Origin of the sequence: Natronococcus amylolyticus DSM 10524 (assembly GCF_000337675.1) — an archaeon.
In the GTDB taxonomy this organism is placed as follows: Archaea; Halobacteriota; Halobacteria; order Halobacteriales; family Natrialbaceae; genus Natronococcus; species Natronococcus amylolyticus.
In genome coordinates, this window is the sequence record NZ_AOIB01000031.1 from 107,974 (window position 1) to 163,622 (window position 55,649).

General features: G+C 65.5%; 56 protein-coding genes, 1 tRNA gene and 2 pseudogenes (2 of these 59 only partly in view). 26 read left to right on the top strand and 33 right to left on the bottom strand.

All coding sequences use genetic code 11. The features are described from left to right. From C491_RS15800 to C491_RS15820, 5 genes are all read left to right on the top strand, one after another. Nucleotides 1-230, top strand: partial view of an ATPase domain-containing protein gene (locus C491_RS15800; protein WP_005558096.1) — the 3' portion only. It extends 1,219 nt beyond the left edge of the window; the window shows 230 of its 1,449 coding nt (coding positions 1,220-1,449); its start codon lies off the left edge, out of view; its stop codon occupies nt 228-230. A gap of 40 nt (nt 231-270) precedes the next feature. Next, nucleotides 271-1,371 (top strand): sensor histidine kinase, encoded by a 1,101-nt coding sequence (locus C491_RS15805; RefSeq protein ID WP_005558098.1) that lies wholly within the window; start codon nt 271-273, stop codon nt 1,369-1,371. Between the two features lie 113 nt (nt 1,372-1,484). After that, on the top strand, nt 1,485-2,288 hold the full coding sequence (locus tag C491_RS15810; protein ID WP_005558100.1) for a succinylglutamate desuccinylase/aspartoacylase family protein: 804 nt from the start codon (nt 1,485-1,487) through the stop codon (nt 2,286-2,288). Then, nucleotides 2,288-2,572, top strand: coding sequence for a hypothetical protein (locus C491_RS15815; protein WP_005558102.1), 285 nt, complete (start codon nt 2,288-2,290; stop codon nt 2,570-2,572). The genes C491_RS15810 and C491_RS15815 overlap by 1 nt, the downstream gene beginning before the upstream one ends. A gap of 118 nt (nt 2,573-2,690) precedes the next feature. Next, a complete protein-coding gene (locus tag C491_RS15820) occupies nt 2,691-3,029 on the top strand; it encodes a DUF7853 family protein (RefSeq protein WP_049892150.1) in 339 nt (112 codons plus the stop codon). A gap of 185 nt (nt 3,030-3,214) precedes the next feature. On the opposite strand, the gene C491_RS15825 is transcribed toward C491_RS15820, so the two are convergent. From C491_RS15825 to lrp, 4 genes are all read right to left on the bottom strand, one after another. Further along, complete coding sequence (locus C491_RS15825; RefSeq protein WP_005558105.1) at nt 3,215-4,330, bottom strand: DsbA family protein; 1,116 nt, start codon at nt 4,328-4,330, stop codon at nt 3,215-3,217. Between the two features lie 575 nt (nt 4,331-4,905). Next, complete coding sequence (locus C491_RS15830; RefSeq protein ID WP_005558107.1) at nt 4,906-5,670, bottom strand: pirin family protein; 765 nt, start codon at nt 5,668-5,670, stop codon at nt 4,906-4,908. A gap of 133 nt (nt 5,671-5,803) precedes the next feature. Next, nucleotides 5,804-6,478 carry a helix-turn-helix domain-containing protein gene (locus tag C491_RS15835; protein WP_005558108.1) on the bottom strand — a complete coding sequence of 225 codons (675 nt, stop codon included), beginning with the start codon at nt 6,476-6,478 and terminating at the stop codon, nt 5,804-5,806. A 345-nt stretch (nt 6,479-6,823) separates the two neighbouring features. Beyond that, nucleotides 6,824-7,288, bottom strand: a complete 465-nt coding sequence (gene lrp, locus C491_RS15840; protein ID WP_005558109.1) for an HTH-type transcriptional regulator Lrp — start codon at nt 7,286-7,288, stop codon at nt 6,824-6,826. A 788-nt stretch (nt 7,289-8,076) separates the two neighbouring features. Here lrp and C491_RS22620 point away from each other — a divergent pair. Together C491_RS22620 and C491_RS22625 are read left to right on the top strand one after the other, a co-directional pair. Then, a complete protein-coding gene (locus tag C491_RS22620) occupies nt 8,077-8,415 on the top strand; it encodes a site-specific integrase (protein WP_152421356.1) in 339 nt (112 codons plus the stop codon). 64 nt (nt 8,416-8,479) lie between these two features. Beyond that, nucleotides 8,480-9,130, top strand: a complete 651-nt coding sequence (locus tag C491_RS22625) for a hypothetical protein (protein WP_152421357.1) — start codon at nt 8,480-8,482, stop codon at nt 9,128-9,130. A gap of 409 nt (nt 9,131-9,539) precedes the next feature. Here C491_RS22625 and C491_RS15860 read toward each other — a convergent pair. Beyond that, nucleotides 9,540-9,614 (bottom strand) — tRNA-Val (locus C491_RS15860). 63 nt (nt 9,615-9,677) lie between these two features. Further along, on the bottom strand, nt 9,678-10,211 hold the full coding sequence (locus C491_RS15865) for a cob(I)yrinic acid a,c-diamide adenosyltransferase (RefSeq protein ID WP_005558112.1): 534 nt from the start codon (nt 10,209-10,211) through the stop codon (nt 9,678-9,680). Nucleotides 10,212-10,322: 111 nt separating this feature from the next. Between C491_RS15865 and C491_RS23345 the strand changes: the two genes are divergently transcribed. After that, complete coding sequence (locus tag C491_RS23345; protein ID WP_005558113.1) at nt 10,323-10,487, top strand: DUF7838 family putative zinc beta-ribbon protein; 165 nt, start codon at nt 10,323-10,325, stop codon at nt 10,485-10,487. Nucleotides 10,488-10,611: 124 nt separating this feature from the next. Further along, a complete protein-coding gene (locus C491_RS15870; RefSeq protein ID WP_005558115.1) occupies nt 10,612-12,309 on the top strand; it encodes an inositol monophosphatase family protein in 1,698 nt (565 codons plus the stop codon). 25 nt (nt 12,310-12,334) lie between these two features. Here C491_RS15870 and C491_RS15875 read toward each other — a convergent pair whose 3' ends face one another. Then, entirely contained in the window at nt 12,335-12,856 is a 522-nt protein-coding gene (locus C491_RS15875) for a DedA family protein (RefSeq protein ID WP_005558116.1), read from the bottom strand. Nucleotides 12,857-13,107: 251 nt separating this feature from the next. Here C491_RS15875 and C491_RS15880 point away from each other — a divergent pair, with 251 nt between their 5' ends. Then, on the top strand, nt 13,108-13,950 hold the full coding sequence (locus tag C491_RS15880; protein ID WP_005558117.1) for an acyl-CoA thioesterase: 843 nt from the start codon (nt 13,108-13,110) through the stop codon (nt 13,948-13,950). An 8-nt stretch (nt 13,951-13,958) separates the two neighbouring features. Here C491_RS15880 and gcvPB read toward each other — a convergent pair whose 3' ends face one another. The 5 genes from gcvPB to C491_RS15905 all read right to left on the bottom strand — a co-directional run bounded on the left by gcvPB (nt 13,959) and on the right by C491_RS15905 (nt 21,591). Next, a complete protein-coding gene (gcvPB, locus tag C491_RS15885; protein ID WP_005558118.1) occupies nt 13,959-15,452 on the bottom strand; it encodes an aminomethyl-transferring glycine dehydrogenase subunit GcvPB in 1,494 nt (497 codons plus the stop codon). Continuing rightward, complete coding sequence (gcvPA, locus tag C491_RS15890; protein ID WP_005558119.1) at nt 15,449-16,786, bottom strand: aminomethyl-transferring glycine dehydrogenase subunit GcvPA; 1,338 nt, start codon at nt 16,784-16,786, stop codon at nt 15,449-15,451. Before gcvPA ends, gcvPB begins: the two co-directional genes overlap by 4 nt. Nucleotides 16,787-16,917: 131 nt before the next feature. Further along, nucleotides 16,918-18,177, bottom strand: a complete 1,260-nt coding sequence (locus tag C491_RS15895; protein ID WP_005558120.1) for an AI-2E family transporter — start codon at nt 18,175-18,177, stop codon at nt 16,918-16,920. Nucleotides 18,178-18,315: 138 nt separating this feature from the next. Continuing rightward, entirely contained in the window at nt 18,316-20,790 is a 2,475-nt protein-coding gene (locus tag C491_RS15900; protein ID WP_005558122.1) for a heavy metal translocating P-type ATPase, read from the bottom strand. A 3-nt stretch (nt 20,791-20,793) separates the two neighbouring features. Continuing rightward, nucleotides 20,794-21,591: a sulfite exporter TauE/SafE family protein gene (locus C491_RS15905; protein WP_005558124.1), complete on the bottom strand. Its 798-nt coding sequence runs from the start codon at nt 21,589-21,591 to the stop codon at nt 20,794-20,796. A 208-nt stretch (nt 21,592-21,799) separates the two neighbouring features. On the opposite strand from C491_RS15905, the gene C491_RS15910 reads away from it, so the two are divergent. Further along, nucleotides 21,800-22,021, top strand: a complete 222-nt coding sequence (locus C491_RS15910; RefSeq protein ID WP_005558125.1) for a hypothetical protein — start codon at nt 21,800-21,802, stop codon at nt 22,019-22,021. Nucleotides 22,022-22,039: 18 nt separating this feature from the next. On the opposite strand, the gene dpsA (C491_RS15915) is transcribed toward C491_RS15910, so the two are convergent. The 6 genes from dpsA (C491_RS15915) to C491_RS15940 all read right to left on the bottom strand — a co-directional run bounded on the left by dpsA (C491_RS15915) (nt 22,040) and on the right by C491_RS15940 (nt 27,226). Then, nucleotides 22,040-22,609: a DNA starvation/stationary phase protection protein DpsA gene (gene dpsA, locus C491_RS15915; RefSeq protein WP_005558126.1), complete on the bottom strand. Its 570-nt coding sequence runs from the start codon at nt 22,607-22,609 to the stop codon at nt 22,040-22,042. A 1-nt stretch (nt 22,610) separates the two neighbouring features. After that, nucleotides 22,611-23,186 carry a DNA starvation/stationary phase protection protein DpsA gene (gene dpsA, locus C491_RS15920; protein ID WP_005558127.1) on the bottom strand — a complete coding sequence of 192 codons (576 nt, stop codon included), beginning with the start codon at nt 23,184-23,186 and terminating at the stop codon, nt 22,611-22,613. Nucleotides 23,187-23,670: 484 nt separating this feature from the next. Further along, a complete protein-coding gene (gene hmgB / locus C491_RS15925; protein ID WP_005558129.1) occupies nt 23,671-25,008 on the bottom strand; it encodes a hydroxymethylglutaryl-CoA synthase in 1,338 nt (445 codons plus the stop codon). Nucleotides 25,009-25,195: 187 nt separating this feature from the next. Continuing rightward, entirely contained in the window at nt 25,196-25,777 is a 582-nt protein-coding gene (locus C491_RS15930) for a DUF2150 family protein (RefSeq protein WP_005558131.1), read from the bottom strand. Between the two features lie 75 nt (nt 25,778-25,852). Then, entirely contained in the window at nt 25,853-26,704 is an 852-nt protein-coding gene (locus C491_RS15935) for a TatD family hydrolase (protein ID WP_005558133.1), read from the bottom strand. A 66-nt stretch (nt 26,705-26,770) separates the two neighbouring features. After that, nucleotides 26,771-27,226, bottom strand: a complete 456-nt coding sequence (locus tag C491_RS15940) for an NYN domain-containing protein (RefSeq protein WP_005558135.1) — start codon at nt 27,224-27,226, stop codon at nt 26,771-26,773. Nucleotides 27,227-27,634: 408 nt separating this feature from the next. On the opposite strand from C491_RS15940, the gene C491_RS15945 reads away from it, so the two are divergent. Next, a complete protein-coding gene (locus C491_RS15945) occupies nt 27,635-29,242 on the top strand; it encodes a S8 family serine peptidase (protein WP_005558136.1) in 1,608 nt (535 codons plus the stop codon). An 11-nt stretch (nt 29,243-29,253) separates the two neighbouring features. Here C491_RS15945 and C491_RS15950 read toward each other — a convergent pair. Continuing rightward, nucleotides 29,254-30,528: pseudogene (locus C491_RS15950) on the bottom strand (RNA-guided endonuclease InsQ/TnpB family protein). Nucleotides 30,529-30,783: 255 nt separating this feature from the next. On the opposite strand from C491_RS15950, the gene gcvT reads away from it, so the two are divergent. Then, the gene (gcvT, locus tag C491_RS15955; RefSeq protein WP_005558140.1) at nt 30,784-31,881 is read left to right on the top strand and encodes a glycine cleavage system aminomethyltransferase GcvT; all 1,098 of its coding nucleotides are present in this window, start codon (nt 30,784-30,786) and stop codon (nt 31,879-31,881) included. A gap of 2 nt (nt 31,882-31,883) precedes the next feature. Then, entirely contained in the window at nt 31,884-32,267 is a 384-nt protein-coding gene (gcvH, locus tag C491_RS15960) for a glycine cleavage system protein GcvH (protein WP_005558141.1), read from the top strand. Here the strand turns inward: gcvH and C491_RS15965 are convergent, their stop codons facing one another. The 3 genes from C491_RS15965 to C491_RS15975 form a co-directional block, all read right to left on the bottom strand. Continuing rightward, the gene (locus C491_RS15965; protein WP_005558143.1) at nt 32,268-32,456 is read right to left on the bottom strand and encodes a hypothetical protein; all 189 of its coding nucleotides are present in this window, start codon (nt 32,454-32,456) and stop codon (nt 32,268-32,270) included. It lies immediately after the preceding gene. Between the two features lie 3 nt (nt 32,457-32,459). Continuing rightward, a complete protein-coding gene (locus C491_RS15970; RefSeq protein ID WP_005558145.1) occupies nt 32,460-33,170 on the bottom strand; it encodes a helix-turn-helix domain-containing protein in 711 nt (236 codons plus the stop codon). Nucleotides 33,171-33,249: 79 nt separating this feature from the next. Then, nucleotides 33,250-34,005, bottom strand: coding sequence for a competence/damage-inducible protein A (locus tag C491_RS15975; RefSeq protein WP_005558146.1), 756 nt, complete (start codon nt 34,003-34,005; stop codon nt 33,250-33,252). Nucleotides 34,006-34,185: 180 nt separating this feature from the next. Here C491_RS15975 and C491_RS15980 point away from each other — a divergent pair, with 180 nt between their 5' ends. The 5 genes from C491_RS15980 to C491_RS16000 all read left to right on the top strand — a co-directional run bounded on the left by C491_RS15980 (nt 34,186) and on the right by C491_RS16000 (nt 37,252). After that, nucleotides 34,186-34,713: a DUF7342 family protein gene (locus C491_RS15980; protein ID WP_005558150.1), complete on the top strand. Its 528-nt coding sequence runs from the start codon at nt 34,186-34,188 to the stop codon at nt 34,711-34,713. Nucleotides 34,714-34,722: 9 nt separating this feature from the next. Next, nucleotides 34,723-35,151 (top strand): hypothetical protein, encoded by a 429-nt coding sequence (locus tag C491_RS15985; protein ID WP_005558151.1) that lies wholly within the window; start codon nt 34,723-34,725, stop codon nt 35,149-35,151. A gap of 30 nt (nt 35,152-35,181) precedes the next feature. Next, complete coding sequence (locus C491_RS15990) at nt 35,182-35,412, top strand: AbrB/MazE/SpoVT family DNA-binding domain-containing protein (RefSeq protein WP_005558153.1); 231 nt, start codon at nt 35,182-35,184, stop codon at nt 35,410-35,412. A 62-nt stretch (nt 35,413-35,474) separates the two neighbouring features. Beyond that, nucleotides 35,475-36,968 (top strand): replication factor C large subunit, encoded by a 1,494-nt coding sequence (locus C491_RS15995; protein ID WP_005558154.1) that lies wholly within the window; start codon nt 35,475-35,477, stop codon nt 36,966-36,968. Between the two features lie 98 nt (nt 36,969-37,066). Beyond that, a complete protein-coding gene (locus C491_RS16000; RefSeq protein ID WP_005558155.1) occupies nt 37,067-37,252 on the top strand; it encodes a hypothetical protein in 186 nt (61 codons plus the stop codon). A gap of 7 nt (nt 37,253-37,259) precedes the next feature. Here the strand turns inward: C491_RS16000 and bioD are convergent, their stop codons facing one another. From bioD to sucC, 7 genes and pseudogenes are all read right to left on the bottom strand, one after another. Then, entirely contained in the window at nt 37,260-37,946 is a 687-nt protein-coding gene (gene bioD, locus C491_RS16005; RefSeq protein ID WP_005558156.1) for a dethiobiotin synthase, read from the bottom strand. Beyond that, nucleotides 37,943-39,160 (bottom strand): aminotransferase class I/II-fold pyridoxal phosphate-dependent enzyme, encoded by a 1,218-nt coding sequence (locus tag C491_RS16010; protein ID WP_005558157.1) that lies wholly within the window; start codon nt 39,158-39,160, stop codon nt 37,943-37,945. The genes bioD and C491_RS16010 overlap by 4 nt, the downstream gene beginning before the upstream one ends. Nucleotides 39,161-39,237: 77 nt before the next feature. After that, nucleotides 39,238-40,336: pseudogene (locus C491_RS16015) on the bottom strand (transcriptional regulator). A gap of 28 nt (nt 40,337-40,364) precedes the next feature. Next, nucleotides 40,365-41,486, bottom strand: coding sequence for a biotin synthase BioB (gene bioB, locus C491_RS16020; RefSeq protein ID WP_005558162.1), 1,122 nt, complete (start codon nt 41,484-41,486; stop codon nt 40,365-40,367). Between the two features lie 146 nt (nt 41,487-41,632). Beyond that, entirely contained in the window at nt 41,633-41,788 is a 156-nt protein-coding gene (locus C491_RS23350; protein WP_005558163.1) for a hypothetical protein, read from the bottom strand. Between the two features lie 568 nt (nt 41,789-42,356). Continuing rightward, nucleotides 42,357-43,229 (bottom strand): succinate--CoA ligase subunit alpha, encoded by an 873-nt coding sequence (gene sucD, locus C491_RS16025; protein WP_005558165.1) that lies wholly within the window; start codon nt 43,227-43,229, stop codon nt 42,357-42,359. After that, nucleotides 43,226-44,377 (bottom strand): ADP-forming succinate--CoA ligase subunit beta, encoded by a 1,152-nt coding sequence (gene sucC / locus C491_RS16030; protein ID WP_005558167.1) that lies wholly within the window; start codon nt 44,375-44,377, stop codon nt 43,226-43,228. The genes sucD and sucC overlap by 4 nt, the downstream gene beginning before the upstream one ends. A gap of 161 nt (nt 44,378-44,538) precedes the next feature. Here sucC and C491_RS24025 point away from each other — a divergent pair, with 161 nt between their 5' ends. From C491_RS24025 to C491_RS16040, 3 genes are all read left to right on the top strand, one after another. Further along, entirely contained in the window at nt 44,539-44,661 is a 123-nt protein-coding gene (locus C491_RS24025; protein WP_005558169.1) for a hypothetical protein, read from the top strand. A gap of 216 nt (nt 44,662-44,877) precedes the next feature. After that, a complete protein-coding gene (locus C491_RS16035) occupies nt 44,878-45,747 on the top strand; it encodes a UbiA family prenyltransferase (protein WP_005558171.1) in 870 nt (289 codons plus the stop codon). Nucleotides 45,748-45,901: 154 nt separating this feature from the next. Next, nucleotides 45,902-47,221 carry a polysaccharide deacetylase family protein gene (locus tag C491_RS16040; protein ID WP_005558173.1) on the top strand — a complete coding sequence of 440 codons (1,320 nt, stop codon included), beginning with the start codon at nt 45,902-45,904 and terminating at the stop codon, nt 47,219-47,221. Nucleotides 47,222-47,604: 383 nt separating this feature from the next. Here C491_RS16040 and C491_RS16045 read toward each other — a convergent pair whose 3' ends face one another. Continuing rightward, complete coding sequence (locus C491_RS16045) at nt 47,605-48,693, bottom strand: DUF1616 domain-containing protein (protein ID WP_005558175.1); 1,089 nt, start codon at nt 48,691-48,693, stop codon at nt 47,605-47,607. A gap of 50 nt (nt 48,694-48,743) precedes the next feature. After that, nucleotides 48,744-50,843, bottom strand: coding sequence for a hypothetical protein (locus tag C491_RS16050; RefSeq protein ID WP_005558177.1), 2,100 nt, complete (start codon nt 50,841-50,843; stop codon nt 48,744-48,746). Between the two features lie 92 nt (nt 50,844-50,935). Between C491_RS16050 and C491_RS16055 the strand changes: the two genes are divergently transcribed. The 3 genes from C491_RS16055 to C491_RS16065 are packed head-to-tail and all read left to right on the top strand — an operon-like array spanning nt 50,936 to nt 53,852. Further along, a complete protein-coding gene (locus C491_RS16055; protein WP_005558179.1) occupies nt 50,936-52,399 on the top strand; it encodes a DUF58 domain-containing protein in 1,464 nt (487 codons plus the stop codon). Next, entirely contained in the window at nt 52,396-52,908 is a 513-nt protein-coding gene (locus C491_RS16060; RefSeq protein WP_005558181.1) for a hypothetical protein, read from the top strand. The genes C491_RS16055 and C491_RS16060 overlap by 4 nt, the downstream gene beginning before the upstream one ends. After that, a complete protein-coding gene (locus C491_RS16065) occupies nt 52,905-53,852 on the top strand; it encodes a hypothetical protein (RefSeq protein WP_005558183.1) in 948 nt (315 codons plus the stop codon). Before C491_RS16060 ends, C491_RS16065 begins: the two co-directional genes overlap by 4 nt. 138 nt (nt 53,853-53,990) lie before the next feature. Here the strand turns inward: C491_RS16065 and C491_RS16070 are convergent, their stop codons facing one another. Next, complete coding sequence (locus C491_RS16070; RefSeq protein ID WP_005558184.1) at nt 53,991-54,656, bottom strand: helix-turn-helix domain-containing protein; 666 nt, start codon at nt 54,654-54,656, stop codon at nt 53,991-53,993. A 513-nt stretch (nt 54,657-55,169) separates the two neighbouring features. Between C491_RS16070 and C491_RS16075 the strand changes: the two genes are divergently transcribed. Continuing rightward, on the top strand, nt 55,170-55,595 hold the full coding sequence (locus C491_RS16075) for an EamA family transporter (protein ID WP_005558186.1): 426 nt from the start codon (nt 55,170-55,172) through the stop codon (nt 55,593-55,595). A gap of 36 nt (nt 55,596-55,631) precedes the next feature. On the opposite strand, the gene C491_RS16080 is transcribed toward C491_RS16075, so the two are convergent. Further along, nucleotides 55,632-55,649, bottom strand: partial view of an RNA-guided endonuclease TnpB family protein gene (locus C491_RS16080; RefSeq protein WP_005558189.1) — the 3' portion only. The gene runs 1,257 nt beyond the window's last position; 18 of the gene's 1,275 nt are visible here — the last part of the coding sequence; its start codon lies beyond the right edge, outside the window — the gene reads right to left on this strand; its stop codon occupies nt 55,632-55,634.

Here is a 55,649-nt window from a genome sequence, read left to right on the forward strand (position 1 = left end):
TCAGCTACATCGCGGACAACATCGCGTTCGTCAGCTATGTCGAGATGGACGGGAGCCTGCAGAAGGTCATCGGCGTGCTCAAAAAACGCACCGGCAGTTTCGAGAAGACGCTTCGGGAGTTCGAGATCACCGGCGACGGTATCCACGTCGGCGAGCCGCTAACCGGCCTTCACGGTATCTTACAGGGCTCGCCGATGGGACGAACGATCGATCCCGCACAGAACGAATGATCACACCATACCGCAGTACGACGAGATCCCGAGTCCGCGTATGAGTCGGAACGACCAGCGGAACACGATCCAACTGCTCATCAACGAGGAGGGAAATCGCGCTGCGGTTCGGGAACTGCTCACCGACTACTACGAGGTCGAGACCGACTCGTCGCTCGTCGAGGCCGACCTCTATCTCGTCGACGACTACTCCTTTCACGACTACCACAGCGCGCTCCGCGAGCACGTTGACGAGAGCGACCCGGTCTTCTGTCCCGTCGTCCTCGTCCGCCGCGACGACGACCCCCACAGGGTTCCGCTACCGAACCCTGACGAACGCGATCCACCGCTGCTCGTCGACGACATCGTCGAGGCACCGATCGATCGAACGCTGCTCTTTCGGCGACTGAACACGCTGCTCGTCCGACGCAGCCAGTCTCAGGAGCTGATGCACTACATCTCGAAGCTCGAGGAGTCGAACCGCTCGCTCGAGCAGTTCGCCTACGCCGCCAGCCACGACCTTCAGGAGCCGTTGCGGATGGTCTCGAGCTACCTCCAGCTCATCGACCAGCGCTACGAGGACGAGATCGACGAGGAGGGCCAGGAGTTTCTCAGCTACGCTATCGACGGTGCTAACCGGATGCGGGATATGATCGAGGGACTGCTCGAGTACTCCCGGGTCGACACCCGCGGCAGTCCGCTCGAGCCGACGGATCTCGGGGCCGTTCTCGACGAGGCGCTCGCGGATCTCAGGATGAAGATCAGCGAGCACGACGCCGAGATCGAAGCCGAACCGCTCCCGACCGTGCTGGGCGACGACGATCAGCTCCGACAGGTGTTCCAGAACCTGCTGAACAACGCGATCGAGTACAGCGGCGACGAACCCCCTCGGATATGGGTCAGTGCACGGCGGGAGGGTAGACAATGGCGGATCGACGTCTCCGACGACGGCGCCGGGATCGATCCCGAGGATCAGGACCGGATCTTCGAGCTGTTCCAGCGGCTACACAGCCACAAGGAACACGCGGGAAGCGGAATCGGGCTCGCCCTCTGTAAACGGATCGTCGAACGCCACGACGGACGGATCTGGGTCGACTCCGGCTCGAGTTCGGGTGCGACGTTTTCGTTTACGCTCCCGGCACTCGACACGCAACAGGACTAACCGCCGAGGTGCCAGCTGCGACTCGGCGAAAAGCGTGGTAACCGCACTATTGTTCTACCACTTGACCCGAAGATGGGAAGGTGCTTGAGGATGGATCCACTTCGATTAGCCGAATGAGGCGACGTCGAACCCTGGCCGCCTGCGGAGCGTTCGTCGGAACAGCCGTCGCCGGCGCGGTGAGCCGCCCAACCGACGGCACGGAGCTGGTAGCGAGAGCCCGCGACTCGAGCGACGGGAGCGGGCTCGAGACGACCACCGAGACGCTGCTGTCCGAGACGGTTCACGAGACGACGCTGTACGAGATTGACGCGCCGAGGGACGGCCCGACGGCGATGATCTTCGGCGGCGTTCACGGTGACGAGTACAACGGGATCGACGTCGCACACGAGGTAGTCGACTGGGCTCCCGACGCGGGAACGCTTGTCATCGTTCCCGAAACCGACCGCGTCGCGGTCGAAAACGACGAACGGGAGGGTGTCGATGGCGACCTGAACCGTCACTTTCCGGCCGAGGAGGAACCGACGAGCGACCTCGCAGCCGGCATCTGGGATGCGATCGAACGTCACGATCCCGACGTCGCACTGGACCTCCACCGGTCGCTCGGCGTCTACGGCGTTCACCAGGAGTACGTCGGCCAGGCGCTGTTCTACTCACCGGGTGCGGACGGCGCGTCCATCGCGGCGACGCTCAACGACGAGGCCGTCCCGTGGTATCTTCCGTTGCACCGGTTCGTCGCCCACGAGAGCCACCTCTCCGGGCCGGTGCTGTTCCACGAGGTTGCACGGGAACTCGACGCCGCGTCGTACCTCTTCGAGACGACTAACTTCCTCCTCGATCGTGAGACGAAAAACGAAATGACGCGAATCGCGACCGCAGCGGTGCTCGACCGACACGGGCTGCTCGAGGAGGGTCGATAATGGCGCCGTCGCTTCGACGGGTGCTGACCGCCCCCGTCACGGTCGCGACGTTTCTCTTGCTTGTTGTCCCGCTGGCGCTGGGGTGGCTCAGAACGTCCCTGCTGTCACCGCTCGCGCTGCCGGGGTATCTGATCTACACGATCGGATCGGCGATCGGCAATCTCGTCGCGCCGCGGCTCGACCTCTGGGTCTACTGGATCCCGTTTCTGGCGGGCTGTTACGGCATCGCCGTAACGATCGGCTACGTCTTCGAGTTCCTGGCCGATCGGCTCGAGTCGCGCTGACGGTCTTCGGTCTCGCTGACCCATCTCCACCGACTCCTCACGCCGAGCTTTCGTTCTCTGCATGTGAACTGCTAGCAAGGCTTATGACGGGTGGACCCATAGCCTTGCGTACACACCGATGCCATCCAGGTCCCGACCGCCCCGATCGACTACCCTCTCGCTGTCACACGACGAGCACTGGACGCTTCATCACGTGTTGCTCCACCGAATCGAACAGGAAGAAACCGCCACCGACCCGACCGACATTGACTCGCCTCCGCTCGAACTGTTTCAGGCGTTCGAGACGATCGACGGCGGAGCGGTTCGGTTCACCGACCCCCAGCTCGAGGCGGTCCAGACGACGCTGGCCAGTTACCAGCGGTCGACGGACTGGTGGGAACTCGAGCGCGGCGCCCTCGAGTCACTACTCGAACATGTTACGAACGCCCTCGAGACCGATCGGGTACCGGCCGACTGAGACGGCTCCCGTCGCGGTTCCGAGAGCTCGAGACTGTCCTGTAGCTACGCAACGGTACGGCAGCGTTCAGCTCGAGGCCGTTCGAAGAACGAGATAACGGTCCCGATCGATACCGCGGGCGACAGCACGGCGTTCGTCAGTCAAATCCGGGCGACGGACGGCGACTCGTCTCGACGGATCGCGGGTTAGCAGTCGACCGGAAGGTCGTCGACGGTGCGGTCGCCGCTGAGGTCGTAGTCCTCGCCGGCGCCGATGCTGCCGTCCGAGCTCCCGCCGCTGGTGTCGTCATCAGCGTCGTCGGCATCGTCGGAGCCGTCGTAATCGTCGTCAGCGTCCTCGTCGTCGGCATCGTCGTCGTAGTCGTAATCGTCGTCAGCGTCCTCGTCGTCGTAGTCGTCGTCAGCGTCCTCGTCGTCGTAGTCGTCGTCAGCGTCCTCGTCGTCGTAGTCGTCGTCGCCTTCCTCAGACTCCTCGGTCTCGTCGGACTCGGCAGTTTCCTCGTCGTCCTCGTCCTCGGCGTCCTCAACCTCGGACTCCTCCTGTGGTTCCTCGGCTTCCTCGTCGCCGTCGTCCACGTCGGAGTCGTCGTCCGATTCGGAGTCGTCCTCGAGTTTCTCCTCCGATTTCTCTCCCTCGGGCGCGTCGTCGAGACGGCTGTCGAGCCAATCGATGACCGCCTGAGTGCCGTGGTGTGGCGCGGTCGTGTCACCAGCCAGCTCGAGCTGTGGCGTGTAGGTGATCCCGTCGTTGCTGGCCAGGGTAGCGACCTCCTCGACGTCTGCGTCGTACTCGCCAGCTTTCGCGCGCTCGATAACGGCGTCGACGTTCGATACATCAGCGGCGCGCGCTCGGTTCTCGAGCTCGTCGTAGCTGATGTGTCCCGACGGCATGTCCGTGTAGGTCTCGGTCACGAACTGCCAGTAGCTGTTCGGGTCCTCGTCCCAGACGGCCAGTCCGACGGCCGCGAGCCGCGAATCGGTGCCCGAAATGAACGACTGCGAGGTGTCGCCCGGCTCGTACGCGAGGTTGCAGAACTCGACGTTGAGCTGTCCCTCAGTGACGAACTCGGAGATTATCTCCTGGAGGTTTCCGGAGACGAAGTCCTGGCTCGACGGACACTTGAAGTTCCCGTAGAAGGTTGCGGTCGGCGCGTCGCTGTTCGATCCGATCGTCGGATACGTACGCTCGCCTGCGTCGTCCGGAATCGGTACCCCATCGGACGATGCGCTTCCGGACGCGACCCCAGCGAGTCCGAGCAGCGAGACGGCCCCAGTAGTTGTCAGTACACTTCGACGTGTCATCTGCGGCTTCCGTGACATCGACTGCTTCTCATCAGGGAGGGAGTATAAACCGACTCAGCCGTTCTGTACGCTTCCCCGAACTTTACGAAACTTCTACCCGCTCCAGACATCTCTCGGAACCACAACTGATCGGGACACTGTTTCAGTCTAACTCGAATCGTCGACACCGCAATCAGCAAACCGCAAGCAGGCGACGTCGTTCGCGAGAGCGAACGATTACTCGCACCCCCAACTCGAGTTTCGATTCTCGAAATGATGTAAGTACAGCAGGCGTTTCCGACTATCCTAACTTCTATTTTGCTGACTGTTATCTAGAGATCGAATGTCGTGGTAACGACTGTCAGTATCGACCGAGCTCCGGAACTGTATCGGCTCTCGAGCGGAGGATTCTGTCGTCTAGACTACCAAAACCTGCGGCGAGATCGTTCGTTCGGAGGTGGTTTCGGCGACGATCGACCGTTCCGCTACCGTGCCGTGCGGACTCGCCCCGGAACGGTTGCGAGGAGCGGGGTTCGTCCGAACGGTTGCGTTCTCCGGCAAGGAGACGGTTCCCTCCCGGCGTCGACGACTCGATCTCAGCGGCCGATCGTTCCGCTACGGGTGACCGGAGCGTCGGGATCGATACGAAACGCGATCACTGTCGATTCCTCGGTTGCGGCGACGGACGTGTCGCTCTCCCCGGTCACGAGCGCGCTCTCCGTGTACCCGACCGGCACGCCGTCTACCGTGACCCCACCCTCGAATACGTATAGGTAGGTGTCCCATCCCGACTGAGAGGGGAGCGTAACGGTCGCTCCGGCGTCGAGACGGCAGTCGTAGCAGTGGACGTCGTTGCGGACGGACAGCGGGGCCTCGCTGCCTTCGGGGCCGAACAGGTGACGCCACTCGTTGCGAGCCGCGTCGGGAATCCGCTCGTGCTGGATGCCCGGCTCGAGCTCGAGGCTGTGGGGTCGGACGAATATCTGGAGCATCCGCAGCGGCGGATCGTCGGCGGCAGTTTCCTCGGCGTGCCAGAAACCGCTGCCGGCGTTCATCACCAGTAGGTGATCCGGATCCGTGATCAGCTCGTTTCCCTGCCGGTCGTCGTGGCGCATCACGCCCTCGGGAACCCACGAGACGATCTCCTCGTTGCGGTGTCCGTGCATTCGGATCACCGTTCCCGGGTCCATGAACGACTCGACGACGGTCGCCAGCGGCCCGTAGCCGTGATCGTCGTGACCGGGAACCGCTCGGCCGGGAAAGTTGAAGTGCGTCCTGAAGTTGTCCTGGTCCTGTGAAACCGCCGTTCGTGGGGCTGTATGGATCTGGGGGCTCGAGCGTGCCGATCCGGACTCGTCCATTACCGGCGCTAGCGACCCCGTGGCTAAATGCGTTCTGCGCGTTCGGATCTCCACGGACGATGCAACACGCGTCGTTGGTGTTCAGAAGTATGCACTCTTCGCTGGCTCCCGTTTCTCGGAGCCCGAACGACGGTTAGTCGGAGAGCCCCGGAGAGGGCGTCGGCTCCGCTTCCTCGGCCGAAACGTCGAGCTCCGACGCGACCAGCGACCGGTACGCGCGACGAAGCCGCTCGGAAAGGGCCTGGTGAGAGACATCGAGCTCCTCGGAGAGTTCCTGCATCGAAACGTCCCGCGGAATTTCGAAGTAGCCGTGGTTGATAGCCGCGACGAGCGTTTCGTACTGGTTCTGTGTGAGGCCGGACTGCGAACCGGTTTCACCGTTCGTATCGTAGAGGCGGATCACCGTCGGTTGGAGGTCGTGCTCCTCGAGTCGGGTGTGAATCGAGCTCGCGTCGCTGCGCTCTTGCACTCGAATATCGAGAACCCAGGAGCGCCCCGTGGCCGAGGCGTCTAGGATGGTTCCGCCCTCCTCGAGCACCAGCTCGAAGAGGTCGATCGTTTTCGGCGCAAACTCGACGTTGTACAGCCACTGTTCGTCGTCCCCGCTGACCAGCGCGTACTCCTCGATCGTCGAGGCTTCCGCTAGGCCCGTCTCGATCTCCGCTTTCGGTGCCCCGGAGAGCCACAGGTCGTACCCGCTCGAGACGACCCCGGCCTCCGCTTCGCACGTGAGCGACGGCACGGATTCGAACAGTTCCGCCAGCCCGGTCCCCTCGCTCGAGATTTCGAGATTGACGATCGAGGTCATATGTTCGATTCGAACGAGACGGCCCAGTTCCATAGGGGCGGCTCCAAATTTATTAGCACTGTCGATAGAGAAAGTACGGTCGTGTTACATCTGACGCTGTAACGGCGACCGAGGCGATTCGAATCCGATCGTACAGCCGTCTTGCGGCCGGACGCCTACCGTCCCGTGGCTGCTGTAGACACCTATTTGAACCTTGTCACGAAGAATCGGCGCCGACACCGTGTCGGATCAGTCTCCGAGCTGGAGCGACGAGGGAGATGCCGTTCCACTGCGGCCTCGGAATCGGTCTCTCCGGTTGCCGGACGCTTCAGTCCTCGAGCGAAGGATACGCCGCAGCGGGGCCGATCAGTCGTCGGCGTCGGCCCCGAGTCGGAACTGCTCGTTTTCGGAGATGGTCTCGAGGACGATACTGGTGTTCGATCGGGTAAGGTCGGGATCGGTGATCAGGGCCTTGATCTGGTCGTTCATATCGTCCGTATCCTCGAACTTCCCGATCGCGATGATATCGTAGTCGCCGGTGACCTCGTAGACGGAGATGATCTGAGCGTGGTCCCGGAGCGTGGCGGTGATCTCCGACAGGGCGCTTCCTTCCACCTTGAGCTGCATGATGGCGGTAACGTCGTATCCCGCCGCGTCGTAGTTGACGACCGGTGTGTACCCCTGGATGACGCCCTCCGATTCGAGATCCGAGAGGTGGTTCGAGACGGTCGTGACGGAAACGTCGAGCTCCTCGGCGAGGCTCCGAAGGCTGGCACGTCCGTTCTCGAGCAGTTCGTTTACTAGCTCCGTATCGAGGTGTTCGTAGGCCACTGCATAATACGATCTCTCCACTCCGTCTAAACAGTTACGAACAGTCAGTTTTTCGCTCTCGTATTTGAATTTGCAACTACCACCGGCGGCCGGTCGTTCCCGTTCTGACGAGACGTCCACTCGAACCGGCCTTCGTTCTCGCGCACAGCGGTCGATCGGGTGTACGACACCGACCCCCTGGCACCGATCCTGGCGCGACGGACTCCTCGCTTCACCTACGACTTCGTCGCTCGCGTTCTCGTGGGACCAGCGCGCTACGCCTCGGTCATCGTCGTCAGGCCGTCGAAGGGATCGGGCAGAGTTGAACGACGCTCGAGAACCTGCTCGCGTTGCTCACAGAGTCTCGGTCCAGTTCGAAATTGCCGTAACGATCTCTGACGGAACGATGACTTGCTTCGCTCGTCAGTTTGTTTCGGCAGAAATGGGCTGGGGCAGATTTGAACCACGCCGAGACGGTCTCGCTCGCTCCCTGCGGTCGCTGCGCGAGCTGCGACTCGCCTGGTTCAAACTGCCGACTTCCTCCGTGATTCGGTCGGAACTCCCCTCTGTGGCGCGGTTTCGACTCAAAACCATGCCCGAATCAATCGCGCCGGAAGAAGCGATCGACCAGTAGAGTTCGATGATATGAGTGATATGACCGGGAAACGGATCTATGAATACAAGATCCACCGTCGAGATGAGGGAGACGTAAATGCGGTTACGCTTTCGATCAACTTAGCACCTTCCGGGTATTCCTACGCTTCTGTGAGAAGCTCGATTTCGTCGCTGAAGGAACTGCAGAGAGTGTGATGATCCCGGATATCGATCCCAACGAAAACGCGCGAGACACTGCTATCGGGCCAGAGAGAGCCGGTGAGATACTCGAGTACTTAGAGAAGTTCGAGTACGGATCTCTCCGTCACGCTCTCTTCTACGTCCTCTGGCATACTGGGATGCAAACTGGGAGCGTTCACTCGCTTGATATCGAAGATTCCCATTCCGATGAACAGTATCTCGAAGTCCGCCATCGACCGGAGAAAGGGACTCGGTTGAAGAACAAACAAGGAGGGGAACGAGAAGTAAATCTGAAGCCAGAAATCTGTGTTGTCTTGGATGACTACATTCAGGTTCTGCCTTCGTCTCGATGATTCGAACCTCGGTTGAATCAGGATATTGCTAACCTTTTTTGTCAAGAACCCGTTATTCGCTACTATGGCACCCAATCGCAGTCGGAGGCGATCGTTCCTCCAGGCTGCTGGTTGTTTGGGTATCGCCTCACTCGCTGGCTGTATCGATCGGACACTGCGCCGACTCGAGAACATACCTGAACCGCTTGAGGGCCCTCATCTACTCACCATCGAGGAGGCAACGGAAGGTTCAGACCACGACCTCCCTGTCGAACTCTCGTACGAGGTCGATGATAGACGGATCGCTGCAGACAACCCTGCGCGGCTCTCGGTCCACCTGAGAAACACGAGTGATCGAACGCTGTTGTTCCGTGCTAATACCCCTCCGTGGCCGTTCGGTGTCGTCACGTTGTTTCCAGAGGATAATGACGAGGATGATATTGATATGGAGTCGGTTACGCTGTGGACTGATGCGTACGAAGAGTCCGATGGGGTCACGACAACACGACATCGTGAGGTTCGCAGTGCTAGTGATAAGCACGTTCATGAAGAGGTACCAAGTGGAGCATCGGTCACGGAAAACTACCGACTCTACCTCGATTCCGCGCACCTCGCCGTCGGAATATACCGTACGAGTGTGTCAGCACGAGTAGATGGCTGGGTCGCAGAAGGCTCGCATCGAATCGAGTTTGACAAGATCACCATTGAACCAGAGGGCTCTGGTGAATCGCTGTAAGGCGGCGGGATAGGTCGTCAAACCAAAAGAAGTGAAGCGGGAAATCGGCGATGCTCTATGTCGAAGATCTCCCGCTTCACTCGCAAGGCGGCTGTCTCCAGAATATGTTCCTCGCCTTTCATTGGTTCTGGTTCTCCCATGACTCTGCTCTAATCTCCCGAATCAAGGCCCATAATGCTGCGTAACCGCACCACGGTAGGGGGAGAAACATAGTAAACCTACTCGGATCGTATGTCGGACGTTTGGGGGGATATATACGCCCTCTACGCCGTACTGTGATTCAGTCGGAGCCGTTCAAAATGGGTTGGGGCAGATTTGAACCACGGTCGTTTCGCTTCGCTCCACTCCCTGGTTCAAACTGCCCAACGTAACGAATTTGCTGCTCCCGGATTGCTCGCAGCAAAATTAGTGGGTTGGGGCAGATTTGAACTGCCGACTTCCTCCGTGTGAAGGAGGTATCATAACCGGACTAGATCACCAACCCGCATCCCGTGATATCCGTGCGCTCGACTTAAGCCTTCCTTTCACTCCCGAACGTCTCGAGCGATCAGTACTGCGGCGCCTCCTCGGGTTCGCCCTCGCGCTGGTTGACCAGTCGGGCGACGGTGAACAGCCCGTCCGAGAGGCGGTTGAGGTACTCGACGGTCCGCTCGTTGATCTGCTCGCTCGAGGCCAGCCCGACGGTGCGGCGCTCGGCGCGCCGACAGACCGCGCGGGCGTGATGAAGCCGCGCACCGTGTTCGCTGCCGGTCGGCAGGATAAACGAGGTCAGGGGCTCGAGTTCCTCGTCGTACTCGTCGATCCAGTTCTCGATCGTCTCGACGTGGTCGGCCCGGATCTCGGGGTCGCCCTCGTCGGGGTCGGGGTTCGCGAGGTCAGCCTGGACGACGTGGAGGTGGTTCTGGACCGTTCGCAGTCGCTCGTCGACGTCGTCGTACCCGGTGGGGCGAACGGTGCCGACCAGCGCGTTGAGTTCGTCGACGGTGCCGTAGGCCTCGATTCGGGGATCCGTCTTCGAGACACGAGTCATGTCTCGGAGGTCGGTCTCGCCGTCGTCGCCGCGACCAGTGTAGATCGTCATGGCGGGATCGACGGACGGTTCGCACTTAACTTCGCCGTCCACGACGGCGACCGGTCGTCCCCGCTCGCCCGAATCAGTACGTTAAACACGCTCGATTCGGTAGTGACCGGTATGGCCCTGGAACTCGACCACGAGTGTCCGAACTGCGGCGACGAGAAGACGTTCTACCGCGCCGCGAGCACGACGCTGCACCTCGGCAAGAAGGTCAAGTGGCACTGTCCGGACTGCGACTACGGCTTCGTGCAGATCAACGGCATCGACTCGAGCGCGGCCTGAAACGGATCGAACTTTCGACTTCGTCGTTTCGGACGGCGCGGAGCACCTTCTTGCGGCGTCGAACGCGACTTTCGATCGGGGGCGAACGCCAGACCCATAGTCTCGCGGTTCGACGACCCACTCGATGCAAGGACGTCGGCTCGCAACCACCGAGGAGATCATCGCGATCGTCAGTCCCGACAGCGACGACGTCGTCGCCCGCCTCGCGGCCTGGGCCGACGACCGCGGGATCGGGCTTTCGACGGTCGACGTCGGCGAGTCGATCGACGAGGTCTACGACGGGAACCGGGCCACACTCGGCGTCACGATCGGCGGCGACGGAACCTTCCTCGAGGGGATCAAGACCTTCGCCCCGAGAGGCGTTCCCCAGCTCGGCGTCAACACGGGAACGCTCGCCTTCCTCTCACGGATCGAGCCCGAAGACCTCGAGGCGGCCCTCGACGAGGTGATTCACGGTCGGGCGACGATCGACAGCCGCCAGCAGGTCGCCGTCCGCGGATCGGGGCTCGAGGCGACCGGGATCAACGACGTCATGATCGAGCACGTCCCGCCGGAGAACCCGATCGACCGGAAGATCACCCGACTGGACGTCTACGCCGACGACGAGTACGTCGGCGAGTTCGAGGGGACGGGGATCGCCGTCTCGACGCCGACGGGGTCGACGGGCGTCTCGCTGTCGGCCAACGGGCCGATCCACTACCCCGCGAACAACCACACCCTCCAGCTGATTCCGTTGCACACCCACCAGCTCGGAGTGCGACCGATCGTCGTCTCGCCCGAGACCGAACTCCGGATCCGTACTCAGGGACCCGCGAGCCTGCTGGTCGACGGCGGACGAGCCAACGCGCTGCTCGAGGAGGGCGAGGAGGTGCTGGTCACGGGAGCCGAACAGCTCGCTCACGTCGTCCACACCAGCTACGACGACCACTTCTTCACCGCGATTTCGAAGAAGCTCGGCTGGGACGTTCGCGGCGACGACGAGCCCCCGCGGGTTCCCGCGTCGCGGTCGGAAACCGGCGTCGACGGTGACGGCCTCCTCGAGCGCGCGCGGACGATCGCCACCGAGGCGGCCGAGGCGGCCGGCGAACCGCTCCGGGAGCTCCACGGGCAGGTCGAGTCCGTCGGGGTCAAAAGCGACAAATCCGACATCGTCACCGAGGCCGACTACCAGGCCAACCGGATCATTACGACGGTGATCGAAAACGAGTTCCCCGACCACGGAATCGTCTCCGAAGAACAGCCGCGAGACGTCCGCGAGGGCGGCTACACCTGGGTAGTCGACCCCCTCGACGGGACCGGGAACTTCGCCCACGGCAACCCCAACTACTCGATCGCGATCGCGCTGCTCGAGGACGAGTATCCCGTCGTCGGCGTCGTCTACGTCCCCGAGACCGACGAGCTGTTCAGCGCGATCGCCGGCGGGACGGCCCGCCGGAACGGCGATCCGATCGAGACCACCAGGCGGGACCGCCTCGACGAGAGCATGCTCATCTCCGGCTACGATCCCGACGGCTCCTTTCTCACGCGGTTCTACCAGGAGACTCGCGGCGTCAGACGGCTCGGTTCGACCGCACTCAATCTCTGTTACCTCGCCAGTGGGAGTGCCGACGCCACATGGGAGTACGACACCTACCCCTGGGACGTCGCCGCCGGACTGGTGATCGCTCGCGAGGCTGGCGCCCGGCTCACCGACGAGCGAGGCGAACCGTTCGTCTTCGAACTCGAGACGGAGGGCCGGTCGGCCCTGCTGGGCTCGAACGGCCCGCTTCATCCGGCTCTGCTCGAACACCTCGAGGGTGGGCACGACGGCTGCGGGCGGTAGCCGGCCGGAGAGCGCCGACGGCGGTTCAGGCCAGGACCGCCACGCTGGCGAGCGCGGCGCCGACGTAGACGCTGTGATAGAGCGCGGTCGCGATCGACATGTGGAACGCGTACCGACCCGCCGAGTACGAACTCAACGCCGCGGGAACGGCGATGATGCCCCGACTCACTGGAACGATGTTGGTCGTGAAGATCGCGAGTCCGCCGTACCGTTGGAACCAGCGATCGAGCCGACGGTACCGCGGCGACTGCGGGTCGAGTTCGACGTACGGGAGCTCCTCGAGAACGGACCAGCCGTAGCGGCTGACGGCGAGATACAGCGCCAGCTGCCCGAGGACGTGGGCGATCGTGACGACGACGACGACGAGTGCGGCCTCGCGGCCCGTGAAGCCGCCCCCAACGACGTAGCCGGGGAGGAAGACGCTCGTCGGAAAGACCTTGCCGACGAGCGCTCCCTTCAGCACGAACACCCCGAACAGCACTGGGAGGCCGAAGGCTCGGATCGCGGCCTGGAGGACATCGACGGACGTCGCCGTCGATCCGATCATCGCTCAACTTCGGCCGGCCCCGTTCGGACGATTTGTTTCACTACCAACATTCCCGTTAACTGTTCGTTCCCGCCCGACACATTATTTATTTTGTGGTGATCCTAACAACGATCTAACCGGCCGACTCGACCGGGGACGGGACGATCCGGGGGCGGTCGCCGACCACGGTCGGTCCCAGCTTTTCCCTTCCCTCGAGCATCGCTTGCCGGTTCCTGTACGATCCTAACTGGCGGGGACGTACAGCCACACACATGCAAACGATCGACGACCGCCGGGTACAGTTCGGCGAGTTCGCCGGCCCCCTCGCGCACGGAGCGTCGTTTTTCGACTGGCAGCTGATCTCGACTCAGGAGATCGCCGCCGCCTTTGACTACTCCTTCGCGGAAATCCTCGGCGACGACGGGATTCCCTACGCACCGGTGGTCGTCAGTACTTCCGTCGACCGCTACCCCCGAATCGGCGAGACGATCTCGGTCGAGACGGTCCCCCGACACGTCGGGGACTCGAGCGTGGAGCTGGTCTACGAGATCAACGACAGCGACGGGGAGCGACTGGCGACCGCCCGGATGACCCACGTGACGATCGGTCCCGAGGGTGCCGCGCTGGAACTGCCCGAGGACGTTAAGGCAGCGTTCGCGGACGCCAGCGTCGATCGCGATCCGTCGGTCGGTCCCCACGACGGCACCGATACGGGCGAGGGGCTGGCGTCGTTCTCCTCGTCGTTCGAGATCCGCAGCCCCCACATCGAGGGCGCCGAGTTGGCCTACTTCGAGGAGTATCCACGTTTCGCCGACGTCGTCCTCGAGCGTCACCTCGAGACCCGCGACACGACCCTCGACGACCTGCGGGGCGACAAAGAACCCTACCGAATCCGGGACTGGCGCTGGGAGTTCAAGGCGCCAGTTCTGTTCGGGACGACGCTGCGGGTCGACTGCGACGTCCTCGAGGTTACCGACGAGACGATCCGGATCGCCCACGAGCTCTCGAGCGACGGTCGAACGAACATCGAAGGAATCACCGAGTACGGCTGTTTCGATCGCTCCGGGGCGCCAGTCGCGTTCGACGAAGCGATGCTCGAGCCGTTCCGGGCGTAGCCCGCTCTTTACGACTCGTCGCTCTCGAGGGCGTGCCAGGAGAGCTGCGGACTTCGGGCGGCGTCGGTCTGGTCGATCCGACGGGCGGCCGTCCGCTCGGGAGCTGCCTCGAGGGTCTCGTCGTCTTCCTCGGCGACGGCGTTGAACGCGGCGGCGAGCCGATCCAGCGTGTCCTTGCTCTCGACCTCCGTCGGCTCGGTCATCAGCGCCTCGGGAACGATCTCGGGCCACTTCGTCGTCGGCGGGTGGACGCCGTAGTCGAGCATCCGCTTTGCGACGTCGGCCGCGTCCTGGTCGCCCGCGCTGGCGACGAACTCGTGGTGGAACGGCTCGTAGGGAACGTCGTACTCGATGCGACTCGCGAGGTAGTTCGCGTTGAGCACGGCCGTCGCGCTGGCATCGAGGAGGCCTTCGTCGCCCAGCCGGGCGATGTAGGCGAACGTCTTGACGAGCACGAGCCAGTTACCCTGGTAGCCGTGAACCTTGCCGATGGTGTGGTCGGGGTCGAACAGCTCGTAGGTCGGTTCGGAGCCGCTCGAGTCGTCGCCAGCCTCGCGGACGCGGGGTGCCGGCAGGAACGGCGCCAGTTCGTCGACGACGCCGACCGGGCCCGCGCCGGGGCCGCCGCCCCCGTGGGGCGTCGCGAACGTCTTGTGGACGTTGTAGTGCATCACGTCGAAACCCATGTCGCCCGGCCGAGCCCGCCCCAGCAGGGCGTTGAGGTTCGCCCCGTCGTAGTACAGCAGCCCGCCCACGTCGTGGACCATCTCGGCGATCTCGGTGATGTCGCGCTCGAACAGCCCGAGCGTGTTCGGATTCGTGAGCATCAGTGCTGCCGTGTTCTCGCTCAGGGCGGCCTCGAGCGCCTCGAGGTCGACCCGTCCCTCATCGTCGCTGGGCAGGGAGACGACGTCGTAGCCGCCGAGTGCGGCGGTCGCGAAGTTCGTTCCGTGGGCGCTCTCGGGAACGATCACCTCGTCGCGGTGGCCTTCGCCGTTGTGTTCGTGGTAGGCCGCGGCGACGCGGATGCCGACGAACTCGCCGGCGGCGCCCGCGGGCGGCTGGAGCGTCACCGCGTCCATTCCGCCGATCCGACCGAGGTAGTCCTGCAGCCGGTACAGGAGTTCGAGGCTGCCCTGGACCGACCGTTCGGAGCGATCGGGGTGGACCGCGGCTTTGGGCAGCGCCGCCACGTCCTCGGTGAACTTGGGGTTGTACTTCATCGTACACGAGCCAAGCGGGTAGGGTCCAGTGTCGATCCCGTAGATCATCTGCGAGAGGCGCGTGTAGTGGCGGGCCAGTTCGGGCTCGGAGAGGGCCGGCAGCTCGAGGGAGTCCCGCGTCAGGTCGTCGGGCAGCGGGGAGTCGTCGTCGCCGCCGATCTCGACTCGCGTCCGATCCTTCTCCGAGAGAAGGGGTTCGTACTGGCCGTCCTCGACGTATCGGGCCTGATCGTACCGGACCTGGTCGTCGGTCGCCGGTTCGGATTCGTCGCGGCTCATCGGGCCACCTCCGCAAAGGCGTCGACGAACGGATCGATCCGCTCGTCGGGGACGCCGGCGACGCACACCTGAATCTCGTGTTCGCCGACGACGTGGACGGCGAAGCCGCGATTCTCGAGGTCGTCGGCGACGGCTCGTGCGGGTTGGTCGACGCGGGCGACGAACTCTCGGAGGTGGTGGCGATCGTGAACCGGGGCCGTGACGCCGACGATCTCGTCCAGCCGTTCGGCGAGGTCGTCCGCACGCGTCACTCCGCGGTTCGCGAGGTCGACCATGCCGTCGGGTCCGAGGTACGCGGCGTGCATTGCGGTTCGCAACGCGACCCAGGCCTGGTTCGTACAGATGTTACTCGTCGCGCGCTCCCGACGGATGTGCTGTTCGCGGGTCTGCAGCGTCAGCGTGTACGCCCGTCGGTCGGTCGCGTCCTCGCCGGCGCCGACGAGTCGGCCCGGTACCTGTCGGAGGTAGTCCTCGCGGCAGGCGAACAGGCCAAGCCCCATCCCGTAGCTCGTCGGCAGTCCGAGCACGCTCGCGTCGCCGATGACGACGTCGATGCCGACGTCGGCAGGGCGCTGGAGTACGGAGAGCGCGACCGGGTCCGAGCCGAGGACGAACAGCGCGTCGGCCTCGCCCGCGAGGTCGCCGATCTCGGCGAGTCGCTCCTCGACCGTCCCTCGCACCGTCGGGTTCTCGGCGTAGACCATGACGGTGTCATCGTCGACGGCATCCGCGAGGGCGTCGAGATCGGCGTTCGCGTCGTCGGTCGGGTACGTCTCGACTTCGAGGTCGGTGCCGGCGACGTAGTTCTCGAGCGTCGAGCGCCGTCCCTCGAGCAGGAGGTCGGGGACGAGCACGCGGTGGCCGCTCGTCGAGCGAACCCGTTCCGCGAGCGTCGCGGCCTCGCCCAGCGCGGTGGCCGCGTCGTACATCGAACAGTTCGCGACCTCGAGGCCGGTTAGCTCGACCAAAAGCGACTGATACTCGAACAGCGCCTGCAGGAAGCCCTGTGAGACCTCGGGCTGGTACTGCGTGTAGGAGGTGAGAAACTCCGAGCGATCCGCCAGGTGGTCGATCAGCGAGGGGACGTAGTAGCCGTAGTGGCCCCGCCCGAGCAGCTCGGTTAGCTCGTCGTTGCGTCCCAGCACCGATCGTACCAGTCGACGGGTCTCCCGCTCGCTTCGCGCGTCGATCCCGAAGGCGTCGTCGAAGCGAACGTCGTCGGGGATGTCGAACAGTTCCTCGACGTCGTCGACGCCGACCGACTCGAGCATCGCCGTCCGTTCGTCGTCCGTGTAGGGAGCGTAGGGGCTCCCGGTAGCGTGTGATCCGTTCATGTGTAGCGAGGGTCCCGATCGTCTCGGCTCCGCCCGTTGCGATCGCGGCGAGTCCGGGTTTCGTTCCGAGACACGATACGTGGTAGTTGCGGACACGGGGTAATGAACGCACCTCTTCGCGGAGGCGACGATCACTCTGTGGAGTCCGTCTCCGACCCCGTCGACTCCGGCCGATCGGCGTCGGCTCCGGACTCCGGTTCGGGTTCGGGTTCGGACTCGGACGGAGGCTCCGGGGTCGGCTCCTCGTTCGGGTCGTCGCTCTCCGCGTCGGGGATCGGCGACTCGTCGGTGATCCCCGTGTTCGGAGCCGTGTCGGCCGCGGGATCGGCTGCGGGAAGCGGTCCGACCGGCGGGTTCCCCTCGCTGATCGCCCACTCCCGGGCGAACAGGTCGAGGGTGATCTTTGCGCCGCCGAGGACGACGGGGCCGATAAAGAGCCCGACCGCGCCGAAAACGACGAGGCCGCCGAAGATTCCGACGACGACGATCGCCGAGTTGAACGCGCTCGTCCGCCCGATGAGGGCGGGCCGGAGGTACGTATCGGAGGCGCTGACGAGCAGGCCGTAGCCGACGAGGATCGCCGCTGGGACGGTTTCGCCGATCACCGCCAGGTAGATCGAAACCGGCATCCAGATGGCGAAGACGCCGATCAGGGGAAGCAACGCGGCGACGAACGCGGCGACGGTGAGCAACACGACCGCCGGCACGTCGAGGAACATGAGCCCGACGCCCAGCAGGACGGCCTGGATCATCGCGACGACGACGTTGCCGACGACCGACGCCCACATGAGCTGATCGAGTTCGGTGAGGAGTTCGCGCTGGACGTGGTCCTCGACAGGGAGGACGTACTGCACCCAGCTGACGAGCCGATCGCCGTCCCGGAGGAGTGCAAAGAGCACGAACACCGTCACCGTTAGCCCGATCGCGATCGACGGCACCCCGCCGACGAACTCGAGCGTACCGGTGGCGACCTCCTGTAATCCGGTCGCGATCGGTTCCTGGTAGGTTGTGTACGTCTCCTGAAGATCGACCGAGTAGCCGAACTCGGTTTCGATCTGCTGTTCGATATCCTGGACGTTGAGCGTCCCATCCTGGACGTCCATGGCGATGTCGAGCGCCTGCCCCAGCGCGACCGCGAGCACGTACATCACCGGGAGCAGGATCGTCAGGATTGCGACGACGACGAGCACGAGCGCGGCGGTCATCGACCGGACGTACCTCTCGAGTTGGCGCTGGGCGGGCATGAGGATGTACGCGAGGATCACGCCGAGCAGGACGTACTGGAGATACGGCAGGACGATGAGCGCCGCGAGCAGGACGCTGATGAGAGTGAGAACGACCAATCCCGCTCGGTCGGAGAGCCACTCCGACAGCTCCGGACGCGTAGACATAGCCCCCGATTGGATGTCCAGGACTAATTAGTTCGCGTTGAGATCGCGCCGCTGTCGCCGAAGGAGCGCCGTCGGTCGGTTCCGACGCGACCGCGAGCCGTCCTCCGATCGCCCGGAAAACTGGGACGCCAGCCGGTCTCAGTCCTCGAGCAGCGACCGCGAGGAGTTCGTGACGACCAGCAGGCTGCTGGCGCCCATCGCGAGTGCCGCGAACAGCGGGTTGAGCAGTCCTGTTACGGCAAGCGGGATCGCGATCCCGTTGTAACAGAACGCCCAGCCGATGTTGCCCTTCACCCGGCGGTCGGTCGCCCGCGCGAGTTCGAAGACGGTGTCGACCGAGCCGAGGTCGTCGTCGACGAGCGCGACGTCGGCCGCGTCGGCAGCCATCGCCGTCCCGCCGCCGAGTGCGATTCCGAGGTCAGCGGCGGCCAGCGCCGGGGCGTCGTTGGTTCCGTCGCCGATCATGACCGTCCGGCCCGTCTTCTTGAGCCGGTCGACGGTCTCGGCTTTCCCCTCCGGCGGGACGCCCGCGAACACCCGGTCGACCGACGGCTCCTCGCGGAACCGACGGGCTGCGCGGGCGTCGTCGCCGGTGAGGACGACGACGTCGGTGTCCGTCTCCGCGATGGCCGACAGCGTCTCCGACCAGCCCTCGCGGAGGTCGTCGCCGACGACGATCACGCCCTCGGCGACGCCGTTTCGGCCGACGGCGACCGGGACGCGTCCCGTCTCGCGACCGTCCTCTATTCGGCGGGCGACGTCGTCGGGAACCGTCCACCCCCGACCGTGAAGGAGATCGGGGTGGCCGACGACGATCTCGTCGCCGTCGACGACGCCTGAGACACCGTTGCGGTGGCTCTCGAAGGATTCGATACCGTCGTCGGCTCCCCCCTGAGCCTCGAGGGCGTCCTCGGCCTCGCCGTCGGCTCGAGCCGAGTCCGGGGGTGACTCGGTTTCGAGCGTGCCGCCGTCAGCGACGGGGCGCTCGGCGGCGATCGCCCGCCCGATCGGGTGGGCCGAACGGCGCTCGAGCCGGGCAGCTTTCTCGAGCAGTTCGTCCTCGAGGTCGGTCTCGACGACGGTCATCTCTCCGGTCGTCAGCGTCCCCGTCTTGTCGAAGACGACGGTGTCGGCGTCGCGGATGCGCTCGAAGACGGTGTCGTCGAAGACGACGATCGACTGCTCGAGGGCGTCCCGAACCCCCGCTGCGACGGCCAGCGGGGTCGCCAGCCCGAGCGCGCACGGACAGGAGACGATCAATACGGTGAGCCCGACCAGCAGGGCGTCGGCGACGCCCGCACCGGTCAGCAGGTAGACGCTCGTCACGACGACTGAAAGGACGAGGACGAGCGGGACGAAGATCGTCGCCAGCTTGTCCGCGAGCTTCTGGATTCCGTGGCTCGAGCTCTGGAGGTCCCAGACGAGCTCGGTGACCCGATCGAGGCTGCTCGTGGCATCCTCGCCGACGCGGACGGTGACGGCGCCGTCGGTGACCAGCGAGCCGCCGACGACCTGGTCGCCGGCCGTCTTCCCGACCGGCAGGGACTCGCCGGTGACGACGGCCTCGTCGACGGCGACCTCGCCCTCGACGACCTCGCCGTCGACGGGGATCCGCTCGCCGGCCCGCACGAGGAGCCGGTCGTCGGGCTCGAGGTCGTCGACGGCGACCTCCTCGTGGCTCCCGTCCGGGCCGACGCGACGGGCCTCGTCGATCTGGACGGCTGTGAGATCCGAGAGGCGCTCGGTGGCCTTCTCCTTGATCGTCGATTCGTAGTAGTTGCCGACCGAGACGATGACGATGATCGCGACGGTGACGTCGTAGTAGATGTGGTCGCCGCCGACGGCGATCGACAGCGTGCTGTAGAGGTAGGCGCTGACGGCCGCGATCGTCACCAGCAGGTCCATGTTCGGCGACCGGGTCTTCGTGGCGACGTAGGCACCCTGCAGGATCGGCTTGCCGGTCACGCCCAGTACGATCGTCGTCAGCGCGGCGATCATCAGGTAGAACGGCGTCGCGAGCTCGCTCGCCAGCGCCTGACTGAGGAACTCGTACGTCCGCTGGTCGTAGAACAGCCCGCCGAAGTAGGTGGGGTAGATGATCAGCAGGTACTGCATCATCACCATCATCCCCATGAGGACCCCGACGATGATCCGGCCCATCATCCAGTTGTCGGCCTTCCGGCGCATGAACGCGTCCTCGCGGTCGTAGGCGCTGTAGCCCAGCCCGCTGATCGCCTCCTGGAGATCGACCTGTGAGACGGCGTCGGGATCGTGGTCGATCCGCACCGTGTCGGTGACGTAGCTCGAGTCGGCGTTACTGACGCCCTCGGTCCGCAGCGCCGCGGACTCGATGAACGCCTCGCAGGTCGCACAGTGCATCCCGTCGACCTCGAGGTAGGTCGACTCGTGGTCGTCGGGTACCGCCCGACCCTCGTCGTCGTCCCGCTGGCGACGGACGTCCTCGGGGGCGACGTCCTCGACGTCGCCGAGCGCGTCGTAGACGTCCCGGCAGCCGACACAGCAGAAGCGGTTCCCCTCGTCGTCGGTGACGTCGCTGCCCTCGACGGGGAGCTCACACAGCATGCAACCGGTTTCGTGGGTGTGATCGGTCATGAGTTAGTGATCGTGGGCGTCGGCGCCCGGTGCGTCGATCCCGTCGTAGAACGGGAGTTCGGGATGGGGCAGGTGGATCCCGATGCTCATCAGCCCGTGGGCGAAGAGGACGTAGCCCAGCACGACGAACGCGACCCCGAGCAGGCGGTGGACCCGCTGGCGGTGGACGACGTCGACCGACTCGATGACGGTGCCGTAGAGAAACACCGCGGGAACGGTCCCGATCCCCAGCGCTGCGAGCGCGAGGGCACCCCCGGCCGGCGACCCGGTCGCGAACGCGTAGAGGAAGGCCGGGTAGAGGATCGGACAGGGGAGCAGCCCGTGAAGCGCGCCCAGTCCGACGATGCCGGGGCCGTTCGCGAGCCGATCGACACGGCTCATCAGCCAGCCGGTCAGGCGCTCGAGGCCGGGCAGGTGGATCCCACCTGTGGTTCGGCCGAGCAGGTAGTAGATCCCGGTGGCGATGACGAACCCGCCGACGAGCAGGCCGACGCCGCCCCGGATCGGTTCGACCAGGGGCGTCAGCGAGTCGGTCGTGACAAAAAGGAGGCCGCCGAGCGTGCCGAAGAGGGCACCGATGAGCGTGTAGCTCGCGGTTCGACCGAGGTTGAACAGCGCGTGCTGGCGCACCTCGTAGGTCGACAGGTGAGAGCCGCGTTTCCCGGTCGTCGCGCCGTCGTCCATCCGACCCGCGTAGACGGTGACCAGCGGTCCACACATTCCGATACAGTGGGCGCCGGCCAGCAGGCCGATAAGCAGGAACAGCGCGACGTCGATACCGAGGAGGGTGAACGGATCCATGTGTAGTCGGAGTCGAGAGCGATCGGGAGGCGATACTCGTTGCCCGAGCTATCCGCCGGACAGGGTAATCGGTTTCGCCTCGAGCCACGCTCGGCCGCGGCGTCGGGGAGCGAGCGCCGAACGGCCGTACGCGTTCGGGTTCGAACCGGTACCACGTCACGACCGAACCGGACAAATAGTTATCATATTCGCGTCCGAACGAGGGCGTATGCTTCGAACCCTCCTCTCGCGCGTGCTCCCCGGGTCCGACGACGGCCGCGACGAGACGGACTCGGATCGGGACGGGGCCGACTCCGAGTTCGCGGGCTCGCGGCTCGACGCGTCCGTGGTACACGCTCACGGCGGGGACGTCACGCTCGAGAACGACGCCGACGCCGACGAAATCGAGTCGCAGGTGCGGGCGGCCGAGCGGGAGTGGTGGCGGGAGTAAGTCGGTCCTGACGATCCGTCAGTCGAGGGCCTCGCGCCGAACGAGTGTGTCCTCGGCGAGATACCGCTCGAGGACGTGGGCGTCGTCCTCGATGACCACGAGGCGTTCGCGAAGCAGTTCGCCGGTGGCCGTATCGCCCAGTCGTTCGACCTGCTCGACGTGGTCGCGAAACAGCGCCGCGAGCGTCGCGTAGCCGTCGAGATCGCGCTCGAGCGACGACCGCACGTCGTAGTGGTGGGGAGCTTCGATGCGGAGCGGGGCGTGCTGGCGGATCCCCATCGGACCGCAGACCGGCACCCCGCCGAGGGCGTGGACGCGAACCGCGAGGGCGTCGGTCGTCTCCGCGAGTCGATCGGCGGCGTCCTCGAGAAAGCTCCCGAGATCCTCGCGTTCGGCTCCCTCGAGCAGCCAGTAGTGTTTGCGAACCTGGTTGAACAGGATGTACAGTCCCGAGAGCTCGTCGTTCAGCGCGTCGACGATCCCTTCCGCCACGTCCCGGTCGATTCCGAGCTCGTTCTCGCCGATCGTGTTCCACTCCTGGCGGACGCGGTCCGCGCCGGGGCTTCGGAGGTGTGGCTCGCTCGCCATGTTACTTCGTCGCCTCCGTCAACACGAGCGTGTCGCTCTCGAGGAACTGCTCGATCGCGTGGGCGTCGTCCTCGAGGGTCGTCAGGTGGTCGTCCAGTCGCTCGGCCGTCCCGAAGTCGCCCGCCTCCCGGGCCAACTCGACGTGGTCGCGCACGCTCGCGACCAGCGTCGCGTACCCCTCGAGGTCGCCCGCGAGCGACGCGCGCAGATCGTACAGATCCTCCGCCTCGAGGTGGACCGCGGCGCGCTCCTGGATCGTCGGCGGCGTGTTCGGCGGGATCCCGCCGAGTTCGACGATCCGGACCGCGAGGTCGTCGTTGATCGCGCGGACCCGTTTGTACGCTCCCTGCAAGAAATCCGCGACCTCGCGGAACTCGGCACCCTCGGCCGTCCAGTAGTGCTTTCGAAGGAGATAGAAGAGGTTGAACGAGCCGGCACAGTCGACGCCGAGGGCGTCGACGATCGCCTCGGCCGCCTCGGGCTCGATCCGGAGGTCGTTCGTCCCGACGGTGCCCCACTCCTGGCGGCGGTCGCCGGTTTCCGGTTCGCGAACCAGCCCGATCTCTCGTCTCGACATACCTGCTGTCTTTCGCCGGACGACTTATATTCTCTCTCCGGCAGATACATCGTCGTCTACGTCACGGTCCGTGGCACCCAGTCGGAACTGATACCTGATCCGGTTCTCGAGCCGACCGGCGAGTCGCTCGAGATCACCGAGACAGAGTTCGACCGCTCCGAGACGGAAAGTCGGCTACCCTACGACACGCTCGGCTTCACGGGGTAACTCGGTGCGCTCGAGACGGGCCACCGCCGTCGAGCAGTAGCTCGGTCGCGTTCGCGGTCCTCACTTTCCCTTCGCTGTCCGCTCACGGGGCGCTACCAGCGTTCCTCCTTCCTCGCTCGCAAACGCACTCGTCTGCTCACGGACGCGTAGTGTCCTCTGTTCACGGACACACAGCGTCCGTTCACACGGTATGCGAGACCAGAGGTCTCGCACTATTCGCACGGTCCGCGGGACCTTCGGTCTCACTCGACTCGCAAAAATCTATGCTAAAAAACCGCTACTCCACGTACCGGTACTTGCGCTCGCCCATGCGGCCCCAGCCGTCGAAGACGAACTCCTCCTCGGGCGTCGTGAACTCCTCGACGTCGACGTCCATCTCGTGGTTGTGGGCGTCGTGGACCTCCTCGTAGTCCTCCCAGCTCATGTCGTAGCGGGCCGCGAGCTGCTCGTCGACGTTCAGCGCCTCGATTTCCTCACTCCAGCTCTCACAGACGGTTTCGGCGTGGATCTCTGCCTGGGCGCCGCTGCCGTAGGAGCCGACCAGCAGCGTCTCGCCGGTCAGGTCGCGGCCGTTCTCGAGGGCGTGTTTCATCGCGCTGATACGGGCGATGTGGACCGAACCGGTGTACCAGTTGCCGACCTCCCGGGAGACCGTCAGCGTCGGATCGATCGTCCGGGCGTACCACTCCTGGTACTGGTCGGTACCCTTGAGGGCGTCCGTGTACTCTCGAACCGCCTCGTGGTAGTCGTCCTCGGTGCCGAACGCCTCCTCTCGAGGCTGGCGGCCGATCTCCTCCGCGAGTTCCTCCTCGATGGCGGTATCGCGGGTGATGTAGCGATAGCCCAGCAGGCCGGCCTTGCGAACCATTCCGGGGAACGGGGTGTGGAACGGGATAAAGGCGATGTCGTCGGGGTGGACGTCGCCCGCGACGCTCTCGAAGTCCTGCAGGGCCTCGCGCATCCGGGCGAGGTAGACCTGCACCGATCGCTTCCCGTCGACCGAGGGGAACTGCTGGTTGGGTTTCAGGAAGTCCGTCTCGTCGGCCGAGCCGTACCCCTGCTCGGGCGACAGTTCGACGAGGTCGGGGTCCTCGGCGATGTACATCGCGACGGCGCCCGCACCCTGGGTCGCCTCGCCGGCGTCACCGCGGGCGTAGAGGGCGGTGTCGGTCGCGATCACGATCGCGCCCCGGCCACGGTTGCGACCCGCGCGGATCCAGTTGTAGGCGTCGTCGAGGCTCTGCGTGCCAGCGATGCAGGCGAACTTCCGTTCGCCCTTGTTCGCGTGGTGGAAGTCGCCCTCGTAGACCTGCTCGAGACAGCCCGCGACGTACGTCGAGACGGGCTTCGAGTTGTCGAAGGCGCTCTCGGTCGCGACGTCGATCCGGCCGACGTCGTCTGGCTCGAGGCCCTTGCGGTCCATCAGTCGGTGGGCCGCGTTCGCCGCCATCGTGACGATGTCCTCGTAGCTGTCGGGGAACGAGCTGGCGTTGAGCCCCAGCCCCTTCGTGTACTTCTCCGGAGCCTCGCCCTTCTGGGGGGCGAAGGTGCCGGGGAGGTCGAGTTTGAGGTTCCCGGTCCAGATCTCGACGGCGTCGATACCAACTGTGGTCATAGTACGGGAATACTGTCCGATCTATATGATATTGTCGTTCGTCGTTTCGACGGTCGTCGAACACCGCGTCGACGGTGCGAGTCGCTCCGGGAGCGACGATCGACGAACCGGTCGGTCCGGACGAGGAGTGGCGCGGGAGAATCGCTCGTCGGCTGTCGAACCAATCGGAGAGAAAGCGCTACGAGAGTCAGTCCTCGTCTTCCTCGACGACCTCGGGATCGCTCATCGCGCTCTGGAGGCTGTCGAGGCCGTTGATCCACTCGGTGACGAGTCCGTACTCGAACTCCTCGGCGACGCCCATGTCGAGTTCCTCGTCGTCGATGACGAGGGTGCCGGCCTGGGCGGCGTACCCCAGTGCCGCGTCGAGGTTCTCCTCGGCCTCGGCGTCGGCGGCCGCGCCGAGGTAGTCGGTGACGGTCCCCTCCTCGGCCGGACCGTTGGCGACGTACTCCTCGGCGGCGAAGAAGACACAGACCAGACTCGTCTGGACGCCGTCGACGAGGATCAGCTTCTCCTCGTCCTCGATGTCGACCTCGCCGAGGACGACCTCGCGGACGTCCTCGATCTCGGCCAGTGCCGCTTCCTGCTCGAGCTCGCCGTCGTCGTAGTCGGCGACGATCTTCGCGATCGCGATCGCGGTGTCGTCCTGCAGATTCAAGAGGAGCCGCGCCGAGTCCTCGTCCTCCGGATCGATCTCCTCGTCTTTGATGCGATCGATCCAGTTCTGCCAGCGTTCCGCCGAGTAGTACTCGGTGGGGGGATTGCTCATACAGACACCTACACCGGCCGCTTGAAATGCCTTTCTCTACCTGTATTCCGTGACGACTGTCCCCAAACGGTCGTTTCAGGCCCGCTCGAGCGTCGATTCGGTGTCGATACCGTACACCCGCTTTGGGGTCTCGACGTGGGCGTTTCTGACGGCGTCGTCGTACCCGTTCTCGAGCAGCCATGCGACCCGCCGAGGGACCGTCTTCGGGCCCAGGACGGCGCCCGGGCGGTCCGGATCGTCGATGTAGTCGGTCTCCATCAGGAACGGCTCGCCGCGTTCGGCCGCGCGCTCAAGTTCGTCCTTCTCGCCGATGACGCTCGGGATCGGTCCCTCGAGGCGCCCGCCCGCGTAGTGTTTGACCACCCTGTGGGCAGGGAGCCCGGCCTCTTCGGCCCACTCCGTGACCTCGGTGAGATCCTCGCCACCCTCGGCGTGGAGCTGGACGGCACAGTCCAGGTCCGCCCCGCGCTCGAACGCGCGACGCATGACGGCGTTCGAGGCCGACCAGACGTCGTCGTCGACTGCGTAATGAGGCCGACCGGATTTCAGCGCCAGCGCCTCTCCCGACTCGACGTACTCCGCGGCGACGTCGATCCCGCCTCGCATGATCTCTCGAGCCTCCTCGGGGGCGTACCCTCGTTCGTCCACGAGCCGCGAGATCAGACCCGGATGGACGCCGAGGACGGGCCAGGCCCGACCCGGCAGTTCGGCCGAGGCGTCGGCGACGATCTCGAGGGTTCGTTCGAAAACGGGTCTGAAGTCCTCGCCTGCGTCGGCCTCGACTCCGAGGTGCCAGGAGGGTTTGTTCACCACGAGCATGTGGGTGCCGTCGACGCGAACGAAGTCGCGGACGGCGTCGATACCACGATGGTTGTCCGGATCGAGGTGCAGGTGATTGTCCAGAACCGGCCGCTCGTCGTCGATCATAGCCGACCCTGGGGCGTCCGCGGCCGAAAAGTCACCGACTCGTTCGCGTCCGAGTCGCCGACGGCGTCACTCGCCGAGCGTCACCGCGTCGTCGGCCGCGTTCCGCAGCGCATCCGAGCGGCCGTAGCTGCCCGGGGCGATGGCGATCGTCTCGACGCCGTTTCGACCCGCGTGCTCGAGGACGGGTTTGAAGTCGGTGTCCCGGGAGGCGATCGCGAGGCGGTCGATCGCGCCCTCGCCGGTCAGGGCGGTCGCGTCGACGGCGAGTTTGACGTCGACGTCGCCGCTGGTGACGATCACCTCGAAGCCGCGAGCCTCCGCGGCCTGGATGAGGCCGGGCGTCGCGTGCTCGTCGAGGTAGAGCCGGAGGACGCCCACCCGACCGAGTTCCTCGGCCGCGGTTCGCAGGTCGTCCAGATCGACGTCGAACTCCTCGCGGAAGACGTTCGGCCCGTCCACGAAGAGGCCCACCGTCGGTCCGTCAGTTCCGGTCCCGAACCGAGACCGGAGGCGGTCGAACATGCCGTTGAATTCCTCTCTGCGAAAAAAGGTGTGACGAAACGTCGCGGAAGAGCGTCGGGCTGCGCTCCTCGAATGACCGACCTGTTCCGCCTCGGAACGAAGATCCTGATGGCAATATCTGGTCGAAATCGCCGTCTGCCTTGTGAAGGGCCGTTCTGCGAGGAGCAGCTCCTATCGGCCCGACGAGCGACCCACTGCCGACAGTCGCTGGCAAGTATTGCTAACACAAAACAAATTTTATGCTGGTTTATTTTTTGATGCGTGAGGAACTCGAGAATCAAACATTGTTCACAGAGCCATCTTAGAAGCATTCTTCTACGTAAATCTAATCAGATTAACTTTCGGGCGGTAAATTGTACTCTGTTCCATAAGAATTTAATAGACTCTTGTGGTCCGACTGTATGCGTCATGACAGATGGTGACATTCACAGCGCCGATCGACGAACGGTACTCCAAGCAGCGGGCACACTGGGCGCACTCTTCGGTCTGAGTGGTGTCGCAGCGGCGGGGCCCGGCCGGGAGCCGGGACCGAAGAAGGAGGAGATCCTCGTTGGCGTCGACGACTCCGTCTCGGACGCGGAGGGGACGGTCGAGCCGAAGATCCCGAACAACGCTGCAATCGTCCACGCGAACGAGACGCTCGGCTACGTCGCGGTGGAGTTTCCCGAAAACGCAAACGAGCGGGCGAAGGAGAACTTTATGCAGAACGTGCTGGGCGACCGCGATATCGCGTACGCCGAGGAGAACGCGACCGTCGAGGCGTTCTCCGCGCCGGACGACCCCCAGTACGGCCAGCAGTACGCCCCCCAGCAGGTCAACTGCGAGGGTGCCTGGGAGACGACCTTCGGGGATCCGGACGTGACGATCTCGATCATCGACCAGGGGATCCAGTACGACCACCCCAACCTCGAGGAGAACATGGACGACAGCGTCCCGGACTACGGCGAAAACTTCGCCGGTTCCGGGAGCGATCCCTACCCGGTCAGCGGGGGCGAGGACCACGGCACCCACGTCGGCGGGATCGCCGCCGGCGGCACCGACAACGGAACCGGCCACGCCGGAATCTCGGACTGTTCGGTGCTGTCGGCCCGCGCGCTAGACGACAGCGGCGGGGGTTCGCTGTCGGACATCGCCGACGCGATTCAGTGGTCTGCCGACCAAGGTGCCGAGATCATCAACATGTCCCTCGGTGGCGGTGGCTACTCGAACACGATGGACAACGCCTGCGAGTACGCCCGAGAACAGGGGTCGCTGCTGGTCGCGGCTGCCGGCAACGACTTCGGCGGGAGCGTCTCCTATCCGGCGGCCTACGACAGCGTAATGGCCGTCTCCTCGCTCGACGAGACCGAGTCGCTGTCGGACTTCTCGAACGTCGGGCCGGAGATCGAACTCGCCGCACCCGGCACGGACGTACTCTCGACGGTCAACTGGGACGACTACGGCGAGTACTCGGGAACGTCGATGGCCTCGCCGGTCGTCGCGGGCGTCGCGGGACTCGCACTTTCGGCTCATCCGGGGCTCTCGAACGAGGCGCTCCGCGACCACCTGCGGGCGACCGCCGTCGACGTCGGACTCCCAGAGGACGAGCAGGGTGACGGCCGCGTCGACGCCGATCTCGCCGTCAACACCGACCCAGACGAGGAGCCGGACAACGGCGATGACGACGATGACGACGGCGGAGACGATCCCGGCGAGGGCGAGGAGACGGCTACGGTAACGGACACCCTTACGAGCTCCTGGGATAGCGACTGCTGGACCTACGGCTGGCAGTTCGACGATACGCGACGGGTCGTGATCGACCTTGAGGGACCGGGCGACGCCACGTTCGACCTCTACGCCAACGAGCGCAGTAGCTGCCCGACGACGTCCGACTACGATCACATCTCCTACACCTGGGGCAGCGACGAGGAGATCGTCGTCGAGGATCCCGACACGGCGGCGGACCTGCACGTGCTCGTCGACGCCTACAGCGGCAGCGGCGAGTACACGCTGACGATCACCGAGTACGAGGGGTGAACTACCCCTGCCTACTCACTCACGGCTTGCGCTGTTCGTTCCTTGAGGCAGGGGCTTCCTGTTTCAACGACGCGACTTGCAGACACGGTAAGTGTATCCACAGCGGTCGCAGTCTCCGCAGGCGTGTCTTCGGAGTGAACCACTCCTAGTCGATTCCAACCGCGTTTTTGGACGTTGAACGCAGCGTTCCAGTCACGGTCTATTTCGAATCCACACGATGGACACGAATGTTCGCGCATCCACAGCGGCTTTGCGGTTTCCACACCACACTCCGTACACTCTTTCGTGGTGCCTCTCGCTTCGACTTCCACGACGTGACAGCCGTTCTTATCTCCGTGGTGTTCGAGGATGGTGAGGAAGTCTCGCCACCCAATTTCAGCCTTGTTCCGGGCGTTCTGCTGGCCTTCCAGCATGCTTTTGACCTTGAGGTTTTCGACGAGCACCGCGTCGTACTCGGTGGTGTAAAAATGCGCGAGCTTGTGCTTGAAGTCACTCTTCTTGTTCGACATCCGCTGGTGGATTGCAGCGACGCGGAGACGTTGTTTCTCCCAGTTGTTCGAGCCTTCTCGCTTTCGAGATAGCGACCGCTGTTCGCGTTCGAGGCGCTCTCGGTCATCCGACAGGTCAAGACGATCAACGGAGCGTCCGTCGCTGTCATGGATGAAGGTGAGGACACCGAGGTCGAGGCCCACTGTGTCCTCGGGGTCGATCGCTTCGGGCTCGGGTTTCTCGGGAGTAGTGGTCTCGATGGTGAACGACGCATACCACGCGCCCGTCGTGTCTTTCTTGAGCGTGACTTCTTTGATGGCGTCGTGCTCGGGAAGGTCGCGGTGCAAGCGAATTGGAACCTCGCGGGTTTCGCCTTTGAGTTTTTTGAGGGTTAGAAGTGCGTGTCCGTCAGGGCCACTCTTCTTGTCGAGTTCGAAGCCTGATTGACGGTATGTAAAACTCCTGAAGTCACGCGGGTTCTTCCAGTTGAGCGAGCCTACTTTATGTCCTTGCGCTTTGAGTTTCCCGAGATTGTTGATATTATCGCGGATGCGCTCGACGGCTTTCTGTAACACGGTGGAGTAGACCTTGTTCAGGTCTGTCCACCAGTCTTTCAGATCGGGGATGGTGTCACGCACCATCCAGACGCGTTGTCTGAGCGTGCTCGCATCCTCTGGGATTTTGTTGAATTCCCTGAGTGCGTGGTTGTAGAGTTGTCGGACAGTGTCGCGTTACCAGTCTATTGCTTGCTGTTGCTCTTCGGTGGGAAAGAGCCGGTAACGTGGACTGTACTTCATGCGACGTGCTATCGTCTACGACTTATGGTTAGTTGAAAATTCTGATTGAAGACGTTTGTGACTCGTGCGGGCGCTGTATCCCCGCTCTACTCGCTCCCTTCGGTCGCTCCTTGAGGACGGGGGCTTAGCGCCCTCTTTTACAGCTAACCCGCGCTCGTTCGCGGTCCGTTTTCTACTATCGGCGGCCGGGTTCCGCGTGCGAGACGGCCACGGCCGACGAAAAGACATTACTACCCCCGGAGTGTGAGGCCGACTATGCCGCTTCAGACGCCGCCGTTGCGTGGGATCCACGCCGATCGTGGAGCGAAGTTTACGGAGTTCGGTGGCTGGGATATGCCCGTGGAGTTCGACTCGATCCAGACGGAACACCGGGCCGTCCGGGAAGACGTCGGGATCTTCGACGTCTCTCACATGGGTCAGATCCACGTTACCGGCCCGGACGCCACGACGTTGATGCAGCGGCTCACGACCAACGACGTGACCCGACTCGAGGTCGGTGACGCCCAGTACGCCGCGATCACCGACGAGGAGGGCGCGATCATCGACGACACCGTCGTCTACCGCCTTCCCGACGAGGACGGCCACGCGACGTACCTCTTCGTCCCCAACGCGGGCACCGACGAGGCGACCCACGAGCGCTGGATCGGCTACCGCAACGAATTCGGGCTCGAGGCGACCGTCGACAACCAGACCGACGAGTTCGCGATGTTCGCCCTGCAGGGACCGAACGCGGCCGACCTGCTCGAGGACGTCTCCGAGGACGCGCCGACCGAGCTGGGTCGGTTCGAGGCCACCTATGCGACCGTCGCCGGCGTCGAGTGCTGGACCGCCCGCACAGGGTACACCGGCGAGGACGGGTTCGAACTCGTCGTCCCGTGGCCCGAATCCGAGACGGTCTGGTCCGAACTCGAGTGTCAGCCCTGCGGGCTCGGCGCCCGCGACACGCTCCGGATCGAAGCGGGGCTCCTGCTCGCCGGCCAGGAGTTCGACCTCGAGTCGAATCCGCGAACGCCCTACGAGGCGGGGATCGGCTTCGCGGTCGACCTCGACACCGAGTTCGTCGGCCGGGACGCCCTGGTCGAGGCGAACGAGGCGGGCGTCGAGGAGCAGCTGGTCGGCTTCCAGCTGATCGACCGCGGCGTCCCGCGTCACAGCTACGACATCACGAACGCAGAGGGTCGAGTCGTCGGCGAGGTCACGAGCGGCACGATGAGCCCGACCCTCGAGCAGCCGATCGGACTCGGCTACGTCCCGGTCAAGTACGCGGACCCGGGAACGACGCTCCAGGTCGTCGTTCGCGGCCGATCGAAGAAAGCAAGAGTTGAGACCACGCCGTTTATCGACACAGCATAACCATGAGTTTCGACGTTCCAGACGACCGACGGTACCGCGAATCGCACGAATGGGCGCTCCCGACCGACGACGGAATCCGCGTCGGCATCACCGACTTCGCACAGGACGAACTGGGCGACGTCGTCTTCGTTGAACTTCCCGACGAGGGCGAGTCGATCGCTCAGGAGGAGGAGTTCGGCGTCATCGAGTCGATCAAGGCCGTCTCCGACCTGTATGCGCCGGTCGGCGGCGAGGTGCTCTCGGTCAACGAGGCGCTGTTCGACTCGCCCGAACTCGTCAACGAGGATCCGTTCGGCGAGGGCTGGATGCTCGAGATCGAGGGCGCCGACGAGGCCGAGCTCGACGAGCTGCTGTCGGCCGACGAGTACGAGGATCAGATCGCCTGATCAGGGCTCCTGGGGCGTCTCCCGGTTGAAAAGCACCATTACCGCTCCGGAGACGACGACGGTCAGAACTGCCCAGACGAGCCACAGTTCCGGCTCGTCGACGACGTAGACGACGACGAGCGTCGCGAGAAAGACGGCAGTCAGCGCCGCCGTCCACAGATCCTTTCGGCGGGCCGGTGTCTCCGACATTCCTTACTCGAGCGTGACGAGATGATCGAGCAGTTCCTCAAGCGGTTCGGTCGTCACGGCCAGCGAGTAGCCGTCGATCCGGGCGAGGTCGGCGGCGTGCTCCCAGAGATCGTCCTCTTCGATGCCGTGGAGGACGACGGCGTTGGGCGTCGGGTTGACGACCCGCAGCGCAACGGCGACGGCCTCGCCTCGCGTGACGCCGGTAAAGACCAGTACACGGTTGGTGCTCTGGCCGTACAGCCGGAAGAACTCCTCGCTCGAGAGGCGGGTGATCGCCCCGATGCTGTCGATGACGGTGTGGCCGCTGACCTGATCGGTGCTGCCCGCTGCGACCTCGGTCGCGCCGATCTCGTCGTACAGCTGCACGAGCGGTTTCGAGGTCGCGTACTCCCGGAGGTCGTAGACGACGTCGCTCTCGAACCCCGCCGAGAGCACGCGCCCGTACTGACGGATGCGATCACCGCCACGTCGTTCGTCGATCGCGAGCAGCCCCTCGACGAGCCGACCGACGACGCCGATCCCGGGACTCTCCCGGCGCCCGCTCTCGTAGTCCGAAATTACCGAGGAGGACACCTCGAGCTCGCTGGCCAGGTCGGTCTGGGAGACGCCGAAGTCGGTGCGCCACTTTCGCAACGTCGCACCGGGGTCGTCGCTCAGCGTGATCTCTCCGGCGATCTTCTCGGCGAGCTCTCGCTTGGGTCCACGGCCGCCCATACGCGACGGTCGTCCGGTCGGCCCAAGTAGCTACCGGAGTCGGCGTCCTCGAAACCGGCGGCCGTCGGCGGGATCGCGGTCAGTCGGTCGACTCCGACGGCGCGGGATCGACCGTCTCGATCCGCGCGTTGATCCAGCTCGCGGCGGCCTCGAGGGTCTCCGGGTCCGACCCCGAGAGACGGATCCGGCCGGGTCGATCCTCCCCGCGGGGGTAGCTCCCGACGGCAACGTCGAACTCGTCGGTCACACCCTCAAGGACGGCCGTCAGCGACCCCTCGGGTGCTGGCGTGTAGACGGTCCGGGAGCGCGCCTCACCCGCGAACTCCCCGGCGACCTCGCGAAACATCGCCCGCATCTCCTCGGGGATACCCGCGAAGACGGAGACGTTCTCGACCGTACACCCCGGCGCCCAGGCCTCCTCGACGACGATCGGCACCGCCCCCTCAGGGAGTGAGGCCGCAGCCTCGAGATCGATCTCGAGGTCGTACTCCGCGACGAGATCCGGGTTCTCCTCGCGGAACCGCCGGGCCTTCTCGGTTAGGCTGTCGTAGATCTCCTCGCGGACGACCAGCTCTCGGTCGAGCCCTTCGGCGACGGCCTCGATCGTGACGTCGTCCGGGGTCCCGCCGAGCCCGCCGGTGACGAGCACGGCGTCGAAGGCCTCGCTCCAGTCGGCGACGGTGGCGGCGATGAGCCCGCGGTCGTCGGGGATCGTCAGGATGCGCTCGACGGTCGCGCCTCGCTCGGTCAACTGCTCCGCCAGCCAGGCGGCGTTGGTGTTGGTGGTCGTCCCCGCCAGCAGCTCGTCGCCGACGGTGACGATCGCGACGTTCATGGCTCGGGTTGGGGCTCGAGTCAGTTAGCGACTGCGCCGGCGGGATCCGGTCTTCGACGGCGTTCGCATCCGTCCGCGATTCCGACCGATATCCTCGGCAACCGAAGATCGATTCGGTGAGGTAATTATACTAAGCGGTGGCAAATTATATAGTGCGATAGGCCGTTTTTCCATGCAGGTATGAGTTCGGACGACCCTCCGAGCGAGCTGCCCGGACTGGCCGACGAGTGGAGCGAGCGGACGGATGCACAGTCGACCAGGGAACGAGTGTACGCCGCCGCCCTCCAGCTGTACGAACCGACGCGCGTCGCTACCGTCTCGGAACGGGCCGACGTCTCGAAAGAAACCGCCCGCGAGTACCTCCGCTGGTTCGCGGAGATCGGACTGGTGACCCACGACGCCGAGTCGCCGGATCTGTTCAGTCGAAACGAGGCGTACTTCGAGTGGCGGCGCATCCAGCGTCTGCAGTCCCGCCCGCTGGAAGACCTCGAACGGGAGCTGAAGCGACTTACCGGGAGCGAACGCGAGTATCGCGAGCGGTACGATGCCGACGGGCCCGACACGGTCGACGCGCTCGACCACGCCGACTACGACGAGCTCGAGTCGGTGTGGATGGAACTCCAGGAGTGGCGAACGGTCCGACGACGGATTCGCGAACTCGAGCAGGCACGACGGAACAGGGACAGAAGCTCGAAAGCACCGGCGTGACTGCGCAGTATGAACGATACAGGACGGTCGCTTGACGAAGCGCTGTTGCGAGCGGTCGCTCGACGGCTCGGTTCGTTGACTGTAATCGACACTGTCCGGGTGTTTCCGCGGCAAAAGCCCGAGTCGGTCGTCGCGACGCTCGAGGACGCGTACTACCCCGAGGAGATACGGCGGATTGAACTCGAGGCTCGCGCGTACCGCAACGGCGATTTCAACGTTACGTACCGGGAGGCGAGGGGCAACGACGACTGGATGGCCAGATGGGACCGTCACGACAATCCGCACAATTCCCGGGACCACTACCACCAGCCGCCGCGCGCTCGGGCGACGGACGCGGTCGATAAATCGTATCCCACGGATTTTTTCGACGTCGTCGAACTGGTTCTCGCCGAGGTCGACGCTCGACTCGGCGAACTGTGGGAGCAGACCGACGACTGACTTTCGTGTGTCGCTATCGTAGGGTCGCGTATGCCCGAAGCGACGGTGGACGATCTAGGTCGTCTCACACTCCCGGAAGAGGTCAGAGAGCGATACGGTGAGCGCTACTACATTGTTCAACTTCCCGACAGAGTTACGCTTGTTCCGATCGCTGACGATCCGCTCGAGACACTCAAGGATGAGTTCGCGGACGTTGACGGATCGGCTCGCGACCTTCGTGACGCGGCACGGAAGCGGGCGCTCAACGAAGTCGACGACTGAGCGACGGACGCGACGATCCCTGTCCGCAACCACTAAACGCGGCTCGTCCCAACCACGAGTCAATGAGCGACTGGACCGAGACGTACCGCCCGACGACGCTGTCGGAGGTACGCGGCAACAACAAGGCCCGGGACCAGCTGAAGGAGTGGGCCGAGAGCTGGGACGACCACCGGAAGGCGGTGATCGTCCACGGCAGCCCCGGCGTCGGGAAGACCTCCGCGGCCCACGCGCTGGCCAATGACATGGGCTGGCCAGTAATGGAGCTCAACGCCAGCGACAGCCGCGGCGCCGACGTGATCGAGCGCGTCGCGGGCGAGGCCGCAAAGAGCGGGACCCTCACCGCGGGCGGCTCCGGGCGTCGGCTCGTAATCTTGGACGAGGCGGATAACTTCCACGGCAACGCCGACTACGGCGGCTCGCGCGAGGTCACGCGGGTCGTCAAGGACGCGAGCCAGCCGATGGTGCTGATCGCCAACGAGTTCTACGACATGAGCCAGTCGCTTCGCAACGCCTGCGAGACGGTCGAGTTCCGGGACGTCTCGAAGCGCTCGATCGTCCCGGTGCTGCGGGACATCTGCCGGCGTGAGGGCGTCGAGTTCGAGGAGGAAGCCCTCGAGCAGATCGCCGACTCGACCAGCGGCGACCTCCGGTCGGCGGTCAACGATCTTCAGGCGATCGCCGAGGAGGCCGAGCGACTGACCGTCGAGGACGTCGTCACGGGCGAGCGCGACACCACGGAGGGGATCTTCGACTTCCTCGACGCGCTGATCAAGGAGGAAGACGCACAGGGAGCGCTGTACGCCTCCTACGACGTCGACGAGACGCCCGACGATCTGCTAAACTGGATCGAGGACAACGTGCCGAAGGACTACGCGGGCGAGGAGCTGGCCGACGCCTACGGCTTCCTCTCGAACGCCGACCGCTGGCTCGGTCGGGTGCGGGCCACGCAGAACTACTCGTTCTGGCGGTACGCCACCGACAACATGACCGCGGGGGTCGCGGCCTCCCGCCGTGAGCCGAAGGGTGGCTGGACCCGCTACGGACCCCCGAGCTACTGGTCGAAGCTCGGCCGCACCAAGGGGACCAGAAACACTCGCGACGCCATCGCCGAGCGCATCGCCGAGCGCGAGGGAACCAGCGTCGCGACGGCCCGTCGGGAGATTTTGCCGTTCCTCTCGGCGATGACCCACCACTGTAAGAACCGCGAGCTGACCGTGCGGATGGCCGCCACGTACGAACTCGACGAGGGCGAGGTCTCCTTCGTCACCGGCAGTGGGAAAACGACCAACAAGGTCGAGTCGATCGTCGCCGACGCTGCGGAGCGCCGCGAGGAGCAGACGGTCGCACACTCCGGGAACGCCTTCTTCGGAAGCGCCTCGAGCGACGTCGACCTCGAGGACGTCGAGGAAGCTGACGAGGATGATGGGGACGACCAGCGGTCGCTTGAGGCCGTCGCCCAGACGGACGACGCCGAGGACGGAGCGCCCTCGGAGGGGGCGGCCGACGAACCCGCGGAACCCGACGACGATCAGTCCGGTCTCTCGGATTTCATGTAACTGCGGCTGCTGTTGGTGTCCAGATATGTTCGAATGTGAACTGATCGACACTATTACGGCAGTCGATGTGGACACCAACTCCTGGTGAGTGTAGAATAATGACCGACTATGACTGTCCGCTCTGCTCGAACGGCTACGAGGAACGTACGGATCTCCGGATCCACCTCGAGGTCAACCATCGGAAGTCGACGATCGTCTCCCAGCTCGTGGAGGCGACGACCGACTCGGCGGTGGGAACCGACGATCCCGTTCTGGAGGGCGACCGACCGGCACCGACGCTGTAACCGGTAGCTACGCTTTTTCGACGAGCCGATCGGCGAACGACCGCGAGAGCCCGTCGCGAACGCCGTCCGCGAGCGCCGCCGGGTCCGAACCCGAAAGCGGCGGCACCGTTTCCACGGGCCGCTCTGTCATGCGCTCGAGCTCCCTGGGGTTCGTCCGCTCGGCGACCGAGGCCCCCTCGTACTCGTTGCAGACGATCCCGGGAACGTCGACCCCGCGTCGCTCGAGCGCGTCGACGGTGAGCGCGGTGTGGTTCAGCGTACCCAGTCCGGAACGAGTGACGACGACCGCGCTCGAGGCGAGGTCGGCGACCAGATCGATCACCTCGCGGTCGCCCGCCAGCGGAACCCGGAGCCCGCCGATCCCCTCGAGGAGGGCGACCGGTACCTGCTCGCACTCGCGACGGCAGTCAGCCAGCAGCGGCTCGTACTCGAGGGGATCGTCCGCCCGTTCGGCCGCGACCCGCGGCGCCAGGGGTTCCTCGAGGTAGCGCAGACAGATCGCCGCCTCGTCGGTTCTGCAGGCGTCAGCGACGAACGCCGCGTCGTCGTCGGGCGGGTGTCCCGTCTGTGCGGGTTTGATCGCACGGGCGTCGACGCCGCGGTCGCGAAGTTCGTGGGTGAGCCCGGCCGTGACGACGGTCTTGCCGACCCCGGTGTCGGTGCCGACGACGGCGACCGTCGTCGAGTCGCTCACAGGAGTCCGACCTCCGTCCCGGCCGCCTGGAACGCCTCGAGGCAGGCGACGACGTCGTTGCGGTCGTGAGCCGCGGTCGGCGCGACGCGGATCCGGCAGGTTCCCTCGGGGACCGTCGGCGGTCGGATCGCCGGCGCGATCACGTTCCGATCCCGGATTCCGGCCTCGAGCGCCAGCGCGTCCTCGCGGTCGCCGACCACGATCGGCAGGATCTGGGACTCGCCGGGCACCTCGAACCCCATCGACTCGAACCCGTCCCGGAGGTGGGCGACGTTCTCCCAGAGCCGCTCGCGGGCGTCGCTGTGGCGGGCGAGGTGGAGGGCCTCGCTGGCGGCCGCGGCCGCCATCGGCGTCAGTCCCGTCGAGAAGACGAACGGCCGGGCCTCGTTGACCAGCAACTCGACGAGCGCGTCGCTGCCGGCGACGTACCCGCCCTGGCTCGCCAGCGCCTTCGAGAGGGTCCCGAGCTGGACGTGTACCCGATCCTCGAGCCCCTCGGCCTGGACAATTCCACCACCGTCGGCGTACAGCCCCGTCGCGTGGGCCTCGTCGACCATCACCCACGCGCCGAACTCCTCGGCGACGTCGCAGATCGACTCGAGCGGGGCGACGGTGCCGTCCATGCTGAAGACGGTGTCGGTGACGATCAGCCACGACTCGCCGTCGGCGCCCGGTCCGTCGGCTCGGTCGGCTCGGTCGGCCATCTCGGCCCGGAGGCTCGCGGCGTCGCAGTGATCGTAGACGACCGTCTCGGCGCCCGAGAGGCGACAGCCGTCGACGATGCTCGCGTGGTTGCGCTCGTCGGAGAAGATCACGTCCGGCTCGAGGGCGGTAATCGTGCCCACGTTGGCGGCGTACCCCGAGGAGAAGGCGAGCGCGCGGTCGGTACCTTTGGTCTCGGCGAGCAGCCGCTCGAGGTCCTGGTGGACCAGCGTGTCGCCGGTAACGAGTCGGCTCGCGCCGGCGCCGGTGCCGACGGTCGCCCCGGCCTGGCGCGCGGCGTCCTGGACGCGCTTGTCGGCGGTCAGTCCGAGGTAGTTGTTCGAGGCGAACACGAGCGCCTCCTCGGAGTCGAGCACCGGGAGCTCGCCTCCCGACGGCGACGCGAAGTACCCCCGCTCCGCGACCCGATCAGCGGGCGCGAGCGATCGTTTCAGGTCGTGCTCGACGAGCGCGTCGAGTCGACCCTCGAGGTCGAACCCGCGGTCTTCCATTCGAGTAAACGGAGTCAGCCGCGTGCTTTCACTGTCACGGTTCGCGTCGGAGCGGCCGCGGGGGTCACTCGAGTCGGTTACAATCGGGGCATCAGCTCCGCCGGGCCGACGACGCCGTACTCGCCGGCGCGGTTGCGGCGAACGCCGGCCCGCAGGTAGCCCAGCGCGGGGCCGTTGACGTTCGCTTCCATGCTCGTCGCGTCGTCGAGCTGGAACGTGTTCGTCCCCCGCTCGCCGTCGAAGGTCGTTCCGGTCACGGAGACGGTCGTCGTGGTCGGTTTCTCGTCGCTGCGAACGTCGAGAAGCCCGCCGACCGTGACGTCCTCGGCGTCGCAGACGCCTGCGCGCTCGAGCAACACGTCGTCGGCGTGCTCCATGTCCTCGAACTCGATGACGCCGTCGTGGTCGTCGACGATCGCCTCGATCTCCTCGGCGGAGAGGTCGCGTGCGGTCTCGATGTCGTATCCGGGCAGGTGGGCGATGTCCTCGCGAACCGTGCCGCGGTTGTCCTCGTACCCCGACTCGAGACCGACGCCCCACCAGATCTCCACTTCTTCGATCTCGACGAATGACTGGGCCGCGAGCGCGGCCGCACCCGTCAACAGCCCCGGCGTCGCGCCGGCGCCACAGACGAAGGNCATCAGAGATGTGTATAAGAGACAGGACGAAGGTGATCCCCGCCTCCTCGAACGCCTCCGTGCGGTCGTCGAGCATGCCGATCACGCGCGAGCGCTTGAGGACGTCGACCAGCACGCCGTCGTAGCCGCCCTCGAGAAACCGGTCGGCGACGCGAGGAATGAAGTCGTGTTCGTAGTTCGGCAGCGCCAGCAGGACCGCGTCGATCTCGTCGCCGTGATCGACGACGTCCTGGATGGGGTCGTCGCTGGGACGGGCCTGTTCGGACGCGACCACCCCCCTGTCCTCGCCGTGCTGTTTGACCCCCTCACCGTCCGCGGTGGCCGCGCCGCCGTCCGTCGCGACGTCGCCGGGATCGCTGTCGATGTTGCCCTCCGTCGCCGCCAGCAGTTCGTCGACGTCGAGGCCGTCGAAGTCGATCGCGGTGCCGTGGCGATCGCAGGCCGCGACAGGCGTGAGTCCCTCCTTGTGCTGGCTCACTTCGAGCGTTCGTCGTCCGATACCGCCGGTGCCGAGTACCGCAAACGTCGTTTCCTTCATGAGTGTGTTCTCGTTGGTTCGCTCGTCGTCAGTCGTCGCTCGGTTCCGCGCCCGTAGTCGGGCCCGAGTCGCCTGCGCCCTCGCTTCTCGTCGAGTCCGTCGACCCGTCGTGACGGGCCTTGACCGCCTCGGGATCGAACTCGTTTACCTCGCGGTTGGGCTCGAGACCCGCTCGTTCGACGATCTCTATGTCCTCGCCGGGGGACTGACCCTCGGTCGTGAGATAGTCGCCCGTCAACAGCCCGTCGGCGCCCGCCTCGAGGGGCAGATGCTGCTCCTCGGGCGCGAGGTTGACCTCGCGACCCCCGGTCAGGCGCACTCGCGAGTCGGGGTGGAGCAGCTTGTACACTGCCACCGTCTTGACGATTTCTTCGGTGGTGATCTCGACGTCCCGCTCGGCGAGGGGCGTTCCCTCGACCGGGTTGAGAACGTTGACGGGAAGCGAAGAGATGCCGATCTCTTGCAGGGCGATAGCCGCCTCGACTCGGTCGGTCGGCGTCTCGCCCATGCCGAGGATGACGCCCGCACAGAGATCCATCCCGGCCTCCTTGGCGATCTCGAGGGTTTCCACCCGGTCCTCGAAGCTGTGCGTGTCGACGATCTCGGGGAAGTACCGCGGCGAGGTCTCGATGTTGTGATTGTAGTGGTTGATCCCCTCCTCGGCGAGGATCGCGGCCTCCCGTTCGGTGAGTATTCCGAGCGAGGCGTCGATCTCGAGGTCACACTCGTCGCGGACGAGTCGAATCGACTCGAGGACCTCCGCCCACTCCTCGGGGCGGTGCTTTCGCGAGACGCCCTTCTCGGCGACGACGATCCCGAACCGCTGGGCGCCGTCGCGTTCGGCCCGTTTGGCGGCCTCGAGAATCTTCTCCGGGCCGAGGAAGTCGTAGGTGTCGATCCCGGTGTCGAAGTGGACCGACTGCGCGCAGAAGCCGCAGTCCTCGGCACAGTTGCCGGCCTTCGCGTTGACGATCGAGCAGGCGTCGACGGTGCCGTCGCCGAAGCGATCCCGCACCGTCGCGCCGGCCTCGGCGAGGGGCTCGACCGGCTGGGCCATCAGCGCGAGGCCGTCGGTGCGATCGAGCCGCTCGCCGGCCAGCACCCGCTCGAGGGCGTCGTCGACCGTCGGATTTCCAGTCTCGTAAACCACACTCGACTAGCTGGTTGACGGATATATAATAATTGGGGGACGGTCAGTAGTTGCGACTCGTCGCGCGTTTCGAACGTCGCGGTGGCGGTAGGGCCCGCGCCCCGCCTCGAGCGTCCGCTCGTCGAAGTCGGTACGAAACGGCTCGTTCAGCCGTCGGGGTGCCACGTGAGGCCGTTCCGTCGAACGGTGAACGGCTTCGCGCCGCAGGCGGGACAGACCGTTCCGCCGCCCTCGGTGTCGTCCGGACGCTCCGGAACGATGTGACGGTGACCGCAGGCGTCGCACTCGAGGTCGACTGACATACCCTACCGGACGGTCCGCGAGCCGATGAATCCGGGGTGAACAGTCTCGGCGGGATGTGAGGGACGAACGAAACGGCCGCTGCGCTCGCGGTCGCTCGAGGCGAACAACAGGTCAAAAAACGGCACGTCGAATCATGAGTAACGAGATGTGGGTTCGGCGTCAGGAGCCTCACGAACTCACAGAGGGGCGGTATCGCTGTATTCAATGTGTGGGAGTAGCGTGGGATTCGTTGTCATCACCACCGTAGTATCGACGAGTTCACGTACAGTAATAAGCTTTGTTGCTAGCTGTGTGTCCAGCTCGAGCGGCGATTCGTAGGTGGACGGCGTCCGCACTCGGCCGAAAGCGGACGTCTGCAGGTATTGCAGTCCGAGCCAACCAGAAAGCCGACCGGAAACTCGAGTACTCGTCGCCGAACTGGATTTCGATGTCGGCCTCGAGTAACCGGACGATTCCCGGTGGGGCCAGCTCGAGCACTCGCCTCGAGACGAACCGTGAGAGAGAAAACCGTACGATCGAACCGTTCGTCGATCGCGTTCGCTCGCTACGGAACGACGGCGTCCCGGGTTACGCGAGGAACTCTTCGATGTGGTCGGCGACCTCCTCGGGGGTGTCGCCGACGGGGACGCCCGCGTCGTTCAGCGCCGAGATCTTGCTCTCGGCGGTTCCGGTCCCGGAGCCGGAGACGATGGCGCCCGCGTGGCCCATGCGCTTGCCCGGCGGAGCCGTCCGGCCGGCGATGAAGCCCGCGACGGGCGTGTCGACGTAGTCGTCGATGAACGCTGCGGCCTCCTCCTCGTCCTCGCCGCCGATCTCGCCGCACATGACGATGGCGTCGGTCTCGGGGTCGTCCTCGAACAGCTCGAGGGCGTCGACGAAGTCCGTCCCAATGATGGGGTCACCGCCAATACCGATCGCGGTGCTCTGGCCGAGCCCGCGGTTAGTGAGGTTGTCGACGACCTGGTAGGTCAGCGTTCCCGAACGGGAGACCAGGCCGACGTTCCCCTCCGAGAAGATGTTCCCCGGGAGGATGCCCAGCTTGGCCTCGCCCGGCGTGATGAGGCCGGGGCAGTTCGGGCCGATGAGTCGCGTGTCGGTCTCGGTGAGACGCTTGTTGACCCGGGCCATGTCCTGGGTCGGAATGCCCTCCGTGATTGCGACCGCGAGGTCGAGGTCGCTATCGAGGGATTCGAAGACCGCGTCGCCGGCAAAGGCCGGCGGAACGAAGATCACCGAGGTGTCGGCGTCTTCCTCATCGACGGCCTCGTGGACCGTGTCGTACACCGGGACGCCGGCGGCCTCCTGGCCGCCCTTGCCTGGCACGGCGCCAGCGACGACGTTCGTGCCGTACTCCATCATCTGTTCGGCGTGGAACTTGCCCTCCCCGCCGGTGATGCCCTGTACCACGACGCGCGTGTCGTCGTCGACTAGTACACTCATGCTTGTCCCTCCTCAGCGTACTCGACGGCACGCTGAACCGCGTCCTCGAGGGTCTGTTCGACCGTCACGAGGTCCTCGTTCAGAATCTCCATCCCCTCCTCCCAGTTCGTCCCCGCGAGGCGGACGACGACCGGTTTGGGGATCTCGTCGAACTGCTCCAAGGCTTCGTTTATCCCCTTGGCGACCTCGTCGCCGCGGGTGATCCCGCCGAAGATGTTGAAGACGACCGAATCGACGTTGTCGTCCGAGAACACCATATCGAGGGCGTTCGCGATGCGGTCGGCCTTGGCGCCGCCGCCGACGTCCAGGAAGTTCGCGGGCTCGCCGCCGTAGTGGTCGACCAGGTCGAGCGTGGTCATCACGAGGCCGGCACCGTTACCGATGATGCCCGTGTTGCCCTCCAGCCGGACGTAGTCGAAGTCGTACTCGTCGGCCTTCTGCTCGAGCTCGTCGCCGCCGCTTGCGGCCTCGGCCTCCATCTCGGCGAGCTCGGGCTGGCGGAACAGCGCGTCCTCGTCGATGTTCATTACGGCGTCGGCCGCGATGACCTCGTCGTCGTCGGTGACCATCAGCGGGTTGATCTCCGCGTCGGAGCCGTCGCGGTCGTCCCAGAGCTGGTAGAGCGTGGTGAGAACGCTCGAGACGTCGCGGGCGACGGCTTTGTCGACGCCGGCGTCGTAGACGGCCTTGCGGGCCTGGTAGGGGTGCATCCCGAACGAGGGGTCGATGTGCTCGCGGGCGATCGCCTCGGGGTCCTCCTCGGCGACCTCCTCGATGTTGACGCCACCCTTGGTCGAGACCATCGCGACGGGTTTGCCCTCGCCGCGGTCCATCGTGATGCCGATGTAGAGCTCGTCGACGAAGTCGACCGCGCCCTCGACGAGGACCTGGCCGACGTGGTAGCCCTTGAGGTCCATCCCGATGATCGACTCGGCTGCCTCGCGGGCCTCCTCCTCGTTTTCGACGAGTTCGATCCCGCCGGCTTTCCCCCGACCGCCGACCTGTACCTGTGCCTTGACCGCGACCGGATAGCCGATCTCTTCGGCGGCGGTCAGTACGCCGTCGACGTCCGAAGCGAGCTGTGACTCCGGCGTCGGAATCCCGGCGTCGGCGAAGACTTGCTTCGCCTGGTACTCATGTAGTTTCATACCATTCGAACGGCCGTCCCGGCCTTGCTTAAATCCTGCCAGTTTCGGTTCGATTTGCGGCAGTGATTGCCGTATCACGGCGCCTCCTCGACGCTCGGTCGAAATTAACTCAGTTCCGTATTAGGGTACTTTTATTACCTCGGCTACAGTAGGCACAGGTGATGCCCGAAGTAAACGTCTCCGAGTCCCTGTACAAGAAGCTCGAAGAAGAGAACCCCGAGTCGATCGAGGACGCGGTCTGGGAGCTGATGTACCAGGCGCGACGCGAGTCCCAGTACCAGTAGTCGATCGAGCCCTTTGTCGTGAGCGCGGCGTTGTTCCTGTTGTCTTCGATACCCAGTAGCTGACCGTCTCTCGAGTGAGTACACCGAAGCGTTTGACTCCGTACGGCTCCTACCCTCGAAGCGAGCGGTGTACCCCCGTACTCCCGAGAAGCGAGACGCGCGGGACGGACAGCTCCGGAGCCGACCTGGACACCGGCGACCGGAGGCGGTGTCGTAGTGTCGACCCCGACGGCCGCACGCGAGGGCCACCCCCTGCCAGCGTGGCTGCTTACCGCGCTCCGGCTTCTGGTCCACAGCAACCTCTTCATCTCGCTCGCGGCCGCGAGCGTCGTCGTTACGACTGCCGCCCTCGCCGACCTGCCCCTCGAGGCGCTGCCCGCCTTTATCGTCTTCGCGGCGGCGATGTTCGTCTACACGATAAACCGTTTCACCGACCTCGAGGAGGACCGCGAGAACGTCCCCCGGCGCGCGGCGTTCGTCGAGCGCGCCGGCCTCGCCTGGCTGGCGCTGGGCGTCGGGCTCTACCTCGGCGCCATCGCCGTCGCGGTCGCGCTCGAGCTCCCCGGCGCCGGCTACCTGCTGTTGCCCGCGATCGTCGCCGGGCTGTACACACTCGGAATCAAGCGAGTCTTCCTCGTCAAGAACCTCTTCGTCGGCTTCGCCTGGGCGGTGATCCCCCTCGGCGTCGGGGTCTACTACGAACAACTGCTGACCCGCGAGGTGCTCTTTCTCGCCGTCTACATCGGCGCCATGATCACGATCGCCGCGGCGATCTTCGACGTCAAGGACATCGAGGGCGACCGCGAGGAGGGGATCGCGACGATCCCGACGGCGTTCGGCCCCCGCTGGACCCGCATCGTCGCCCAGCTCGCCAACGTCGCCGTCGCGGTCGTCGTCGTCGCGGTCGTCGCCGCGGGCGTCCTCGACGCCCGGTTCCTCGTTCTACTCGCCTTCCACGGCTACGTCGGCTGTTACATCCCCTTCGCGAGCCGTGATCGTGGGCCACTGTTCTACGGCGGGATCGTCGACGGCGAACACGTCTTTCTGGCCGCGCTCGTGCTCGCACTCGAGTGGCTCGTCTGGTAGCGAACGGCGAAGCTCGTCTCCAGTGCGGCAACAATAACGACCATGTTCGGGCGAGTAGGTCGATCGCTCGAGGTATGAGGGGCGTACGGATCGCCCCGGCGGAGATACTGGAAGCATAACAAACCCCCGGTCCCGGGTGTGGATTCGACGAACGATGGACCGACGGACCTACCTCGCGATCGGAGCGGCGACCGTCCTCGCCGGCTGTACCGAACTCGGCGGCCCCGGCGAACCGGATACGAGCGACGAACGGGCCGACGACGGCGGGACGGAGCCGACCGACGATACCCCGGGCGACGACGAGCGTTCCGAGGACGGTGACGACGAGGGGGATCCTGAGGACGAGGAGGAAGAGGAGCACCCCGAACTGGTCGGCACCTTCGACGACTTCGAGGACCTCGAGGAGTGGTGGGAGTGGCAAGACATCGGCACGCTCGAGGCCGACTCGAGCCGCGCCTCGATGGGCTCCCAGTCGGCGCTGCTGACGGCGTCGGTCGAATCGCGAGGGCAGGTCCGGGTTCGCCGCGAGCTCGAGGAGCCGATCGACGTCCGGGAGGTCGCACCCGGGCTCGATCTGGCCACCGACACGGATTCCGGTGTCGTGCGCATCCAGCTCCAGGACGCCGACGCCCACTACGTCGAGTACAGCCAGAGGTTCGCGGGCGGAACGTCGCTGACGCGTCACAACTTCGGGATCACCCGGATTCGGGGCGAGCCCGACCTGAGTAAGGTCGTCGTCCTGCAGGTGATCCGCTGGTTCGGCGACGACGCCGAGGGTCGCCAGTGGGTCGACGACTTCCACTTCGTCCCCCGACCGACTCAGGGAACGGTGTTGCTCCAGTTCCACGGCGGGTACGAAACTCACGCCACCGAGGCCCAACCCCGCCTCGAGGATGCCGAGTTTCCGGCGACGGCGTTCGTCCCGCCCGCTCGGCTCCGCGAGGACGAGGCCGCCGAGGGCGACCGACTGACCCGCGACCAGGTCGACGACCTCGCCGCGGCCGGCTGGACGATCGGTGCGCAGTCGGCAAACGGCCAGCCCCTCGACGGCGTCGATCCGGACGCGCTCGAGGACGCCGTTGTCGACCCGATCGACTGGCTCGCCGAGGCGGATTACGGGGACGACGTCCGTGTCTTCGCCTATCCGGGCTCGACGTACACCGACGAGTCCTACGAACTGGTCCGGGAGAACTACGATCTCGCCTTCGCGGGCCGATCGCGCTCGCAGGGGTACGCGGGGAACCCCCACCTCTGCTCGATGGCCGAGACGCCCGACCCGGGCGACGCGACGGACCTGCTCGAGTGGACCGCCGAGTGGGGCGGGATCACGGCGATCCCGTTCTACGAACTCGATGGGGAGAGCGCGCTCGAGGCGCTCGAGGAGACGGTTCGTGCGCTCGAGGAACACGTCGAAGCGGGGGAGCTCGAGGTGATCACGCCCGCCGAAATGGCCGAGAAGTACGTCTACGAGTAGTCAGTCGCTGATCGACGGTGAAACGGTTCCGACGCGGGGTCGAGTTCGAAAAGCGAACGGCAGCGGTGTACAAAACGCGCGCGTCGAGTGTGGCCGAAGTCAGCGTTCGGCCGCCACAGGAGTCGTACCAGGGGATCGCGGTATTCGATACGGGATCGGTCACGTCGCGTAAGTCGTATGGTATTCGTTGTCATCACCACCGTATCTTCGACGAGTCCGCGTCCAGTAATAAGCTTTCCCACTAGTCAGACCGTAACCGATAGGGGGAATACAAGTTCGTATGACAACCTTAGTCGATACATACTCGTCGACCCGTCGTTCCGGCGGTGATCGGCAGGTGGGAGTTCGAGTTTGCCGGGTGGGCTCGAGGTGGTGAGCGCCGATCAGGGCTCCTCGACGTCGACCCAGAGGTGGACGTGGTACTCGGTGTCGTCGGTCGTCGGCTCGTCGGGTACCTCGCCGTCGGGGAACAGCAGCCAGACGATCCGGATGTCCTCGCCGACCATCGTCGGCTCGAGCTCGTGGGTCTGGTGCCAGCTCTCGTCGTGGGCCAGCGTCGTCTCAAAGCGCTCGAGCTCCTGTTGTTCGGTGACGACAGTTTCGTTGACAGCGGTCTGGTTCCCGTCCTCGGCAGCCGAGTCCGTGACGGCGCTCTCGTTGACCACGGTTTCGGTCTGCTGTTCGACCGCGACGACGGTGTAGTCGGTCGTCTCGTGTTCGTGGTTGTCGACGCCGACGATAACCTCGGCGCTCTCACCCTGGGTGAACTCGGTGGGGTAGCCGTCGGCGACGAGTTCGCCGTCGTCGTCCTCGGTGAGGAGGTAGACCGCCGAGAACTGCTCGCCGGCTGGCGGGGAGACGACCGCGAAGCCGACCACGCCGACCGCGAGCACGATCGAGAGCACCAACAGGACGTTCAGAGCACCGTCGAGGCGTGTTTCGGGCTCGAGCAGCTCCGAGCGCCCGGCGGTGTACCACGCACCGTAGGGAACCGCAAACCGCTCCTCGGCGGGGAGTTCCCAGCGGCGGTGGGCCGCGACGGCAGTCGCGAGGACGGTAAAGCCCGACAGCGAGAGCATGATCGGCGTGAGTCGGATCCCCCACGGTGTAAAGTTCAACACGAGGCCGATGAGGGGAACGATGGCGATGCTCAGCCCGAACGCGAGCGCGACGCGCTCGATGCCGTCGATCCCCGCGCGGATCGACTCGCCCGAAAAGCGGGTGGTGTCGTCCGCGTCGTCGGCCGTCGGCGACTCCCCGGCCTCGGGAAACAGCGCGGCGATGAAGACGTAGCCGGGGACGAACAGCGCGAACGCGAGTCCCAGCGGGACCCGAAGCGGCGTATCCCGAACGACGGGAACGAAGACGGCGACGTTGACGAGGAGGGTCACGACGAGCATCGCCGCGAGGTCGGCGGGCAGCCTGCGGATTGGGCGAGGAATCAGCAACCGAAGCGACCGTCGATCGTCCATTCAGTACGTCGTTGACGAGCGGCCAATAAAAGTCGGTCGGTCGAACCGTCCTACGCGGCAGCCGACGCCGAGCCGGTCGTCGCCTCGAGGTCGGCCTCCTCGCAGAGTCGCTCGGCGGTCTCGACGGCGCGTTCGGCCTGCTCCTCGGTAACCTGATCCGGGGTGAAGGCAGCCTGCTCGTAGGTCTCGACGAGTTCCCGAAGGGGGACCCCGTCGGCCGTGTCGTCGGCGTGCTCGCGGTAGAACTCCCAGTGAGTCGCCGCGCCGGGCCGACCGACCGCGCTTCCGTAGGCGTGTCTGACGGCGGCGTGTGCGGTTCGAACCGCGGTGTCGGTTCGGCCGTCCGCGAGCTGTTCGGCCGCCCGGTCCAGCAGGGCGTCGATGCGGTCCTGCGTCATCGCCGGATCGGGGCCGCGTGTGGGTCCGCCGACCGCGATCGACGGCGCCCGGTCGAGGTCGTCCCGCCTCGAGCGACGCCGCCACCAGCCGGCCAGCCCGAGGACGCCGATTCCCAGCAGTGCGCCGATGCCGACGATGGCCGACTGCGGAACCGGCAGCGAGTCGCCGCCGTCTGGCATCGTTACGGTCTCCTCGGCCTCTGCCGCGGCCATGTTCGATCCGGCGCCGTCGTAGCTGACGGCGACCGTAACTTCGTCGCCGTCGACCGAGCCGGTGTCGACGGTGCCGGCGATCCCGCCGTCCTCGTCGGTCTCGACCGTCTCCGCCGCCACGCCGTCGACCTGGATCTCGAGGGTCTGGTTGTCGAGGGGCTCGCCGTCGGCGGTCGCGAGGCTGCCGTCGATCGCGACCTCCTCGTCGCCGATCGCCGTCGCCGTCGCCGTCAGCTCGGTTTCGGTCTCGGCGACGCTAATCGGTGCCTCGGCGGGCGTCGCGGTGAGCGTTCGGTCCTCGTATGGGAGCGAGGCGGTTACCGTCCCCTCACCGGCCGAGACGTTCGCCGGTGTCTCCACCTCACCCTCGAAGTTCCCCTCCGAGGCGTTTACCGTCCCGATGAGTTCGCCGTCGACGGTGATCGCGACCGGCACGTCGTCGACGGGCTCTCCGGCGGCGGTCACCGTTCCGCTGACCGACAGGGGATCGCCGTAGGCGACCTCGTCGGTCGCCGTCAGGTCGTCGATCGTCGCCGTCGTCTGTTCGGGCGTCACCTCAACCTCCTGCTCGGCGCCGAGGTAGTTCGTGTCGCCGTCGGGAACGTACTCGACGGTTACCGTCTCCTCGTCGAGCGCGAGATCGGTCGGTCGGTACTCGAACTCGAACTCGTTCTCGTCGCCGGCCCACCAGTCACCGCTCGGCTCGCCGACGGCGACGGGCTCGTCCTCGACTCGGATCTCGAGGTCGCCCTCGATCGGCTCGCCGTCCGCGGTTCGGACCGCGCCGCGGACGACCATCGGATCCTCGAGGGACGCCGTCTCGTCGACGACCTCGAGGTCAAGTTCGGTCTCGACGAACTGCTCGTCGCGGACGGCCGTCTGCTCGCTCTCGATCTCGCTTCGGCTCTCGTTGACCGACGCCGCCGAGTCGGAGTGGTCCTCGTCGGTCTCGTTGTCGATCGTTTCGTAGCTCGTGACGGCGTCCTCACCGGCCTCGTCGATCTCGTTGGACAGCGCCTCGAGTTCGCGCGCGAGGTCGTGGGCGCGCTCCTGATCACCCTCCTGGAGCGCCTCCTCGTACTCCGCGCGAGTCTCGTCGTACTCCTCGATGGTGTCTGCCATCCGTTCCTGGGACTCGGAGGCGTTCCGGTAGGCTTCCGCCGAATCGTCCTCGTCGCCGGTGTCGCCGGAGACCTCGGCGTACTGCTCGAGGCGCTCGTCGTAGTCGTCACCGAGATGCTCGCGGGCCTGCTCGTACTGGCCCTCGCTCAGGGCGACCGAGCTGTCTCCGAGCTGATCGGAGAGCTGGTCGGAGAGCCAGGACTCGAGTTCCTCGTCGTCGCCGGCCTCGTCGTACTCGTCGGGGTTCTGATGGGGGGGCGTCTCGTTGGCCGCTGGGTCGTCGTTCGCGCTCGCGAGCGCGTCGCCTGCGATCGACTGGGAGGACTCGCCGGCGGGGGCGCCCGCGGCGGTCGCCGCGAGCGGCAGCGAACACGCCAACAGCGCGAGAACGAGCGCACGGACGACGACCTGGTTCACGATCGGTAATTCACGCCGCCGAACAAAAGCCTGTCTGCTCGCCCCGACGGACAACCAGTAGGTTCAACACGTCACCGAAAAACCACTGGAGTATGCGACCGACGCGGCAGATCTGGGCGGTGGGTGCGATCGCGGGAGCGCTCGCCGTCCTCGCCGCCGTCTTCGCCCGTCCGCTGTTGCTCGCGGCGACGGTGCTACTCGGCGCGTGGATCCTCGTTCGGCAGCTCCTGTTCGTTCGCGGCGTCGCCGATACGGTCGACTCGCTGACGGTTCGCCAGCTGCCGGCCGCAAACACCGTCCGGGCGAACGCGGAGATCCCGGTTACCCTCGAGGCGACGCTCGACGCGCCTGCCCGCCTGCTGCTGTCGTTCGAGGGCGGCGTGCCGATGGGTGCGAGCGCTGCGGCGCCGCTGTCGACGGTGCTCGAGCCCGGGACGGCGACGACCCGCGAAACCACTACGGTCTCCTGGCCCGTCGCGGGTCGCCACCGGTTCAACCCGGTATCCGTGACCGCGACCGACGGGCTGTTTACGGCGACGATGCCGGCCGAGTCGCGACCGTCGGTGACCGTCGAACCCCGCGGGCCCCACGCCGTCCACGTCGGCCGCGGCGGCGACGAGGTGTCGATCGCCCAGGGCGAACACGAGGCCGGCCAGCGCGGTCCCGGCCTCGAGCCGGCCGAGCTGCGCGAGTACGTGCCGGGCGACTCGGCCGACGAGATCGACTGGAAGGCGACCGCGCGGCTCAACACGCTTCACGTCCGCGAGTACGAGACCGAAACCCACCGCCCGACGATGCTGATCGTCGACCACCGCGGTGGGCTCGCGGCGGGCCCGCCGGGGGAGTCGAAGCTCGCCTACCTCCGGGAGGTCGCCCTCGCGGTCGCCGCGAACGCCCGCGAACTCGACGACCCGCTCGGGCTGATCGCTGTCGGCGACGAGGGGATCACGACCCGGATCACCCCCACGACGGGGCCAGCGGCGTACCTGTCGATCCGGCGACGGCTGCTCGATCTCGAGCCGACCGGAACGGACGGTGACGGAAACCCCCCGGAGACGGCCGGACGCAGCCACTCAGTTCCGGGGCCGGCACCGTCGCCGACCCGCCCACGGACGGCCCTGTCGGCCCTCGAGGGCTCGAGGGACGCGTTCGCGCGAACGCTCGAGCCGTACTACGCGGCTCGAACCCGGTACGACGTCCGGTTCGACTCCGAGCCGCTGCTGGGCGCGGTCCGAACGGCACTCGGCGGCCAGGACAGCCGCCAGTGGACGGTCATCTGCACGGACGACTCGGATCCGGAGACGCTGTACGAGACGGTCCGATTCGCCCGCGCCCGCGGGAGCGAGGTCCTGCTGTTGCTGACCCCGTCGGTGCTGTTTGCGACCGACGGAGTCGGCGACCCCGACCGGGTTGCCGACAGCTACCTCGAGTTCGAGGAGCTGCGACGCGACCTCGACCGAATGGATGCGGTCACGGCGTTCGAGGTCGCCCCGCAGGAGCGGCTGTCGGCGGTTCTCGAAACGACGCGCTCGCGCTCGCGGGGTGCGATCCGATGACCGACTACCCGACGGGAAGCTACGTCGAGTCGACGTTCCTCACGGAGCGACCCTCGCCGTGGTCGACCGCCCTCGGCGCGGTCGCGCTCGTCGCTACCTTCGGCGCGGCGGCCGGTCCGCCCGGCGTCGGCGCCGGGATCGCGACGGCCCTGCTGTGGTACGGGTTCGGAACGCCGTACGCCGTCGCCGTCGGCCACGTACTGTTGCTGGCGCTGTTTCCGGACGGGATCGATCCGATCTCCTTCGTCATCGTCGAGGCCGGGCTGGTCACGCTGCTCGTCGTCCCCGTCCTGCGGAGCCGAGCGCCGCTTCGAACCGCCACCGGAACGCTGCTGGCCGTCGCCGGACTGGGCGCCGTGAGCTGGCTCGCGGTCGTCTCGCTGTCGCTGTGGCAGGCCGCCGGAGTCACCGCCGGGGCGGTCGCGCTCGCGAGCTACGGGGCGTACCGGTACGGGCTGGTCGCGCTCGGCCTCGTCGACGACGAACCATCCTCCACTACCGACGAATGAGTACACACGACTTCGAATCCAGCGATCGAACCGAGACCGAGACTGCCCCCGAAGGGACGGCTGCCGAGACGGCCGACCGACTCGAGCAAGCCGAGGCTCGAGCGGATCTGCTCGCCGAGGAGAACCGACGGCTCCGGGCCCAGAACGCGCGTGCGCGTCGCTCGAAGTACCGACGGACGGCCCTCGGGCTCGTCGCGATCGGCCTCTGTGCGGTCGCGGGCGGAGTTATCTTTCCCGAGAGCCGCGAGATCCTGCTCGCGCTAGGGGCGACGGGGCTGTTCGGCGGTCTGCTCACGTACTACCTGACGCCCGGCCAGTTCGTCGCCGCCGAGGTCGGCGAGCGCGTCTACGCCGCCTGGGCGGCCAACGGCGACTCGCTCGCGGCCGAGCTCGGCCTGCGCGAAGACCGGATGTACGTCCCCGACGAGCGAGCCGACACCGCTCGGCTCTACGTTCCCGCCGGTGCCGGGGTCGAGCCGCCGACGGACGCTGACGGGCCGGTGATCGTCGAACGCGATCAGCGGGGGCTGCTCGTGGCGCCGACCGGGGCGACGCTGTTCGAGGAGTTCCAGCGGACGCTGTCGGGCGAGCTCGCGAGCCGACCCGAGCCGCTCGCGGTACAGCTCGCCGACGGCCTCGTCGAGGGGTTCGAACTCGCCGACGGCGCCGATCCCGACGTCGACGCGGCTGCGGGACGGATCACCGTCGGCATCACGGACAGCGCCTTCGGCGCCGTCGATCGGTTCGATCACCCGATCGCCTCGTTTCTCGCCGTCGGGCTGGCGGTCGGACTCGACCGCCCGATCACGCTCGAGGTCGACGCCGGCGACGACCGCGCCGACTGGCTCGTCACGTGTCGGTTCGAGCCGGACGCCGCCGAGGAGGACGGGACGGACGAGGACGAACCGACCGGCGAGGACCTCGAGTTCGACGACGACGAGTAGTACGGCTGCTATCCCCGTAGTCGGCAGTAGGCCTCTGGCTTCTCGCTCCGAGCCGTGAACGCGAGTAGGTCGTGACGCTGCCGAGGACAGATCGTGGCTTCGGGGTAATCTCTCCGACACTGCATCGAGTAGCCGTGCTCAATTCGAGTTTTCACCGTCGTCTAACAGAGAGGAGACGATGAGTCGTTTGGTTCCACGCCGTAGGAGACCGCTGGCTGCGGGTTGGGAGATATCAAGATCGGCGGCGACTTCGCTGAGAGTTGCGCTCCGTGGATCTTCGAAATATCCTCTCTCGAGCGCGACGAGGAGTGCCTCCCGTTGGCTATCGGTCAATCCTGCGTCCGTACTCCCCAAACTGGCGTACTCGTTGACGCGCAGTAACTCGATCTCGATGTCGTTCCGATCCGCGTACTCCCACAGCGATGCCAGGTTCGTCCGTTCGGGCACCCATACCGTTAGAATCCACCCGTTGCCGTCGTTCTCCATGTCGAGTATGACGCCGTTCGCGGTCGAAATGATCGGCGAGATGATCTTCGCTTCGTCGGTATACTCGAAGCTGTAGATCGCCTTCTCGTCTCTGGTCTCGATAACTCGTTCGAACTCGCCGATGGTGTGATCGTTCCGCAATCCGTCCTCGAACCGGTGAAAATCGGACGACCGAATGCGGTAGAAGAACTTCCCCGACGTAGGATCGGTTCCTGCCTCTAGCACAGACTTGACGTTCGCGCTCTGGTCGTGAGTGACTGTCTTCGTGAGCACGATGTCGGGGTGCTCGATTCGGACAACCGCTTTGATGTCAGTCACTGTTCTACGGAATAGGCGTCTATAATATATGAGCATGTATATCTGGTGAGGCCAGTCGTCCCGCTCAGAACAGGTTTGTCGCACGCGAAGTTCATTTCAGTGAAACAGGGCGTGGTAGGAACGGTACAAACGGGTGGTCCGGAGGAGTCGGGAACACTACTCGAGACGCGGACGGACGCGTGTCGAACATCTCTCGTGGAGCTGTCGGGCGATACGTCCTCGTTCTGCGTGCGCCGGTCGGCCTCACTACAGCCACCGAGCAACGGTCGAAAGCAGTCAGGAGTGTACGAAATCTTTTGGACCCGATATAAATGGATTATTCGATTAAGAGAGAGACCGATCCGGGTATAGGTGGTATGGAGTACGTATGGCACAGAGACATCATGCCGACGACCGAGGCGGCGACACTGAACCGAGCTTCTACCTCCCCGCCGGGGATACCCCACCGTTCTACGCCAGTCACTTCGAGCGTCTCTGGGCGACACTGTTCAGTCGTTACGCTGAGTCGTCATAATGGGGCTTCCTGAGATAGATTCGGCCGTATTCTTCGGTTCGATTACGATGGTAACGTGGGGGATCTGGGTCGTCCTTGGCAACGCTGCGTCGGAGTCTATCGACCCGAGGACGGCCGCCGCGATCTCCTATCTCGTTGCGGGACCCCTCGCGCTCGGATACGTCCTCGTTTCGGACGCATCGCTCGCCATTACTGCGAAGGGCGGGCTGCTCGCCGGCGTGGCCGGATTGTTCACCGGAATCGGCCTGATTTCGATGTACGTCGGTCTCTCCGGCGGGTCGACGACGGTCGTCTCTACGCTCGGTGCGATGTACTTCGTCGTCGCAGCGCTCATCGGGATGGCCATTCTCGGAGACGAGATTACGATAGTGAGATTTGCTGGAATAACGTTCGCAATTATCGGGGTCGTCCTGGTTTCCCAGTGAACCGCCTCGGGGTCAAGCCCCGAGGCTTCCCGTGGTTTAGTCGGATACTCCCAT

Bases quoted from the DNA above. Each gene is read 5' to 3' on its own strand.
- dpsA (WP_005558127.1), bottom strand. From the start codon at position 23,186: ATGTCGAGACGAGAGATCGGGCTGGTTCGCGAACCGGAAACCGGCGAC.
- C491_RS15940 (WP_005558135.1), bottom strand. From the start codon at position 27,226: ATGTTCGACCGCCTCCGGTCTCGGTTCGGGACCGGAACTGACGGACCG.
- C491_RS15970 (WP_005558145.1), bottom strand. From the start codon at position 33,170: ATGGGCGGCCGTGGACCCAAGCGAGAGCTCGCCGAGAAGATCGCCGGA.
- gcvPB (WP_005558118.1), bottom strand. From the start codon at position 15,452: ATGAGCCGCGACGAATCCGAACCGGCGACCGACGACCAGGTCCGGTAC.
- C491_RS15990 (WP_005558153.1), top strand. From the start codon at position 35,182: ATGCCCGAAGCGACGGTGGACGATCTAGGTCGTCTCACACTCCCGGAA.
- C491_RS22625 (WP_152421357.1), top strand. From the start codon at position 8,480: ATGGCACCCAATCGCAGTCGGAGGCGATCGTTCCTCCAGGCTGCTGGT.
- C491_RS15905 (WP_005558124.1), bottom strand. From the start codon at position 21,591: ATGGATCCGTTCACCCTCCTCGGTATCGACGTCGCGCTGTTCCTGCTT.
- C491_RS23345 (WP_005558113.1), top strand. From the start codon at position 10,323: ATGGCCCTGGAACTCGACCACGAGTGTCCGAACTGCGGCGACGAGAAG.
- C491_RS16010 (WP_005558157.1), bottom strand. From the start codon at position 39,160: ATGGAAGACCGCGGGTTCGACCTCGAGGGTCGACTCGACGCGCTCGTC.
- gcvT (WP_005558140.1), top strand. From the start codon at position 30,784: ATGCCGCTTCAGACGCCGCCGTTGCGTGGGATCCACGCCGATCGTGGA.
- C491_RS16075 (WP_005558186.1), top strand. From the start codon at position 55,170: ATGGGGCTTCCTGAGATAGATTCGGCCGTATTCTTCGGTTCGATTACG.
- C491_RS15875 (WP_005558116.1), bottom strand. From the start codon at position 12,856: ATGATCGGATCGACGGCGACGTCCGTCGATGTCCTCCAGGCCGCGATC.
- C491_RS15870 (WP_005558115.1), top strand. From the start codon at position 10,612: ATGCAAGGACGTCGGCTCGCAACCACCGAGGAGATCATCGCGATCGTC.
- C491_RS15895 (WP_005558120.1), bottom strand. From the start codon at position 18,177: ATGTCTACGCGTCCGGAGCTGTCGGAGTGGCTCTCCGACCGAGCGGGA.
- C491_RS16060 (WP_005558181.1), top strand. From the start codon at position 52,396: ATGACCGACTACCCGACGGGAAGCTACGTCGAGTCGACGTTCCTCACG.
- hmgB (WP_005558129.1), bottom strand. From the start codon at position 25,008: ATGACCACAGTTGGTATCGACGCCGTCGAGATCTGGACCGGGAACCTC.
- C491_RS16055 (WP_005558179.1), top strand. From the start codon at position 50,936: ATGCGACCGACGCGGCAGATCTGGGCGGTGGGTGCGATCGCGGGAGCG.
- sucD (WP_005558165.1), bottom strand. From the start codon at position 43,229: ATGAGTGTACTAGTCGACGACGACACGCGCGTCGTGGTACAGGGCATC.
- C491_RS15810 (WP_005558100.1), top strand. From the start codon at position 1,485: ATGAGGCGACGTCGAACCCTGGCCGCCTGCGGAGCGTTCGTCGGAACA.
- C491_RS24025 (WP_005558169.1), top strand. From the start codon at position 44,539: ATGCCCGAAGTAAACGTCTCCGAGTCCCTGTACAAGAAGCTCGAAGAA.
- gcvH (WP_005558141.1), top strand. From the start codon at position 31,884: ATGAGTTTCGACGTTCCAGACGACCGACGGTACCGCGAATCGCACGAA.
- C491_RS15985 (WP_005558151.1), top strand. From the start codon at position 34,723: ATGAACGATACAGGACGGTCGCTTGACGAAGCGCTGTTGCGAGCGGTC.
- C491_RS15930 (WP_005558131.1), bottom strand. From the start codon at position 25,777: ATGAGCAATCCCCCCACCGAGTACTACTCGGCGGAACGCTGGCAGAAC.
- C491_RS15880 (WP_005558117.1), top strand. From the start codon at position 13,108: ATGCAAACGATCGACGACCGCCGGGTACAGTTCGGCGAGTTCGCCGGC.
- C491_RS23350 (WP_005558163.1), bottom strand. From the start codon at position 41,788: ATGTCAGTCGACCTCGAGTGCGACGCCTGCGGTCACCGTCACATCGTT.
- C491_RS16045 (WP_005558175.1), bottom strand. From the start codon at position 48,693: ATGGACGATCGACGGTCGCTTCGGTTGCTGATTCCTCGCCCAATCCGC.
- C491_RS15945 (WP_005558136.1), top strand. From the start codon at position 27,635: ATGACAGATGGTGACATTCACAGCGCCGATCGACGAACGGTACTCCAA.
- C491_RS15995 (WP_005558154.1), top strand. From the start codon at position 35,475: ATGAGCGACTGGACCGAGACGTACCGCCCGACGACGCTGTCGGAGGTA.
- C491_RS15805 (WP_005558098.1), top strand. From the start codon at position 271: ATGAGTCGGAACGACCAGCGGAACACGATCCAACTGCTCATCAACGAG.
- C491_RS15910 (WP_005558125.1), top strand. From the start codon at position 21,800: ATGCTTCGAACCCTCCTCTCGCGCGTGCTCCCCGGGTCCGACGACGGC.
- C491_RS15980 (WP_005558150.1), top strand. From the start codon at position 34,186: ATGAGTTCGGACGACCCTCCGAGCGAGCTGCCCGGACTGGCCGACGAG.
- C491_RS15830 (WP_005558107.1), bottom strand. From the start codon at position 5,670: ATGGACGAGTCCGGATCGGCACGCTCGAGCCCCCAGATCCATACAGCC.
- C491_RS15965 (WP_005558143.1), bottom strand. From the start codon at position 32,456: ATGTCGGAGACACCGGCCCGCCGAAAGGATCTGTGGACGGCGGCGCTG.
- C491_RS15865 (WP_005558112.1), bottom strand. From the start codon at position 10,211: ATGACGATCTACACTGGTCGCGGCGACGACGGCGAGACCGACCTCCGA.
- sucC (WP_005558167.1), bottom strand. From the start codon at position 44,377: ATGAAACTACATGAGTACCAGGCGAAGCAAGTCTTCGCCGACGCCGGG.
- C491_RS16065 (WP_005558183.1), top strand. From the start codon at position 52,905: ATGAGTACACACGACTTCGAATCCAGCGATCGAACCGAGACCGAGACT.
- C491_RS15835 (WP_005558108.1), bottom strand. From the start codon at position 6,478: ATGACCTCGATCGTCAATCTCGAAATCTCGAGCGAGGGGACCGGGCTG.
- C491_RS15935 (WP_005558133.1), bottom strand. From the start codon at position 26,704: ATGATCGACGACGAGCGGCCGGTTCTGGACAATCACCTGCACCTCGAT.
- C491_RS15820 (WP_049892150.1), top strand. From the start codon at position 2,691: ATGCCATCCAGGTCCCGACCGCCCCGATCGACTACCCTCTCGCTGTCA.
- C491_RS15900 (WP_005558122.1), bottom strand. From the start codon at position 20,790: ATGACCGATCACACCCACGAAACCGGTTGCATGCTGTGTGAGCTCCCC.
- C491_RS15825 (WP_005558105.1), bottom strand. From the start codon at position 4,330: ATGACACGTCGAAGTGTACTGACAACTACTGGGGCCGTCTCGCTGCTC.
- gcvPA (WP_005558119.1), bottom strand. From the start codon at position 16,786: ATGAACGGATCACACGCTACCGGGAGCCCCTACGCTCCCTACACGGAC.
- dpsA (WP_005558126.1), bottom strand. From the start codon at position 22,609: ATGGCGAGCGAGCCACACCTCCGAAGCCCCGGCGCGGACCGCGTCCGC.
- C491_RS15975 (WP_005558146.1), bottom strand. From the start codon at position 34,005: ATGAACGTCGCGATCGTCACCGTCGGCGACGAGCTGCTGGCGGGGACG.
- C491_RS16040 (WP_005558173.1), top strand. From the start codon at position 45,902: ATGGACCGACGGACCTACCTCGCGATCGGAGCGGCGACCGTCCTCGCC.
- C491_RS15815 (WP_005558102.1), top strand. From the start codon at position 2,288: ATGGCGCCGTCGCTTCGACGGGTGCTGACCGCCCCCGTCACGGTCGCG.
- C491_RS16000 (WP_005558155.1), top strand. From the start codon at position 37,067: ATGACCGACTATGACTGTCCGCTCTGCTCGAACGGCTACGAGGAACGT.
- C491_RS22620 (WP_152421356.1), top strand. From the start codon at position 8,077: ATGATCCCGGATATCGATCCCAACGAAAACGCGCGAGACACTGCTATC.